The 57671-nt window shown below is 38.1% G+C and carries 45 protein-coding genes and 2 pseudogenes (2 of these 47 running past the window's edge); 13 read left to right on the top strand and 34 right to left on the bottom strand.

Annotated features, from left to right (window positions below; all coding sequences use genetic code 11):
* From gntT to H6H03_RS16440, 3 genes are all read left to right on the top strand, one after another.
* Positions 1-1261, top strand: partial view of a guanitoxin biosynthesis MATE family efflux transporter GntT gene (gntT, locus tag H6H03_RS16430; RefSeq protein ID WP_242057864.1) — the 3' portion only. Its footprint begins 122 nt before the window's first position; 1261 of the gene's 1383 nt are visible here — the last part of the coding sequence; its start codon lies off the left edge, out of view; it ends in the stop codon at positions 1259-1261.
* A 445-nt stretch (positions 1262-1706) separates the two neighbouring features.
* The gene (gene gatA / locus H6H03_RS16435) at positions 1707-3167 is read left to right on the top strand and encodes an Asp-tRNA(Asn)/Glu-tRNA(Gln) amidotransferase subunit GatA (RefSeq protein WP_190956147.1); all 1461 of its coding nucleotides are present in this window, start codon (positions 1707-1709) and stop codon (positions 3165-3167) included.
* A complete protein-coding gene (locus tag H6H03_RS16440; protein WP_190956148.1) occupies positions 3164-3334 on the top strand; it encodes a hypothetical protein in 171 nt (56 codons plus the stop codon). Before gatA ends, H6H03_RS16440 begins: the two co-directional genes overlap by 4 nt.
* On the opposite strand, the gene H6H03_RS16445 is transcribed toward H6H03_RS16440, so the two are convergent.
* A complete protein-coding gene (locus H6H03_RS16445) occupies positions 3321-3776 on the bottom strand; it encodes a helix-turn-helix domain-containing protein (protein WP_190956149.1) in 456 nt (151 codons plus the stop codon). The genes H6H03_RS16440 and H6H03_RS16445 overlap by 14 nt on opposite strands.
* A gap of 199 nt (positions 3777-3975) precedes the next feature.
* Between H6H03_RS16445 and H6H03_RS16450 the strand changes: the two genes are divergently transcribed.
* Positions 3976-4866: an alpha/beta hydrolase gene (locus tag H6H03_RS16450; protein ID WP_190956150.1), complete on the top strand. Its 891-nt coding sequence runs from the start codon at positions 3976-3978 to the stop codon at positions 4864-4866.
* A gap of 32 nt (positions 4867-4898) precedes the next feature.
* On the opposite strand, the gene H6H03_RS16455 is transcribed toward H6H03_RS16450, so the two are convergent.
* From H6H03_RS16455 to H6H03_RS16465, 3 genes are read right to left on the bottom strand one after another with little or no spacing between them, the layout of a single operon-like run.
* Positions 4899-5228 (bottom strand): hypothetical protein, encoded by a 330-nt coding sequence (locus H6H03_RS16455; protein WP_190956151.1) that lies wholly within the window; start codon positions 5226-5228, stop codon positions 4899-4901.
* Positions 5228-5626: a TIGR02588 family protein gene (locus H6H03_RS16460; RefSeq protein WP_190956152.1), complete on the bottom strand. Its 399-nt coding sequence runs from the start codon at positions 5624-5626 to the stop codon at positions 5228-5230. The genes H6H03_RS16455 and H6H03_RS16460 overlap by 1 nt, the downstream gene beginning before the upstream one ends.
* Complete coding sequence (locus H6H03_RS16465; protein WP_190956153.1) at positions 5623-6507, bottom strand: TIGR02587 family membrane protein; 885 nt, start codon at positions 6505-6507, stop codon at positions 5623-5625. Before H6H03_RS16465 ends, H6H03_RS16460 begins: the two co-directional genes overlap by 4 nt.
* A 342-nt stretch (positions 6508-6849) precedes the next feature.
* On the opposite strand from H6H03_RS16465, the gene H6H03_RS16470 reads away from it, so the two are divergent.
* Entirely contained in the window at positions 6850-7032 is a 183-nt protein-coding gene (locus H6H03_RS16470) for a CsbD family protein (RefSeq protein WP_190956154.1), read from the top strand.
* Positions 7033-7191: 159 nt separating this feature from the next.
* Here the strand turns inward: H6H03_RS16470 and H6H03_RS16475 are convergent, their stop codons facing one another.
* The 8 genes and pseudogenes from H6H03_RS16475 to H6H03_RS16510 all read right to left on the bottom strand — a co-directional run.
* Positions 7192-7464 (bottom strand): GlsB/YeaQ/YmgE family stress response membrane protein, encoded by a 273-nt coding sequence (locus tag H6H03_RS16475; protein ID WP_190956200.1) that lies wholly within the window; start codon positions 7462-7464, stop codon positions 7192-7194.
* A gap of 364 nt (positions 7465-7828) precedes the next feature.
* Positions 7829-8374, bottom strand: coding sequence for an RNA 2'-phosphotransferase (locus H6H03_RS16480; protein WP_190956155.1), 546 nt, complete (start codon positions 8372-8374; stop codon positions 7829-7831).
* A 72-nt stretch (positions 8375-8446) separates the two neighbouring features.
* Positions 8447-9757, bottom strand: coding sequence for an amino acid permease (locus tag H6H03_RS16485; RefSeq protein WP_190956201.1), 1311 nt, complete (start codon positions 9755-9757; stop codon positions 8447-8449).
* Between the two features lie 188 nt (positions 9758-9945).
* Positions 9946-10917, bottom strand: coding sequence for a threo-3-hydroxy-L-aspartate ammonia-lyase (locus tag H6H03_RS16490; protein WP_190956202.1), 972 nt, complete (start codon positions 10915-10917; stop codon positions 9946-9948).
* Between the two features lie 34 nt (positions 10918-10951).
* Positions 10952-11788, bottom strand: a complete 837-nt coding sequence (locus tag H6H03_RS16495) for a GNAT family N-acetyltransferase (RefSeq protein WP_190956156.1) — start codon at positions 11786-11788, stop codon at positions 10952-10954.
* Positions 11789-12033: 245 nt separating this feature from the next.
* Positions 12034-12846, bottom strand: a complete 813-nt coding sequence (locus H6H03_RS16500) for an SDR family NAD(P)-dependent oxidoreductase (RefSeq protein WP_190956157.1) — start codon at positions 12844-12846, stop codon at positions 12034-12036.
* A 232-nt stretch (positions 12847-13078) separates the two neighbouring features.
* A complete protein-coding gene (locus H6H03_RS16505; protein ID WP_190956158.1) occupies positions 13079-14281 on the bottom strand; it encodes an AAA family ATPase in 1203 nt (400 codons plus the stop codon).
* Between the two features lie 544 nt (positions 14282-14825).
* Positions 14826-15173, bottom strand: a pseudogene (locus H6H03_RS16510) (bifunctional ornithine acetyltransferase/N-acetylglutamate synthase); the annotation flags it as partial.
* 69 nt (positions 15174-15242) lie between these two features.
* Here H6H03_RS16510 and H6H03_RS40365 point away from each other — a divergent pair.
* Positions 15243-15638 carry a helix-turn-helix domain-containing protein gene (locus tag H6H03_RS40365; protein ID WP_242065743.1) on the top strand — a complete coding sequence of 132 codons (396 nt, stop codon included), beginning with the start codon at positions 15243-15245 and terminating at the stop codon, positions 15636-15638.
* On the top strand, positions 15596-16198 hold the full coding sequence (locus H6H03_RS40370; protein WP_242057867.1) for an IS630 family transposase: 603 nt from the start codon (positions 15596-15598) through the stop codon (positions 16196-16198). Before H6H03_RS40365 ends, H6H03_RS40370 begins: the two co-directional genes overlap by 43 nt.
* A gap of 10 nt (positions 16199-16208) precedes the next feature.
* On the opposite strand, the pseudogene H6H03_RS16520 reads toward H6H03_RS40370, so the two are convergent.
* The 18 genes and pseudogenes from H6H03_RS16520 to H6H03_RS16605 all read right to left on the bottom strand — a co-directional run.
* Positions 16209-16790, bottom strand: a pseudogene (locus H6H03_RS16520) (bifunctional ornithine acetyltransferase/N-acetylglutamate synthase); the annotation flags it as partial.
* Positions 16791-17062: 272 nt separating this feature from the next.
* Positions 17063-18577, bottom strand: a complete 1515-nt coding sequence (locus H6H03_RS16525; RefSeq protein ID WP_190956159.1) for a hybrid sensor histidine kinase/response regulator — start codon at positions 18575-18577, stop codon at positions 17063-17065.
* A 3-nt stretch (positions 18578-18580) separates the two neighbouring features.
* Positions 18581-20539 (bottom strand): PAS domain-containing sensor histidine kinase, encoded by a 1959-nt coding sequence (locus tag H6H03_RS42240; RefSeq protein ID WP_190956160.1) that lies wholly within the window; start codon positions 20537-20539, stop codon positions 18581-18583.
* Positions 20540-20973: 434 nt separating this feature from the next.
* On the bottom strand, positions 20974-21333 hold the full coding sequence (locus tag H6H03_RS16535; protein ID WP_199338960.1) for a DMT family transporter: 360 nt from the start codon (positions 21331-21333) through the stop codon (positions 20974-20976).
* A 225-nt stretch (positions 21334-21558) separates the two neighbouring features.
* The gene (locus tag H6H03_RS16540) at positions 21559-22197 is read right to left on the bottom strand and encodes a class I SAM-dependent methyltransferase (RefSeq protein ID WP_190956161.1); all 639 of its coding nucleotides are present in this window, start codon (positions 22195-22197) and stop codon (positions 21559-21561) included.
* A 168-nt stretch (positions 22198-22365) separates the two neighbouring features.
* On the bottom strand, positions 22366-23247 hold the full coding sequence (locus tag H6H03_RS16545) for a hypothetical protein (RefSeq protein WP_190956162.1): 882 nt from the start codon (positions 23245-23247) through the stop codon (positions 22366-22368).
* Positions 23248-23505: 258 nt separating this feature from the next.
* On the bottom strand, positions 23506-24393 hold the full coding sequence (locus tag H6H03_RS16550; protein WP_190956163.1) for an SDR family NAD(P)-dependent oxidoreductase: 888 nt from the start codon (positions 24391-24393) through the stop codon (positions 23506-23508).
* A 204-nt stretch (positions 24394-24597) separates the two neighbouring features.
* Entirely contained in the window at positions 24598-25962 is a 1365-nt protein-coding gene (locus tag H6H03_RS16555) for a hypothetical protein (protein ID WP_190956164.1), read from the bottom strand.
* Positions 25949-27601, bottom strand: coding sequence for a cyclic peptide export ABC transporter (locus H6H03_RS16560; RefSeq protein WP_190956165.1), 1653 nt, complete (start codon positions 27599-27601; stop codon positions 25949-25951). The genes H6H03_RS16555 and H6H03_RS16560 overlap by 14 nt, the downstream gene beginning before the upstream one ends.
* Before the next feature lie 535 nt (positions 27602-28136).
* Positions 28137-30014, bottom strand: coding sequence for a TubC N-terminal docking domain-related protein (locus tag H6H03_RS16565; protein ID WP_190956166.1), 1878 nt, complete (start codon positions 30012-30014; stop codon positions 28137-28139).
* Between the two features lie 159 nt (positions 30015-30173).
* Positions 30174-31502: a phthiocerol/phthiodiolone dimycocerosyl transferase family protein gene (locus H6H03_RS16570; RefSeq protein WP_190956167.1), complete on the bottom strand. Its 1329-nt coding sequence runs from the start codon at positions 31500-31502 to the stop codon at positions 30174-30176.
* A 37-nt stretch (positions 31503-31539) separates the two neighbouring features.
* Positions 31540-31845 carry an acyl carrier protein gene (locus H6H03_RS16575; protein ID WP_190956168.1) on the bottom strand — a complete coding sequence of 102 codons (306 nt, stop codon included), beginning with the start codon at positions 31843-31845 and terminating at the stop codon, positions 31540-31542.
* 184 nt (positions 31846-32029) lie between these two features.
* Positions 32030-32317, bottom strand: a complete 288-nt coding sequence (locus tag H6H03_RS16580) for a 2Fe-2S iron-sulfur cluster-binding protein (protein ID WP_190956169.1) — start codon at positions 32315-32317, stop codon at positions 32030-32032.
* 171 nt (positions 32318-32488) lie between these two features.
* Positions 32489-33787, bottom strand: coding sequence for a hypothetical protein (locus tag H6H03_RS16585; protein WP_190956170.1), 1299 nt, complete (start codon positions 33785-33787; stop codon positions 32489-32491).
* A gap of 14 nt (positions 33788-33801) precedes the next feature.
* On the bottom strand, positions 33802-35463 hold the full coding sequence (locus tag H6H03_RS16590) for a PfaD family polyunsaturated fatty acid/polyketide biosynthesis protein (protein WP_190956171.1): 1662 nt from the start codon (positions 35461-35463) through the stop codon (positions 33802-33804).
* 52 nt (positions 35464-35515) lie between these two features.
* Entirely contained in the window at positions 35516-38788 is a 3273-nt protein-coding gene (locus H6H03_RS16595; protein WP_190956172.1) for a PfaB family protein, read from the bottom strand.
* Between the two features lie 113 nt (positions 38789-38901).
* A complete protein-coding gene (locus H6H03_RS16600) occupies positions 38902-46077 on the bottom strand; it encodes a type I polyketide synthase (RefSeq protein WP_190956173.1) in 7176 nt (2391 codons plus the stop codon).
* A 616-nt stretch (positions 46078-46693) separates the two neighbouring features.
* Positions 46694-47092 (bottom strand): hypothetical protein, encoded by a 399-nt coding sequence (locus H6H03_RS16605; RefSeq protein ID WP_390842469.1) that lies wholly within the window; start codon positions 47090-47092, stop codon positions 46694-46696.
* A gap of 637 nt (positions 47093-47729) precedes the next feature.
* Here H6H03_RS16605 and H6H03_RS16610 point away from each other — a divergent pair.
* From H6H03_RS16610 to H6H03_RS41790, 5 genes are all read left to right on the top strand, one after another.
* Positions 47730-48053, top strand: coding sequence for a hypothetical protein (locus H6H03_RS16610; protein WP_073640979.1), 324 nt, complete (start codon positions 47730-47732; stop codon positions 48051-48053).
* Positions 48054-48443: 390 nt separating this feature from the next.
* Entirely contained in the window at positions 48444-49649 is a 1206-nt protein-coding gene (locus H6H03_RS16615; RefSeq protein WP_190956174.1) for an ABC exporter membrane fusion protein, read from the top strand.
* Between the two features lie 204 nt (positions 49650-49853).
* Positions 49854-51026, top strand: a complete 1173-nt coding sequence (gene devC / locus H6H03_RS16620; protein WP_190956175.1) for an ABC transporter permease DevC — start codon at positions 49854-49856, stop codon at positions 51024-51026.
* A gap of 16 nt (positions 51027-51042) precedes the next feature.
* Positions 51043-51735 (top strand): DevA family ABC transporter ATP-binding protein, encoded by a 693-nt coding sequence (locus H6H03_RS16625; protein WP_190956176.1) that lies wholly within the window; start codon positions 51043-51045, stop codon positions 51733-51735.
* Positions 51736-52618: 883 nt separating this feature from the next.
* A complete protein-coding gene (locus H6H03_RS41790; RefSeq protein ID WP_190956177.1) occupies positions 52619-53374 on the top strand; it encodes a WGxxGxxG-CTERM domain-containing protein in 756 nt (251 codons plus the stop codon).
* A 95-nt stretch (positions 53375-53469) separates the two neighbouring features.
* Here H6H03_RS41790 and H6H03_RS16635 read toward each other — a convergent pair whose 3' ends face one another.
* Positions 53470-54240 carry a glucosamine-6-phosphate deaminase gene (locus H6H03_RS16635; RefSeq protein ID WP_190956178.1) on the bottom strand — a complete coding sequence of 257 codons (771 nt, stop codon included), beginning with the start codon at positions 54238-54240 and terminating at the stop codon, positions 53470-53472.
* A 414-nt stretch (positions 54241-54654) separates the two neighbouring features.
* Between H6H03_RS16635 and H6H03_RS16640 the strand changes: the two genes are divergently transcribed.
* Entirely contained in the window at positions 54655-55341 is a 687-nt protein-coding gene (locus tag H6H03_RS16640) for an HAD family hydrolase (protein ID WP_190956179.1), read from the top strand.
* Between the two features lie 51 nt (positions 55342-55392).
* On the opposite strand, the gene H6H03_RS16645 is transcribed toward H6H03_RS16640, so the two are convergent.
* The 3 genes from H6H03_RS16645 to H6H03_RS16655 all read right to left on the bottom strand — a co-directional run.
* Positions 55393-56016: a PadR family transcriptional regulator gene (locus H6H03_RS16645; protein ID WP_190956180.1), complete on the bottom strand. Its 624-nt coding sequence runs from the start codon at positions 56014-56016 to the stop codon at positions 55393-55395.
* A gap of 269 nt (positions 56017-56285) precedes the next feature.
* Positions 56286-57053 carry a ChaB family protein gene (locus H6H03_RS16650; RefSeq protein ID WP_190956181.1) on the bottom strand — a complete coding sequence of 256 codons (768 nt, stop codon included), beginning with the start codon at positions 57051-57053 and terminating at the stop codon, positions 56286-56288.
* Between the two features lie 235 nt (positions 57054-57288).
* On the bottom strand, positions 57289-57671 hold the 3' portion of the coding sequence (locus tag H6H03_RS16655) for a Dps family protein (protein WP_190956182.1). 157 nt of this gene lie beyond the right edge of the window; only the last 383 of its 540 coding nucleotides appear in the window; its start codon lies beyond the right edge, outside the window; its stop codon occupies positions 57289-57291.

Here is a 57671-nt window from a genome sequence, read left to right on the forward strand (position 1 = left end):
GTTCTTAGGCCATCTTACAGAAATCCGTCATTTAGCAGGAGTGAGTTTGGCTACAGTTATATTTAACTTTATTTACGAAAACTTCCTCTTTTTAAGGGTTTCAACTACAGCAGTAACATCTCAAGCTGTAGGAAGGAATGACCAAGAAGCAATATTACTAGTAATACTGCGGAATGGGTTCATTGCTCTAGTATTGGGTGTTCTCATCTTGATGTTGCAGTATCCGATAGGATTGTTGGGGTTTCTTTTATTGAACGGTTCTCCAGAAGTTGAGTCTACTGGAATAGCGTATTTTTACACCCGGATTTGGGGAGCGCCTGCATTTTTGCTCAATTGTGTAATAATTGGCTGGTTTCTAGGACGCGAAGAAAATGGCAAGGTATTGCTGTTGACTATCGTTGGCAACGTCATTAATATTGTGCTGACTTACTACTCAATTATGCAGTGGAATTTGGGAAGTATGGGGGCAGGATTATCTCAAGCTAGTAGCGAGTATTTGATCTTATTAATAGGCGTAATTTTGGGGAGTCGCTCTTTCCAATGGCAAAGCTTGCAAACAGCAATGCAGAAGTTTTGGGATTGGTCAGCTTTTAAAGATACTTTTATTCTCAATAGTGACCTATTGATTATGTCTTTCGTCTATATGTCCACTTGGACAGTCTTTTTTAATTTGAGTGCCACTTTGGGGACAGATATCTTAACAGTAAATAGCCTGCTCCAACAAGTAGTATTTCTGATTATGTTTTTAGTGGAAGGAATAGGATTCACTACAGAGGCCCTAACCGGAAATTTTCAAGGTCAATCTACCAAAAATCAGTTATTACCTCTTTTACAGGTTTCGCTGTTCAGTAGTTTACTAGTTGGAGTTATCACATCAGGAGCGTGCATTCTGTTACCTGAGACTATATTTGGGTTGTTAACTAATCATAGTGAACTGATAGAGACAATTAAATACTATGTATCTTGGTTATTCTTAGTCTTAAGCTGTTTTTCTGTAGCTTGGATTTTGGAGGGATATTTTGCAGGTTTAACCAAAAGTCAATCCTTGCGTAACAGTGCTTTGATAGCAACTTTATTGGGATTTGTACCTGTAGCTCTTTGCACTTGGTTCACTCATAATAATCATCTTTTGTGGTTGGCTACATCAGCATTTATGGCCACAAGAATGGTAGTACTTGCAGTTCAGTTACCAGAAACTTTGGAAGGTGACTCTATTGGCACCAGTCAATACCTGGATGTATCACAAGACTTGAGAAAATAGCTTCAGAGAGCGACAATCATGGTAAAAGCAATCCAGGTAAAGGTTTGGGAGGCACAGACTCCTAGAAAAATTTGATTACTTATTGAGATAAACTGTTAGTAGACCGAAAAGTTTGGCGTTAGCGAAGCTCATCGAAGGTATCGCTCCATGATGAATGCCTGTATAAGTGGATTTTTGTTGAAAATTAGTGATTTTAAATGTCAGTGTTGAATGGCTGAGTTGACCTTATAACATAAGTAAAGTTAATGAATTAGCCAAGTGTAAGAGTAAATCTGACACCAGAATATAATTATGCTGTGATTGCAGAGAATTTTGTCAAAGAGTTGCGTGAGAATTGACTTCTCTTCTTAATTCCCAATGTCCTATGCCCCATACTCAATGCCCCACTCCCCAATCAATCCAATATGTACTAAAATCAAGGACTTGAGTCACAAAGAGAGCAATCATGGTATCCATCCGCGAGTTGCACGAACAGCTAGTAAAAAAAGAACGTTCTGCTGTTGAAATTACCCAAGAAGCTTTAGAGCGCATTCAAGCGTTAGAGCCGAAATTACACAGCTTTTTATGCGTGACGGCAGAACGGGCATTAGAGCAGGCGGGTACTGTGGATGCCAAAATCGCAGCGGGAGAACAAATTGGGCTGCTAGCAGGGATTCCTGTGGGGATTAAAGACAATTTGTGTACTAAGGGGATTCCTACCACCTGCGGTTCCCGGATTTTGGAAAATTTTGTACCGCCTTATGAATCAACGGTGACACAAAAACTGGCAGATGCTGGGGCGGTGATGGTGGGTAAAACCAACTTAGATGAGTTTGCGATGGGTAGTTCCACAGAAAACTCAGCCTACCAAGTTACGGCTAACCCTTGGGATTTGTCACGAGTTCCGGGTGGTTCTTCTGGTGGTTCCGCAGCAGCGGTAGCAGCTGAAGAATGTGTGGTTGCTCTCGGTTCTGATACTGGTGGTTCGATTCGCCAACCTGCGTCTTTCTGCGGTGTTGTGGGGATGAAACCAACTTACGGTTTGGTTTCGCGTTATGGTTTGGTGGCTTATGCTTCGTCTTTAGATCAAATTGGCCCATTTGGAAACACAGTAGAAGATGCTGCGATATTATTGAACGCGATCGCAGGTTACGATCCCAAAGATTCCACTAGCCTCAAAGTTCCCATTCCCAACTACGCTGCTAGCTTAAAACCAGACTTTAAACCAAGAGGCCAGCTCAGAATTGGCATCATTAAAGAAACTTTTGGCGAAGGTCTAGATTCTGTAGTAGAACAAGCTGTTACTAAAGCAGTTGACCAACTACAAAGTTTGGGAGCAGAAATTCATATAATTTCCTGTCCGCGCTTTCGCTATGGCTTACCTACTTACTACATCATCGCTCCATCAGAAGCCTCAGCTAACCTAGCTCGTTACGATGGCGTTAAATACGGTTACCGCGCTGCTGATGCCGATAATCTGCTATCAATGTACACTCGTACCCGTGCCACTGGCTTTGGCACAGAAGTCAAACGCCGGATTATGATCGGCACTTATGCGCTTTCGGCTGGCTATTACGACGCCTATTACTTGAAAGCTCAAAAAGTCCGCACACTGATTAAGCAAGACTTTGAAAGGGCTTTTGGTAAGGTTGATGTGTTAGTTTGTCCCACATCTCCCACTACAGCATTCAAAGCAGGGGAAAAAACCACTGACCCCTTAAGTATGTATTTAAATGACTTAATGACTATTCCCGTAAATCTTGCTGGTTTACCTAGCTTAAGTTTGCCATGTGGTTTTGACGAGCAAGGGTTACCCATAGGATTACAGCTAATTGGTAATGTCCTAAGAGAAGACCAACTTTTTCAAGTAGCTCATGCTTATGAGCAATCAACTAATTGGCATCTGCGTAAACCGCAAATATCTTGAAAAGTGGGCATGGGGCATGGAGAAGAGGTGTGGGAGGTCTGGGAGGTGTGGGAGGAAGAAGAGGAAGCATAAATTCTCTTTCTACCCACACTCCGTCATCTCCCTCATCTCTTCATCCCCGCGTTCCCACGTCCCCGCGTCTCCCCATCTCCCTCACTGATTACTAACTAGCGACTGCTGATTGTTATCTTCTGGAGTCACCGATTCAGCTGTAAGGCGCGGATTTAGTGTATGAAGAAGACCAGCAGATGCACTTACTAATAATAAAATATAGGTCAAAACAAGAGGTATGTATGTATTTCGTTTTTTATCTAAATTTTTATGAGTATTTTTACAGTCTTGCCGGACAACATTAATTATCAGCATGTGCGATAAAGTATTTCCATCTAGTCCTAAGGCATCTCCATAACGACGGATGAATCCTTGAAGAAAAATAGGCTCTGGTAGTTCTTCAAATCGCTCATGTTCTAATGCTTCCAAAACGCCTAATCGAATCATTGTTTTTTCACTTATTTCTTCGATGCGTATGGATTTTTGTTGTCTTACTTGTCGCAAGTGTGTGCTGATTTCCTTTAGTTGCTCTAGTTGAGCTTCGTTTAAGGGTGTCACGGTCTTCTCCTAGTATGGGCTAATTCTACTTTCATTGATGAAGACTTAAACTTGCATACGTAAATTTACTAAATATTTGATTTTTAGATAATTTTTTTTCATTATTGCTTAATCGTTCATTTTAAAATGCTAAAGCACTTATAGTAAGTATTTTTTCTGTTATAATAAATACTCAAAAAATCAAAAAAATCAAGCATGAATGGACAACAAGCTGCAATTTGTAATACCAGTATTTACACGGCTGCTACTTTGGGCTGGGATAATTACAGCGTTTATCTACTTGGGTATCTGTCTATTTCTTTTTATTAGCCAAACTCGATTTATTTTCTTTCCTACTGCTGTTCTTGAAAAGACACCAGAGTTTTTTAATCTCACTTACGAAGAGATTTGGTTACCTGTAGCTCTTAAAACAGGTAAGATAGAGCACATTCATGGTTGGTGGATAAAAGCTGAGCAACCAAATGCTAAGGTGTTGCTATATTTGCACGGCAACGGTATTAATATTGGCGCAAATGTAGCTCATGCTAATCGATTTTACCAGTTAGGATTTTCGGTCTTGCTGATTGATTATCGGGGTTATGGCCGCAGTGAAGGTTCTTTCCCCAATGAAAAGCGGGTTTATGAGGATGCAGCCACAGCTTGGAATTACTTGCTACAACAACAAATTCCACCAAAGCAAATTTTTATTTATGGTCATTCTTTAGGGGGTGCAATAGCTATTGATTTAGCAGTGAAACACCCAGAAGCTGCTGGTTTAATTGTCGAAAGCTCTTTTACATCCATCCGCGAATTGATTGCTTATCGAAAAAAGTTTGGCATGTTTCCTGTAGATTTAATTTTGACGCAGCGGTTTGAATCAATTCAAAAATTGCCCAATTTAAAAGTACCTGTTTTATTCATTCATGGCGTTGCCGATTCGGCTGTACCTTCTTTCATGAGCCAAAAACTTTATGCTGCTGCTCCCGAACCAAAGCAATTATTTTTAGTTCCAGCTGCGGAGCATAATAATACCGCAGTAATCGCAGGTTCACAATATTTGCAATTGGTAGAGTCTTTTGTTGAACAAGTCTTGACAGTAAATAAAGTATAACTTCTAATAGAGTTTTAGATTTTAGATTAGGATTATTTGAGTGCATCTGGCTTGATGCGATCGCGTTTAATATCAAGTCTCATTAAACACTTACAGCACATTGGAAAGCCGTGAGGTACAGATAATCGTAGGGGCGTATAGCTATGCATACGTGTCAACTTCAGGTAGAAGCCACCAAGGCTAGCTTCTACAGACTTTTTTTCTCTGCGTTGTGTCAAAGATGGAGTGATAACGTAGACGCGGAGCGGCTTGCCGCAGGCTACCGCAAAGTACGCTAAGGACACAAAGGAAGAAAAGAAAGAAATGATAGAAGTTACTACGATTCTAACATTCTGAATTCTGAATTCTGAATTCTCTTGCATTATGGTAATTTATAACTAGCAATACGCAGATTTAATTTACCTTTGCTGGGATTTTGGCTGAATATAAATGCGCCTTCTTCTGTTTCACGAGTAGATATAAAGTCAATTTGTTGTTCTCCTGATTCTGCAACTTCGCCATCAATTACTAACTCAGCAATAATTTGAACCGACTCGGCTGTGTCTCCTCCAGTATTTACGACTTCAAAGGGTACATAAAATTGCCCATCAATTTCCCGAATAGCTTCTTTTTTACTGACAGAAATAATAGGAGGTTGGTTTTTTTCGTTTAGCCAAGTGTAGCCTACCAAACTTACAATAATGGCTAAAATAAACGAGGCGATAGTGAATGTCACCCATTCAGCAAGGGAACGCTTTGGTTTTTCTTCTGTTTTAGTCATATCGCTAACCTACCGGCTGCACCGCCAATGGTTGCAGGTAAACCTAACATTAAGGTGTGATCTAACCACATTGTCCACGGGTCGCTAAAAGTCAACTTTTGAAAAAACCACAGCATGAAAGCGCCTGCTAGTAGTGATACTAGATAAGACATGATGGTTTCGCTAGATGGCCTTTGAAAAATTCCTTTTTGCTGTCTTCGCTTTCGCTGGTCAGAAAAGCCTGCCTGAAATACTATGCCGTAGGAAATCAGCAAAGATGCGGCGATGATTGCCAATTCCCAAAGCGGTGAAGCGGCGGCGGCTAACATGGTAATTTCATCTGTTGGGGCAATGTTAAATGCAATGACGATCGCACCAATTAGGGTTGCACCTATATCTGCTAAGGTGGCGTCTATTTGGTTGTCGTTTTTGTTCGCTTCATCATATTTTGCAGGTGGTGTTTCCTTGTCATCGTCGTTTCTGGTATCTCCCAAAAACTGGTTGGCTAATGCTACGCCAAGAGTGAAAGGTACACTTTCAAAGATAATTTTACCTAAAGATTCTCTCAGGGAAGTTTCTAGCGTCAATTCTCGCAATAGTAGCAGCACAAAGGTAGAGCAAGTTATTCCGATCGCTATTGCTTCTATGGTATCCATTGCGGCTTGTTGAGCTTGCCAAGTATATCTGCGTTTGCGAAAACCTTCTGTTTGATTGAGCAAGAAAACCACAATAAACATCAGTGCGATCGCCATCATCATCAGTTGTGGTTTTGCCAGCGAGCCAATCCACCATACCTCCATTGTATACAGCAAAGGTATGCCAAATAAAAAACCTCCACACGCACCCCGAATGATGTCATTAATCTCACTTCTCCAGACGTTTTTATGACGTTTTGTTGCCACTCCTTGACTTTCCTTTTGTTAAAAATTTGCTTTATATAAAAATTGCCAAAGCAATACCTACATATCTGGCTTCTTAAGCAACATATAAATCAGCGATAGGGGCGTATAGTTGTACGCCCCTACATATCTATCTGCTGATTGCATTCTGGCTTTTTCTTCAAGATATATAAGTTTTATTCATTGATTATTCATATTTTACACTAAATAGTGCTGCCCCATTTGGCACCCATCTCAAGATACTAGACTTTATGTAATTTTTCTCTCCTTTGAAGGAAGTAAAAAACAATACATTACTAATAAATTTAGTAGTAGCTTAATCAACTACAAGCCGGAGATAAAACCATGAGTGCCGAAAAAAGAATCGAAGCTACAGCAAAAAATATTGAAGGAAAAATTCAAGAGGTTGTGGGTGAATTAACTGGCAACCCTCAGGATAAAGTTGAAGGACAAGCAAAGCAAGCCGAAGCTGAAGGTATTCACGTTGTCGAAAACATCAAAGATGAAATCAAGAAGGCTTTAAGCTAGTTTAGCTACTGCAATGTAAATCGTAATTTTAGTGCTGATTTATTACTGATAGTCTGACATTAATTACTCCACTAATTTTGGAAAGTGGAGTTTTTGTATTGGGGCAAAATTGGCTAAAAGCTTGGCTCCAATCATAATTTTTGTAGCAATTCGATTCAATTAATAAGTGGCACGACCAGCCACTAAATTCCATATAAAGATAGCGATGATTGCACCAATTATGGCGACAATTATACCAGGGATGCTGAGGGATGCAGCAGCTAATTGAAATCTACCCGTCTCTAAAAGAGTAACTAAAATTCCGCCAATTACAGCACCTACGATACCTAGTACCATAGTTGCAACGATTCCACCACCTTGACGACCGGGATAGATAGCTTTTGCTATGGCTCCGGCAATCAAACCCAGAATTACCCAAGCAATAATGTTCAGCATAAATTTATCCATCAGAAAAGTTAATAACTAGCTTAGAAATTACAATACTGTTTTCCTTCTACCATAAGATATAGGTATTCAACTCAAGCTTAGTTAGTGTACTTTCTTTGAATCTAAGGTTATTAGCAAGCAATAGCTAAGTTTTTGGTAATAAAAGTGTAACTTTTATTGCTAATACTGACTTATATCATGTTCGGCAAAATAGTTATAATTAAATCTCACGCAAAGGCGCAAAGGCGCAAAGAAGTCTACAAAATTTTTATCGTAACTAATTAGACGAACCTGATATTATCTAGTAATTTGCTTGATTTTTGAACTTTATTTACTCCTGTATAGGAGTCGAGCATCAGCCTTTTCAAGTTCAAATTTTTTGTAGATATTCAGGTGGCACACTATCCACCAACCAAACACCATTATCAGAACAATAAAAAATGTAACCAGCCTGATGCATTGCCGCAGCATCTACGATAAAAACTGCTGGTTTCCCATGTCTTGCTCCCACATTGTGGGCTGTAGCTATATCTTTCGACAAATGAACGTGGTGACGGGACATTTTGCAAAGTCCTGTTTTCAGAATTGAATCTACAGATTTGTGTCCCGTACCGTGATAAAGCCGATCTGGGGGAGTAATAGGTTCTAATTGTAAATCGATTTCTACACTATGTCCTTGATTAGCACGAATCATAGTACCTGTAGAGTCAAAAGAAAAGCGTTGTTTATCGTTAGATGCAACTACTAACTCTAATTCTTGACGGCTAATGGGAAACTTGTTTTTCGCACAAGCTGTAAGTAGTTTATCAACAGCAACCCAACCACCGGGAGCAAGTTCAATTCCAATTGCATCTGGCGTGTGTCGCAGATATTTGCTGAGATATTTGCTGATTTTGATGAGTCGAGGATCGCTCATTTAATTGTGGTTGGGATTATTTATACTACAGTTTTATATTTATATACTACATGAAAATTTTAGCTAATAGTTTTAATTTGTGTAAATTGACATAACTTGTCTAATCATCAGGACTAATGCCACTGCAATCATCGCCATCAGTGTCAACTTACCGCCAGGAACGAGTGATTGATGGATGCTATTGGAGTTTTTTTGTTCTTGACGTTGCTTCCAAGTCATTAACGCTGGAATAATTCCACCTAAAACTGAGATGCTGAATGTTCCTGTGTAATCTAGGGCAGTAAAAAATATGCTGGGATTGAGGGTACCGAGAGTCATCGGAGGGAAAAGAACTAACGAATAAAGGGGTAGGCGAGTTGATCCTTTGCCCTGTGCAATAACAAAAATATCTTTGAATAGATCCAATAAACCGTATACAAATCCAATGAATGATGTGACGATCGCAAACTCTGAAAACACCGATACTAGCACTCCTAACCATTCTCCTGCGCCACCGGCTCGCAAAATCTGTAGTGGGTCAAAAACAGTTTTGCCGACAGATGTGTTATTTACCATATCGGGACTGACGCTTGCCAAAATTACAGCATTCCACGCCAAGAACATGATTAGGGGAATCAAGGAACCAATGAAGATCGAGCGACGAATTTTGCTGACATCTCCTTCAAGTTGCGTCACAACTACCGGTACAATGTTTTGATAAAACATTGCTACACACATAACTGAAACAGCGCTACCAAGGGCACTCCAGTTCTGGGTTAAGAATTGGCTACTCTTAACTTGCCCTCCTGCTAGTAATAAAAGCCCCAAGAAAGAAACAATGACAATTGCCACAAAGGCGCTGTTTAATTTCTCAATAAACTTTTCTCGCCCAACATACATCACGCCGCCAAAGATGAGTGTGAAAGCCGTTGTACCCACCCATGTAGGCAATAAGTTCTGCACGCCCCAAAGGTTTGCGATCGCAGTTCCTAAAATCTCTCCGCCTTGGGTAATGTATGCTACCAACAAAGCGTAGTGCATAAATAAATATGCGCTACTAGCAACTCGCGCCCCCAGCTTTCCAAGGGTCTTTTCAACAACTCCCAACAGACCTATACTCGGACGCCCTTCTAGACGCATGGTGTTTAAAGTCACCTCTGCAATCAACAAACCTGAAATTAGAGCGTAGAGCCAAACAGCAATCAGCCCAAAGGTTGATGGCAAAATACCTGATGGCAGGGTGACAGCTGGTAGGGCGAGAATCCCAGCCCCGACTGTGGTTCCCGCAATCAGCGCTGTACTTCCCAATACGCTACCTGGTTGATGATTGAGTTTATTTCCATCAAATTGAAGGTGAGAAAAGAACCGAGTTACTTGCTCTGAATCCTTGAGAACAGCCTTCATGAGGGTCATATTGAGTAATTGCACTTAAATTAAGGACACAATTTTAACATATGTAAACGATTTTAGCAAAAATCCTTAATTTACCAAAGGAGGCAGGAGGCAGAGGGCAGGAGGCAGGAGGTTAGGAGTATTAATTATAGCTAAAGTTACTGGGTATAAAGCCCAGTCCCCAATCGCCAGTCCCTTCATTAACACTGAGAAAACAATTTACCAACTTGTGCCAAATCTACATTTCCACCGCTGATGATGACACCAATCTTGGCTTGTGGTGCTGTTACCACACCTTCGAGTAAGGCGGCGGCGGCGAGTACTCCAGTGGGTTCAACAACAATTTTCAGGCGTTCCCATAAGAAAAACATGGTGCGAACGATCGCTTCCTCAGATACGGTTACCATATCATCGACGTAGCGCAGAACTAGGGGAAAAGTAATTTGGCCAAGGCTAGGAGTCCGGGCGCCGTCAGCTATGGTGTTAGGATTTTTGACAGTTTGCAGGGTTTTGCTGTGAAAGGAACGGGTGGCATCGTCGGCAAGTGTCGGTTCTGTGCCGATTACTTTACAATCAGGTAGAAGTGCTTTAGTGGCGATCGCACTACCGGAAAGTAAGCCACCACCGCCACAACAAACTAACAGCAAGTCTAATTCGCCTACTTCTTGAATCAGTTCTAAAGCTGCTGTACCTTGTCCTGCAACTATATGGGGATGATCGTATGGCGGAATTAGTGTGAGATTCCGATCGCTTGCTAAACTTTGGGCTAATTCTTCACGGTTCGTTGTTTGGCGATTGTACAAAATTACCTCTGCACCATAACTGCGAGTGGCAGTTTTTTTGACGGTGGGTGCATCGTCAGGCATGACAATGGTGGTGGGAATATTTAGTAATTGTCCAGCTAAAGCGATCGCTTGGGCATGATTTCCGGATGAATAAGCGAGAACGCCTGTTTGTTTTTGTACTGGCGATAGTTGCGCTAAGGCGTTGTATGCACCTCGAAATTTAAATGAACCGGTGCGTTGAAAATTTTCGCACTTAAAAAACACTTGGTTATGAGTGCGATCGTTAACAATTCTAGAAGTCAGCACGGGTGTGCGGTGGGCAATTCCCAAAAGTCGCCCTTGTGCTGCTTGGACATCAGTTATGGTAATAAAGTTATGCTTCAGCATCGATGGCAGTATTAAAGATTGTTGCTCTTTATTGTCAGACGAACGAGTAATTATGCCAATCGCCCACTGGTTGGTAACCAATTTCCTGATATATATGATTGGATGTTGGGTTTGCCAAATCTGTGAATAAAAAACAGAATCGATTTCCTCGATCTAATAAAGTCTGACTCAAAGCTGCAACAGAAGCGCTGGCGTAGCCTCTACGGCGATGTTCAGGCGGTGTGTACACCATACCAACCCGCGCACCATTGGGCGTGGTTCCACCATGACAAGCTATTGAAACTGCTACTTCGTCCTGCCAAAGGTAAGCAGTACCTTGGCGTAAAACTCCTTGAACCCAGCGTTCTGCATCTAGTTCAATCTCGCCCAAAGCTTCTAGAGAAAAGGCTTCATGCCAATTTTTCAGAAGTTCTCGGTCATCCTCTGTGGCTAGACGTAAATAACCTGTGACTTGAGAAATTGGCTTTACCTTTTCTAATTTAAAGGTACGCAAAGCTACTTTCAACTGATAGGATTGACCAGTCAGCGAATGCCACGCCAGAGTAAAAGCTTGCGCCTCATCTGTGGGAGCATTTACTCCTGGTAGTGATGGGTAGGAGATAGATAAATCTTGAGCAAGTAACTCCACTGCTTGGAAATCTTTAATCTCGGAGAGTAGCAATGGTCTAGGTGATGTTCTCATGGCTACAGCCACAATATCTCCATTTACCTCCACTGTTGACAAATAAGGCTTTTCTTCAAAGCGTTCGGGATTTTCAATCAAGGTATGGCTAATTCCCAACAGTAAGTTATGCATTGCTTCCTGATTCAGCAAGTAATCTTTTACCCTGGCGTAAAATTCAGTAGCATTTTGAAATCGATAAACTTTCATTCTAATTCCCTTAGGCTTCGCTACTAATAGTTGTCCTGGTCATTTGTTCTCGCAAAACCGCAAATTGAGAAAGGACAATTTTCTCCATTGCCCCAGTTTCCAAGGTTCCCACCCGGAAAAAATCAAATATTTTAAATTCTAAAATTTTTTATATCAATATGTTATTTAACATAAAACAAAAATTAAAGATTCGCGTCAACCATCCGCGAATCTTTATTGCATATCAAAAATTTTGAGATATCAAGCTACTTATTTTTTTTGAGTTCGTGCATACTTCTGACAACTTTTGTAACTAAATTTCTGGGTGTAAATCTGACGCTTTGAGTCAATATTTTATTTCTCATCCCAGGAATAACAACAGTTTTGTTTTTCATTAAACCATGATAGCCAATACTGGCAACGGTTTGCGTGTTCATCATTCTGTTAACACTGGCAATTTTCGAGTCTTCCATTGCAGCTGTTTGTTGAAATTCCGAGGCTGTAGGCCCTGGACAAAGAACAGTCACGCTGACACCTGTACCTTCTAATTCATTAGCGATCGCTTCTGAAAATGATAATACATAAGCTTTAGTAGCGAAATAAACTGCCATGAGAGGCCCCGGTTGAAAAGCAGCAGCTGAGGCAACGTTTAATATTTTTCCATAATCCTGTTCGATCATATCTTTGAGGAATAATTTAGTTAAATGAGTCAGACTCACCATATTTACCTGTAGCATTTTTAGTTCAGTGGTGAGGTCTGTTTCGCTAAATGTTCCGTAAGTACCAAAACCAGCATTGTTAATCAATACATCAACTTTAATGGATGCTTGTTGTAGTTCTGTAAAAATTTCTTCGGGTGATGTTGGTATAGATAAATCTTTAGCAAAAGTTTTGACAAAAATATTAAATTTTTGCGGTAATTGATCTGCAATTTCAGTAAGTTTTTGTTCATTCTTATCTACTAACACAAGATTATAATTATTACGGGCAAAAATCTGGGTAAATTGGTAGCCTATTCCACTAGCCGCTCCAGTAATCAGAGCAGTTTTTTGGTGTTGACTTTTTGATGTTGTATTCATTAAAATTGCAAATCTGAGTTAATTAGTTGAAGTGCAGTAATATCTAATCAAGTATATTATTATTAAATATGAGAATATGTATCTATATAAACAGTTAATAATTCATGGACAATAAAATCCCCGACTTCTTTAATAAGTGGGGGATTTAAATAAAGGTTGAGATTTGCAAACAAAAAATAAACAGAAATTCGTAACGAAAATTTATCTATGATTTTGGTTGTCAAAAACGACTTTACACAAATAGTTGCGTAAACTCATACATTAAATCCACCCTACCTTTACGTAACATGGCTGGATCTAATCTTTCAGTGGTGTTGCAAGTCATTAAGACAACTAATCTTTGCTGCATCTGAATACCAGAGTCATCAATTACACTTTGATATAAAGTGCCATCCAGCAAACTCAAAATGTGTTCGGTTTTGTTGTTGTATTGTGCTACTTCAGATGCACGATTTTGGGCTAAATTATCAGCTTCGTTGATTACTATACAAATCCGTTCTAGGTAAGTGGGTGGGACAAAGTTGGCGATCGCGTCATGATCTAAAATGAAAATTACAAAACCTAAAGGTACGAGAATTTCTTTTGCTACTGCTTGTGTCCAAGCTGTTTTACCAGTCCCCGGTTCTCCATGTACAACAACGGCTAACTGATTTTGATTGAGAATTGCTTGTTGTACGGAATCGGTAAAATTTTGGATATCTTCTGGAAATGTGCGAATGGGAAATTGACTGTGAACTTTGCCTACACGACTTTGATATCCACTCAGCATTACTGCTAAGTCGTAAGTTGCTTTGTTAATTAATGGCGCTAAATTTCTCGCCATTAAAGTATATTGTCGTCGTCCGCGATCGTAAGGATCGATTTGTAACCAAACGTCATATTCAGACCAGTAAGCATAAACAGTATTGATAACATCTAACCGTTCCCAACTAAAAAATTTTTCTACAGGGAAGTAAAAATCTCTTTCTGAATAATATTGGGTAATAATGTCAGGACGAGCTAACAAATGTAAAACACGCAGTACAGTAATTTCTTGCAGCCGATTCAGAACATAATCAATGGGAATGCTGCTACGGCTGACAAATTGAACTATCGGTGTTTCCGTACTCAAAATATCTTTGTATCGATGATCTGGTGATTGAGGATCTGGTGTGATGTAATTCCAAAATTTTTCAATTTCGTAACGCGTATTATCAGAAACAACATTTAATAAATTTGCCCACCAAGCATAATTATTTCGTCCCAAAATATCAGCGACATTACTTGCTAAATTCAAAGTTTTTTGGCTTAATTCGCGTGAGTCCTGAGACAATAAATGCCATAAAAAGCCCCAGTCTAATTCTCGGTGAAACGGCCGCCAACCGCTAGCAAGTAAGCTTTGACGAGTATTATTCGCAGGACTGCCATCATTGCTTCTATAATAGTCAAAATCCATATTTATCTAAGTATGTAGCGTTATCGAGTTATTTTGTGCTGAATTAGGAGATTTTGAAAAATTTTCTCGTAATATCAACTAATTGCGTACAAATGTTAAGTTTATTTTCACCGTGCTGTACTGCTTAGCAAGTCTTCTTAATGTAACTCATCCTATTATGTATTATACTATAATACATATAAATTACTTGTGTCAATTTATTTTAGCAAGTAATTGGTAAATGAGAAGCTTTTGATGTAGCCGCTGCGACACTTGTAGCCTTTCGTCCTTTAGTCAGGTACGCTATAACCATCAATGGTGTATTTTGAATCAAGTAAGAATGAAGCGATAGTTACTAGTAAGAATTTACAATTCAGAATTTAGAATTCTGAATTAATATAGCGGTTTCCAATTACATCAGGTACAAGGTAGGGGCGCACAGATGTGCACCTCTACAAAGGTATCTTGATACAAATGATTAGTCTTTAATTCTCTCCCCCCTGCGGTATATTTGTATGACTTTTAAAGTCAAGCTGTATTATCTGTGTGTACAGAACTACTATAATTAAGTTGAGTATTTGCCATTAATTTCTATGTAACCTTCTGAAAGATCGCAACCCCATACAGTTGCAGAGGCTTCGCCATCACTAATATTTAGGCTCACATGAATATCTACTTTGTCTTTGGACATAATTTGCCGCAAATCTTCCAGATTCTCTGCGGTTAAAGTATCAGGATAAACTCTCACATTGTCGAATCTGATAACAACTCGTTCGGGATTTATTTGTTGTTCATTTTCACATTTGCCTATAGCCATAGCAACCCTTCCCCAATTGGGATCTGCTCCATAGACAGCGGTTTTAACTAATGGTGAATTAACAATTGCTTTGGCTACTTTTTTAGCTTGTGCATATAGCGGTTCTCGCTTGAGTGAAATACAAAATGTGGGAAGATGATGAATGCTGTAGCAAAGTTTATCTGGATGAAAGCATACTCTAGTGACCTTCGCCAAAAAGTGATTGATGCATATAAAAATCAAGAAGGTTCTCAAAGACACTTGGCAAAAAGATTTAGTGTGAGTTTGACATTTATCCAAAAGCTACTAAAGCGATATCGAACTAGCGGAACAGTTGAGCCAAAGGCACATGGAGGCGGTAATACGGCTAAACTTAACAACGAACAGATGGCATTGATAGTGACTTTGGTAGAAGAAGATAATGATGCAATCTTGGTGGAGTTGTGTTCTCGATTGGAGGAGCGAACAGGTGTGAAAGTTAGCCGAGCCACAATGGGCAGAATTACACACAAGTTGAATCTGACGCGCAAAAAAAAACGTTGCACGCAAGTGAAAAATACACAGAACGAGTGCAAAAACTGAGGGCACAATATTGGACAACTATTGGGGAGGTCAACCTCAAAGACTTGGTGTTTATTGATGAAGCGGGAGTTAACATCGCTATGACTAGACTGTTTGCTCGTTCACCCCAAGGTAGCCGTGCTTATGGTACTCGTCCTGACGGTCGGGGCAAGAATGTCACTATGATTGGAGCAATATCGTTAGAAGGTATCATTGCTGCAATGACTTTTACTGGTAGTACCAATGCGTCGGCATTTGAAACCTATGTTACTCAAGTTTTGGTTCCAAATCTTTGGCCAGGCGCAACTGTTGTTATGGATAACTTTAGTTCTCATAAAGTTACTGGTATCCGCGAAGCGATTGAAGCTGTGGGAGCCAGATTAGTTTATTTGTCTCCCTATTCTCCTGATTTTTCACCAATTGAAAATTGTTGGTCGAAGGTGAAAGAATTTTTGCGTTCGCAAGCTGCCAGAACCTACGAAGAATTAGATCAAGCTATCACAAATGCCCTAGATGCAGTGACTAAAAAAGACATTATTGGATGGTTTACTCACTGTTGTTACTATATTGCACCCAACTGAGAACCGCTATATTTGCTTCAATAGCAGCATCAGTAAAGAAGAAAGTTAGGAGGGTAGCCATATTCGGCTCAATCATACCGACACCTTTGGCAATTCCCACCAGGTTAGCATTTCCGATTTTACGTGTAGCTAATTTCGCTACTGTATCAGTGGTCATAATACCACGGGCTGCTGCATGAAAATCAGCAGCAGTCAATTTTTTTCCGAATCCTGATAAACCAGTGCGAATTTTTTCAATGGGGTAACGTCTGCCAATGACACCTGTAGAAGCTATCACAATATTATGTGCAGCAATTCCAGTTTCACCTGCAACTAATTGTAAAACCTCTTTGGCATCAGCAATACCAACAGAACCATTGGCGACATTTGCATTTTTAGATATAACGACAATTGCTTGTGCTTGTGAATCTTTTAAATTATCGCGGCTAATAGTAACACTCGGCCCAGCAAAAAGGCTTTGAGTGAAAACTCCATCAGCAACACAAGGAACTTCTGATTTAATGAAGACAAAATCATCTGTTGTATCTCGGATTCCCAAGTTACTAATAAATGCGCTAAAGCCCTGAGGTGTGGAAGATATACCTAATGACATTTTTCTTTATTTAATCATGTACTTCAGAATAAAGAATTCAAAATTCAAGAACCATAATTCAGTAGGTATTATGTATGAATTACGGAATAATAAACGTCAAACATGATAAGTTTTTAACAGAGCAAGGTCGGAACACATAGTTATGCGTCCCTACTTTGTATCTCATGTGATTGAGAAGCTCTATAAATACCCAATTTTCTGATTTTGATTCCTGAATTCTGAATTCTGAATTCTAATTATCTCAGTTTTTGGAACTGATAGAAGCTAACAAACTATAAATCAGGTAATGTTAGGGTGAATGTTGTCCATCCATTGCTGCTTTCTACTTGAATAGTTCCTTGCAATTGTTCGACTAACTTCTGTACTATGGGTAAGCCTAATCCTGAGCCACCTTGATTCCAGATGTCTGCATAAGGAAGGCGATAGAATTTCTCAAAGATTCGTGGTAATTCTGTTACAGGAATTTCTGTTGAGTTACTGATACTAATAATAGTTTTTGATGGTGTTTCTGAAGAATTGTGACCTACACTGAGGATAATTTCGCCGCCCGGAGGTGTATATTTACAGGCATTATTGAGCAATTCTCCCAAGATTCGTTCTAGGCTAGTGCCGTCTGAGGACAGCGGCGGGAGATTTGCAGGAAGATTTATCTGTAGAGTTTGCTGATGTTCTTGAATACGGATTTGAAATCGCTCAATCACCCAAGGTAGCCACTGTTGTAACAACAACGCATCAGGTGTAATTATGGAGTAGGATGAGCTTTCTAGGCGTTGTAAGTCTAGTAAATCGTTGATTAATTCTAGTTCACGATCGCACTCGGCATCCATCAGTTCTAGATAGTGCTGATTTTCCTGCATATCAGTAGAAGTCTGTAACATTTGAATCATGACTTTGATGTTACTCAGAGGCGATCGCAATTCATGAGAAACTAAACTCAAGAAGTCATTTTTAAGTTCATTTATCTCCTCTAATTGGCTGACAAGTTTCTCTTGCTCAATTTCCCTTTGACGCGCTTCAATAGCTCTTTTGCGCTCAGTAATATCTCGAAATATCAACACAGCGCCTGTAATGTTATCTTTGTCATCTTTAATTGGTGCAGCACTATCATCAATTGGTATTTCTGCGCCGTCTTTCGCAATCAAAATCGTTTCTGTTGGTAAATTGATAATACTACCATCTTGAAGCACTTTTGTAATCGGATTTTCAATAGGGTGATGAGTTTCTCCATTGGCAATATTAAATACTTCCGATGAATTTCTACCAAAAGCTTCTTCCTGTTTCCATCCAGTCAAATTTTCAGCCACAGGATTCATAAAAGTTACTAATTCTTGCAAATCGCTAGCAATCACACCATCGCTGATACTTTTTAGAAGTGCATCCAACCATTTTTTATTTGCTTTCAATTGCCTTTCTAAACCATGCTTTACTAAAGTTATTTCAATATTAGTTTGTAATTCTTTTTCTTTAAAAGGTTTGAGCAAATATCCAAATGGCTCAGTTATCTTAGCTCTTTGTAATGTGGTATCATCTGCATAAGCAGTCAAATAAATTATTGGAATATCCAACTGCCTAGAGATTTCTTGAGCAGCTTCTATCCCGTCCATATTACCTTTAAGTCTAATATCCATTAGTACTAAATCGGGCAATATTTCTACTGCTTTATTAATAGCTTCTTCTCCAGAAGAGGCGATGGCAGGAACTGTATAACCAAATTTATTTAATCGATACTGTAAATCTTTCGCAACAATAGCTTCATCTTCTACAACTAAAATTTTGGCGGTTGTCATATTTTATATTTGTATAAATGGAAATATCAATCGGCATTCTACTCCATTCTCACCTTTTATATCGATAGTTCCTGCTAATTGATAGGTGAGAGCATCGACTAACTGTAAACCCAGTGATGCTATTTTTTTTAAATCAAAGTCTGAAGGTAAACCAACACCGTCATCACTAACTTTCAAGATAAAATTATTACCATCACTTAGATAAAGTTCAATATAAATTGAACCTTTTCTACCTGTGGGAAATGCATATTTTAAGGAGTTAGATACAAGTTCATGGATAATTAAGCTACAAGGAATAGCTGTATCCAAACTCAGTAAAATATCCTCATCAATATTTATTTTGACGGCGATGGCATCTTCATTGACTTCGTATGCAGTCAATAAACTTACTACCAAGTCTTGAGTATATTCCCTAAAATTAATCCTTGCCAAGTCTTGGGATTGATATAATTTTTCGTGAATCAGAGCTATTGATGCAATTCGCTGCTGGCTTTGTTGAAATATAACCAAATCATCTTTGTCTTTGATATAGCCAGATTGCAAATTTAGCAAACTGGAAATAACCTGTAAATTGTTTTTTACCCGATGGTAAATCTCTTTTAATAACACCTCTTTTTCTAAAAGTGATGCTTTGATTTGCTCTTGCGAATGCTTGCGATCGCTAATATCTTCAATTACAGAAATAAAATACTTTGGCTCTGTGCTAAATTCACGCATCAAAGCTACTGTGAGGTTAACCCAAACAATGGAATTATCTTTGCGGAAAAAGCGCTTTTCCATTGAGTAAGTTTGAATACGATCTGCTAAAATCTCGTCAACATATTTTAGGTCAGCCTCAAGATCGTCTGGGTGCGTAATATCTTGAAAAGTTATCAATTGTAGTTCTTCGAGTGTGTAACCAACAATATCGCAAAGCCTCTGGTTAACTAACAACCATCTTCCATTTATTTCCACATGAGCAATGCCGACAGCAGCTTGATGAAATGCAGACCGGAATCGCTGTTCGCTTTCCCGCAATGCTGCTTCCATTCGTTGGCGCTGAGTAATTTCTGCTTGTAATGATTGATTAATTCTTGTTAACTCTGCTGTCCGTTCCTCAACTATGTTTTCTAGTTGGTTAAGTAGACTACTGAGCGCTTCCTCTGCTTGCTTGCGCTCAGTTATATCCGTGTGCGAACCTGCCATCCGCACTACATTACCGTTTTCATCCCACAGTCCTTGACCCCGATTTAAAACCCATTTGTAGCTGCCATCTTTACATAAAACTCGATGCTCGGTAATGTAAAACGGTGTTTTTTTTGCAAAGTGATCTTGAACAGCTTGTGTTACCCAATTGAGATCCTCAGGATGCACCCGTGTCAACATTTCATCTAGATGGTTAGAAATTTCGTGGTCTTGGTAACCTAGCATTTCCTTCCAACGAGTGGAGAAAAAAACTTCATTACTTTTAAGATTCCAGTCCCAAATTCCATCATTATTACCACGTAAAGCTAATTGCCAGCGTTGTTCGCTTTCTCTTAAAATTTCCTCAGTGCGTTTGCGCTCAGCAATTTCCTTTGCTAGTTGACAGTTGGCCGCCTCTAGTTGAGCAGGACTCGGTAAAGCTAATGCCTGAGGTATCAATGGCACAAGCTCTAAGGCGGTAACTACGGAGACAAAAGCGGTAATAGCTTTAATTAACCCTGAGACCCAATAAGTAGGATACCAAAGCGTCCACACATCCATTAAATGAGTTGTGCCACAAGCAACAATGAATGTGCTAAACATCAGGAATATCCAGTCAAAAGGGACATCTCGTCGTTTGCGAACAAAATAAATTAACATTACTGGAATTGAATAATAAGCAAGTCCAGTTAGCACATCTGAAAGTAAATGCAACCATACCAGTCCTGGTTTCCAGAGGTAGCAATGTCCGTGAGGAATAAACTCTTTAGCAGAGAAAAAATTATTTAAAAATTCCATGCTCAAAACCCATATACTGCACAAGTCCTTATGGAAGCCAGAGTGTGAGAGATTTTTTGCCTAGCTTCGTAGACGCACAGACGCCTAGAGTGTGGCTTCTCACATTTGAAAAGAGAAAACATTCAGCGTTGGTCATACTATTGCTGTAGTATCAAGCACAAACTGTAGGCTAGGCTTGAGTACGCTTGGACGTTGGCTGTGGCTTCTACATCATTGTTTACTCATACTTTGTAAAGTTTTTAACTTGAAAATTTAAGATTTATCTAAATTAAAATACCGCGATCGCTTTAGTGATTGTTACCGTAGATCTTCTGAAATCAACCATTTATATATAGCAAGTAATCCACAATGATTAATGAAAAACAAAATCCCCGACTTTTGGTAATAAGTCGAGGTTCTGCCGCTTGTAAGGATCGCAAATTGAGATTAATAAATTAAGAACGTGACATAACAATGATGCCAATCAAAATTATTCCTAGCCCAAGGTGTTGGTTGAGGCCAAGGCGTTCTCCAAAAAACCAACTTCCAGTAATAGCAATCAGGCCAAATCCCAACCCAGCGAAGACAGGGTAAGCTGTTGAAACTGGTAATTTATCTAATGCTTTGCCAAATAGCACAACGTTTATGCTATAGAAAACCAGTCCGCTGATAAACCAAGGGGACAATAACAATGATACTAAACCAGGATCGGGAGCTTCAAGACGCGATCGCTTTAATAACAAATTCCCAATGCAACTATTGATGCTAGCAGCGAAAACAAAACTCCATGTGTTGAAAGTAAAATTTATATTCATAGAATCCTGGTTAAAAAAATTATTTGATAAGCCATAATAAACTCTCTTTTTGAGCGCTTGTCGATTTTGAATAACGATAGTGATCGCTTATTTCATAAAACTGAATATTGTAGGAATTTCTCTATATGTTAAAAATATTAAATTGAGACAATTTATAGTACTCCTAAATTGTCTCAATGTTACTTGCCTAGAATAATTGTCACAAGTAAAATAAGATTTTGTATCTTATTTTACTGCTTCAATATTAAGACTTACAGGATAAAATTTACCTGCAACGAAATGTTGATATACAGAATAATCGTTAAAGGTAGTCATTTCACAAGAATTTGGTTGCCATTGTCGAATCTCTTTAAATCCTACTCTTTTTAGTAATTTTTCTGCACTAGAATTAGTGAATGTTGTCATATGAAAGTTATGTTCATAATCCTGACCTCCCATTAGAATGGCTAAAATCGTATCAATGTTGTTTCCGTTTTTTTTGTAGATGTTTAGCAATAAATCAAAATCAGGAACAGATAAACGTAAGATACCACCTTTTTTCAGCACGCGAAACCATTCAGATAAAACTTTAGGAACTTTAGTATGGGGAAAATGTTCCAAACAGTGTGAAGCGTATATGAGGTTTACACTATTGTCTTCAAAAGGAGATAGTTTATCGATTGATATTTGATAGTGAATATGAGGTGCTGCTAAAAGATCAACGTTAACAAATTTAGGATGTATAACAAAACCACATCCTAAATGAAGATTGATTTTTTCCGTTTCAACTGCTGATAAATTAAGGGGAAAAAACTTGCTTTTTATATTTGCATATTTGAGGCGTAAATACACTGGAATTAAACTTTTATAGAAAGTAATATTCATAAGTTGAATCCTTAAATTATGGGCTTAATGTTTAATTGTCGGTGAATACAATAGCCGTTTACTAGCTATATTTGACGCTTAGCTATTGAATTCTATTAATATTCAAGCAGGTAGTAATTATTGCTTAATTGCTAGCCAACGCAATACCCAAAACACATTTTTGAATTTTTATGCATTGGATTTAGTATTAAAACTAATATCTTTAATCAACTTAGCAAAACGAGGCATGTCAACCATAAATGAGAAAAGAGCAGATAAGGAGTTACGCTTTTTCAGTCCCCAAGGTGTTAGCTTCCAGGTTGCAACAAATCCATTAGGCATATGCACATCTCCTGCTAATTTAGCATTCTGTTTAGCTTCGTCACCCTTGACATACGCTACACCCCGACCACCTGGTAAGTGAGTATAGTTATGATTCTGATGTATGGCTGTAACTACATCTGTGGCATCAACAATCGGCATTCCTAATTGACGGGCATGATAAACCATCCAATGATCCCAATGACCTCTTCCAACAGCAAAAGATGGAATTTCAGCATAGAGCGGTTTAGGAAATACAAAATAATCCATACATACAATTGACGCTAATGCTCCGTGTTTTAAAATAAAGTGACGAAGCTTGCTGTCCCAACCAGGTATGTCAAAGTTCAGCGGTTCTGTAATGTTCACATCAGTACGCTGTCCAGTCATGACAAAATGATCGAAAGATACGGTTTGTAATTGCTTGACAGCTAATAAAAAATCATTTAAAAGAATAATATCAGTATTTACATAGCTCAAAATAGAACCTTTAGCAAGTTCATGGGCCTGTCGAAATATACCATCTAACAAGGGAGTACCATATTCATTTAATTGAATATTTGGTATGTGAATTACATCTAAATTTTTAGAAATTTCATCGATGCCTTCCTCGTTACCAAACAAGAGTATTTGAGGTTGGGGAGAAAGTAATTTCCAACTCTTGATTGCGTTTTTTTGAATAATACCAATATGTCCTTTAAAGGCTTTAGGTACAGTAAAAATTGTAATTGGTTCTTCAGTAAAATACATTAGCTAATATCCTCTGTTAGTGGGAGTACAAAAAGTTATATGTTTCCTATTGAAATTACAATTGAGCATCTAATTAGATTTTTGATACTTGATCGATAGTGAATAGCGATCGCTTTTCTAATACAAGGTATCCGATCTGCATTTATCTATTAACAGAGCGAATCGCTATTACAGATTAAGATAGCCAGAAATATGCAAGCGAATTGAAATGTTAGTGTAAACTTCTTCATCTAACTTGAAATCAATTATTCAAATGACTTAACTTCTTTTCTGATATATTCCATAATGATGAACTGATGCAGCACTACGATCTGTGGCAAAAATGTTGGCATTTGCACGCTTGCGGTTCAGTTTAACTATGTCTAAGCAATGGTAAACTTTATCTACAAGCTCTGGACAAAATTGCCCAATAGCAAACATTAGTTTAGTCATATTTGCTGTTAGCAGATTTTGATTAACAATTATCTCCGCTTTGTTTTGTTTGATAGCTTGAATCACTGCATTTGCTACATCTATTGGTGTAGATGTGCCTGCTAGCCAAGGTGCAGGTATCCGGCTATTAACAGTCATACCAGCTTCGGAGATATATCCCGGACAGATTACCGAGATATTAGTATTAGTAGCAGCTAATTCTTGCCGCATAGCATCAGTCCACATAATCAAACCAGCTTTACTTGCAGAATAAATGCTGTTATATGGGACTCCCTTTTTACCAGCCAGAGAAGCAATATTAACAATGTGACCAGTACGCCGCTCCAACATACTTGGTAGAAACAAACGGGTTAATTCCGCAGCAGCAAGTAGATTAATTGTCAATATTGACTGGAGATCTTCTAGAGAATAATCAACAAAATCTCGGTAAATTTCTATGGCAGCATTATTAATTATAATGTCTACTGGGCCAACAGCTTTATTAATTTGCTGTTTAAGAGTTGATAATTCTGCCACATTTTTAATATCAAAGGGAATACTTATCCCTTTGCCACCCAAAGCTTTTATTTGAGCGCATGTTATGTCTAGTCCTGACTTAAAACGAGAAACGCAAACTACAGTTGCTTGTTCCCTGGCTAAAGCACGAGCAATGTATACTCCTAAACCGCGTGATGCACCTGTCAAAAGTATTGTTTTAGCAGCTAAATTCGTCATGGTAAACACCTTAAGTTTGAATCTATTACTGTCACAGCATTTAAAACTAAACAAAAATTTCAGCTTTAGATAAGAGCTTTTTTTTAGAAAGCTTCACTATTGATTTTTATTAATTTTTTCGCAGCCTTTTTAGTATAATGGCTGAATAAGTTAAATTAAATGAGCTACAAATACACAGCATATTTTTTACTAAATAGAATACTTTTACCAAAAAGCTTTTGCTCGATCGCCTTGTAAAATATCAGGATTTTTAGTACTATAGCTTTGGATCTTATAATAGTAAAAAAAACTAAGTAATAATAATTTACTTTGATTAAAAATAGTATATAAATTAATACTTTTGTTTGCCATTACTAGCTTCAAAAATGTAATTGGGTGAGTCAATGTAAACCAAGGAAAACCAATATTTACCAACATGCTAATATTATGCTTTCCATAAAGTAATTTTAATGACTCAACAGAAGTTAACCATCTATAAATTTGTTCTATCCAAGCTTTTCTTTGCGGGTGTTCCGTCGTCATATCTGCGATCCTGGGAGTTCTGTTTGTAGAAATCACATCTAAAAATATGTCACCTATAAAGCCTGCATACTTGCTTAAGATTGTGAGTTGAGTATCTTCAGTTCTAATGCCTGGATAATTTATAGAAATTACTACTAACAAACTAACGATCACATCAGTTTTGCCAAATGTGCCTCCTCCCCATTTACACTGAAAGCTACTGAATCTACCATGAGCAATATCTATAAACCATTGGATAGGAGGCAGTTCTTCACTAAAATCAGGTAGCAAAACTTCAATTCCATCTACTATTGCTTTTTGGTAAACTGCGAACTTATTTCTTGTACCTAAAATATCGATTTCTGGGGAATTTAGGAGTTGATTTATTATTAATTTTAAGCCATTAGATTCTAAATCTATAACTGAATAATTGCGTGCTATTAAAAACTGAGATTCAGCATCAAAAGTCATTAAAAGGGCAGGCGGTATCCATCCATGTTCAATACTCTTGAGTAGTAATGAACCATAAATATCTCCCAAAACTCTAATTTTTCCTGCTGAGTATTGCCCCTGTTTTTGATGGATAACAAATATTCTATGTCTGTATTGGTAAGGGTCAATGTTAGTTAAACAATATGGTTTACCTTGGCACATTATATTGTCAAATATTGGTGCTGGAATATTGTTTGCTAACTTTTCCTCAGTATATAGATGAATGATTTGGGTATTTTGCAGCAAAGTAAAACGGTCGATAATACCGGGACATTCAAAGCCATGATTTAAACCAATGACTATATCAGTCGTCATTCCTATTTCCGAAATTTGTTGAATAATTTTAGGGATAGTATAAGGTAAATAATTTTCGGCTCCTTTAGTGGCTGCAACTATTCCTAATATTCGGGTCTTGTCGAAAGTATGGTTAGTTTGAGCCTGAATCCAATCTCTATAATACAGAACAGATTTTACATCTGCACTTAAAGTTCTGTTTTGTTTTTCCCGTAATGTAATTTTTTCTGGGGAAAAGTTTCTCGATTCATTAGATAGTTTGAGTAAATTATTCAAAAACATTAATTCGCTCCTTTCTATTATTTAAATGTTCAGTTTTTACTTGACCGTATTCCAGCTTGACGATTCTATCTGCTAAATAAAAATATTGGTCATCGTGGCTAATAACCAGTACAGTTTTTCCTCTATTCTTTAGCTCTAAAAGAAGTTGAGTATAAAAAATTTCCTTGAACACAGGATCTTGATCTGATGCCCACTCATCAAACATATAGATGGGACGATCTTCAAGGTAAGCAGTCAGCAGAGCAAGGCGTTTGCGTTGTCCTTGAGAAAGGTCTGTCGTAGAAAGTACGCCATTCTTGACCTTAACTTTATGGTCAAGTTGCAATTTGACAAGGTATTTTTGAGTTTCAGCATCGAGATTATTATTATCAAAACCCAGAAAGCGATCGAAAAGATAAAAATCAGAAAATACTACGGAGAACTGCTGACGATACCATTCTAAATTTTGATTATTAATAAGATTACCATCTAGATAAATATTTCCTGTTTCAGGCATGTAAAGGCCAGTAATTAATTTAGCAAGAGTAGATTTACCACTACCATTACCTCCTAGAATAAAAACAATTTCTCCTTGATGAAATTTCAAGTTAATCGGCCCAAGTACGAAACTGCTTTCTGCTTGTTCATGATAGTAGCTATGAGTAAGATTTACAATTTCTAAACATTTATATTTATGGGATAGTAATAAGGTATTATCAACAATTTCATTTGAATATGTTGCCAATGAAAGACCTAAAGATTCTACTTTTTTTAAGGCAACTAACGCTCTAGTTATATTAGGCATTGTACTCATAATATACTCTAGAGGTGATATTAAATAAATAATCGTTAGAGCGTAGGCAGATAAAATTGTAGGATGAATTTTATTAATAGTAGGTAAAGTAAATAAAAGCAAACCAATGGCAACAAAAAATAAAATTTGCCCCCAACTAGCAGCAGCAGCAAATATGCTCATACCGACAACATTATGATGACGAGATGATAGAGCAGTCTTATGCAGATCTTCTGAAATAAATGCTTGCCGTCTTCTGCGGTGTAGTTTGAGTTCCTTTATGCCTTGAGTTATGGTGCGGAAATGTTTAAACAATTTATCTTCTTGTTCGCGAGCCAACTTCAAAAAAGACATGGCTTTCATTGTTGGTAGTGAATAGCTGAATATTCCCAAAAACATAAAGCCAATACCTATAAGGAAAATCAGTTTAGATAACCAACTCAAATAAATTAGGCAGGCAACTACAATAGCAATATTAATGGATAAAAAAGGAATAATAATAATTGTGTTAGAGATTGTTTGGATATCTTCCACGAGAACAGCTAAAAGAGCATGAGAACCAATTTTTTCTAAATGTCGTAAAGGGGAGTCTAAAATACGACGACTTAAAAATATTCGCAAGCTGAGAATTGCTTTTTGTGAAACTTGGATTAACAAAATTTGAGAAAGAAAATTAGCAATTAGCCGTAGTAAACAGAGACCAACAAAACTCCAAAACAGTATAGTTTTCGATGGCTGGTTTTGATTCAATGTCGTATTAATTAGAGCAATTAAACCCGCAGCAGTACTACCGCTTAAAATACCAGCTAGCATTGCCAGACTGAGGTGAAGAGAAGAAGTACGTAATAGTAGGCGAATTAGATTCATAATAGTGATTAATTAACAACGCATAGTCTTTGACTTGACCCATGTTGTTTATTCATGGTTAAATACTCGTTATTTATGCTTAATATTGAAAATCTTTAAATCAAGTGCGGTAACTCAAGAAATTGTTACTATAAGCAATAAAAATTCATGTTTTAATGAATCCAAAACTAGCTATAAGTTGCAGAATAGAGGTTTTCTAAAGCTAGTGTATGCTAACAATCATATTATTGCTGTCAACGCAATGTTTAAATCGCTTAATTAACCCATCAAGTTCTGATGTATAAGCATACTATCCCAGTGAGATACTCAATCGCAACTCATATGCAACTCATCATATACAGTTATTCTCACTTGAGATAAATGTGTAAATAAAAACCCCGGCTTATTTGATAAGTCGGGGTTTTGTAGCTTTGAATTATCACAACTCATATAGAATTACTATAGTAAGTTGAGTTAAACGAAACCAAACCAAACAATAAGTATTTAATAATAGGCTGAGGAAGTAACTTAGCCTACTTAGCTTTTTTTATACATTTTACATTCTGCATTCTTCTATCTTAGGTTTTAGAGAAGCAAAATGTTTCCCACCTAGTTCAATTTGTCCCTGTGTACAGCCATCTTTCAATCTTTGAACTAAATATTCCAAATCATGAGCTATAAAATTTGCGCCATGATCTGGTTCGATTAAACTAACTAAAGATATGTTGCTTAGTTGTTGATTAGCCAAGCTAGAAATACCCAAAAAATTGAAGACACCAGATTCATAAGTTCCACAAGGAACGGAAGGATTATCAACTCCAACGCAGTATTCATTTGATTTAAACCAATCAAATGCTGGATAGCCGTGGAAATGGACAATTGGCGCGCCATCTTTGATTAATTCTGGTGTATATAAAGCAGCAGAAAGACTGATAGCAAGCATGACATAGATATCATAAGAAGGTTTCATATCTGCTAACTCCGAACGAATCACTTTAGGTAATTGGAGATATAGCTTTTCTTTCAAACCAATTCTGATAACATCGTCAGCGATATTCAAGTCTGTTTTATTAGACCCTGAGCGAGAGCTTACAAGCCAAATATCGGGTATTTGCCTAAATACATACTCTTCTAATTTTTTGATTTTAGCATAACGTCTACCTTTGTCATTTTGACGAATTTCATTAGTACTAAATCCTGAAACAGGTAATAGATTTTCCCACTCATTTTTTGTAATTTCTATTTCTCCAAAATATTGTGGTGGTTCAGCGTAAGCAACAAAACCATAAGAAACACCTGTTCTACCATTTATAATGATGCTAACAATATCTCTATGGGATTTTCTTTTAATAACTTCATCCAGCTTAAAACCAGGAGGAAATAAACCTGTTGATGCCAACTCTTGACCTAATCTTACTAGTTGTGCAGCATAAATAGATTCTTGAGGATTATACTGCTCTACTTCAAATCGACTTAATAAGAGTGGAGCAATTGGTACAAAAACTTTAGGGATTAGTGATTTTAAAACAAAATTTCCAATCTCATTTCTTGTAAAAATGGAATCTGAAAGATTCATGTTTAATATGGAAATTTTATCAGATGATACACCAATAACAATTTCTGAAAATGTTCTAATTAAAGTGTTTAATCCAATGTTAATTTTTTGTTTATAAGGAATGAGAGGATTAATGAAATCATGGTCAATTTTAGTAATTACAATTACTTGCGTTTTACTGGGATTATCAACATATTTAGCTGCATAATCTTCAGCCCAACTGCTCAATCTCGCTATTTTAATTACAGGAATTTGCCGATTGTTTAAGATTAATGTAGAATAAATTTGATAGATAGTTTCTGCAACAACAATACCCAATCTTCTGATAAAAGAAGGAGGAATTTCTACATCAATAATTGCATTGACTTCTGATTTAATTCCCTTAAATTTAAAATTCTTCTTTTTGTTAATTATCGGGAGTAGAAGGTCATAGTTCAATTCTGCGATCGCTTCTTCCCAAGGTAAAATTTTGACACCGTAATATTTTAGTTTATCTTGTAATTCTTGGCGAAATTTCAAAATTTCTTGGTTACTGTAACTCTTAGATAAAGGTTTAAATGTAACTATTAGCTTTTGAGCCATAATTTTGGGATCGATAATTGGTGGCTTATATTCCACTGATGATTGCTGAGCGAATCCGCCAATTAAACGGCCGATAGTTTGAAGATTCAATCCTTGAGGTAAAGGCGCAGACTCTAAATCTATAGCTACATCCATTTCGTGCAAAAATGCGACAATTTCTGCTTTATAAGCAACTATTTTTTCTTGAATGTCTGGTGTGATTACTCCTTTTGGGGAGCGAATCTTTAATTTATCGTTATCAATCCACAAATTAACACCGAGTTGCGTAAGGTTTTCTACAAGTTCTGATACGTTCATAGTTTGATAATCTCCTAATTTTTTTTAAATATTGTTTTGCCAGTCTTTCAAGAAGAGTTGCGGGATTTAAAAACAAATGTAGAATTTGTAATCGGTAGTTTTTTCATTGGTTATAAGTTCTCATTGCTTGCTACAGTGAACTTTTGCTATGCAATATTTTTAATTTTGAGAGAAATTATCGTTTAAATTGCAAATATCAAAAATATTAGACATGAGATTATCTACAAGATTCTCCATAGTCTTTTGACTAATTGAAGGTTGAGAGAATGCAACATTTAAAAACATTTTTTCTTGGAATGTGGAAACATGAATCGCAAAAACACCTGCAAAAAAACTATTAGAACTAATGAAACTGATTTCTTCGAGTTCAAAATTACCGTAGTTTCTGGGAATATTAATTTTACCAACATTAGAAACAGACACTGTGGCGGCTATTTTTTTGGGACAAATGAAACAAAAATCTATAAGTCCTTTAGCAATTAAAACCATTCTAAAAAGATCGCCATGCTTTTTACTCGCTTCCAACTTATGTTTCACTTCCCTAGCTAATTCCCAAAAGGAACTGTTTGGTTTTATCAGATGAAATTGCATGATAGAAGAGGCCAATATAGCTAGATCTTTATCACTAATTGCAGGTTCTAAATGTCTTCTCAAATCGAGATAGGATAAGCAATTTACTCGTATATCCTTTTTAAAACCTTTAGTTATTGTTTTAGCTACCGTCAACATCATTGCAGCACATAAAGCATTGTGTACCGTTGTATTTTCTTGTTTACAGCAATTTACAAACTTTTGGGTTAAATCTTGGTCAAGTTTTCTGTGGATAATATTGCAACTACGCTTTGGAATAGGTACATACTTTTCAAAACCTAATGTTTTTGGTCGATTCAAGATTTCTTGTAACCCAAGCTGTAACAAAAAAATCGTGCTATTTATCCTACCTCTAAACCCCTTAGTCCATTGAGGCATTAGTTCTTCAATAGGTAGGAGTGGGGTTAAGCTAGTAACTGAATCAATTGGTTCGCCTGACACAATTTTTTGGCAAAAAGTTAAGATTTCTGAGTGAAGTCGGATGCATGATAAACCATCTGCGATCGCATGGTGTACTGTTGTGATTAAATAGTTTATAGGTTCATCACCTAAAACATAGACAATAACCACTCTGAGCAGGCTTTTACTACTATCAATTACCTGGTTCATCTCTTGGCGAACAACTTCTTGCCATTGGTAGTTATCTAACGCTTTGACAAGGTGCAAAGGAATATTTACTGTTTCTTGAGTTTGAAAGCTGAGACTATTCCAAGAACGCACAATTCGGGAATTAAGACGAGGATGGCGGCACTGAATTATTTTCAAAGCCTGTGTCATAGTTTCTTCATCGATACAGCCATTGATACGGCTAATAGTTACGATATTCCAGGTTTTAGCACGGCTATTTAAAAGTTCCATAGCCTGTTCAAGGCGTCCCAGCTTTCTGTTGTAAATCATTTGAATTTTGATAACTGTTCAAGAACAGTTTTGACGTTTAAATCTCAAAAATTTCTGACTGTGAAGCTTTACATTCTTCGGCTAAACGCTCAGACAATGTTTCAATAGTGGGATAACGCCACAATAAAATTGGAGATAGTTCAAAACCAAATAACTTCTCGGCTTTGCTAACAAGAAGCATTGCTTGTGCTGACTCTAAACCGTAGCTATCTAAAGGCTGCCGCACATCTATATCTTTAGGTTCGACTGCCAACTGCTCTGCAATATGAGAAACTATCCAAGCTTGAATTTCTTCTGCGGTATAAGACTGCTTTTTAATTATTTCAGGAGTAGACTGGCTCATTTTCACACCTTTAATTTTATGAGAAAATAGATTTAGCGATCGCCACTATTTAGTCTGTTTATTGGGGAATTTTGGTCACTATCTACCGATGCCAAAAATCTCTATTGCCCTAGTTATAGCTGTACCAAAATTACATCTATTTCATGTTTGCCAAATATATATTTGGCTACGTGATAATTATTAACTAATTAGCTACCCGAATCCGAATATCACCTTGTATTACGCATTGACAAGCTAGGCGAACATTGGGATTATCTGGAGCCAACACATCAAGTAAAATTTGCTCCTCATCCCTGACAGGAGTTAAATTTTCTATCCCACTCACAACTTCTATCAAACAAGTTCCACATGCAACACTACGACAACCAAAAAAAATTGAACTAGGATGTTCGTCACAAATCTTTGTTAAACGTTGATTTGCTTTGACTTGCACTGTTTTATCATCATCTTCAAAATGAATAGACACTATCATTGCTAAATTCACCCTGATTTTGAAAAAAAGTTAACAGATATAACTAATATCCCAAGTGTTTAGCGATAAAAAATCAGAAATCAAAAATTTTCAGTAATCAAATGTTATTTTGATGCTTCCATAATTCTGACTTCTGTTAGCGCAGCGGGGCGTAGCCCATTCTGACAACTATTAGGCAACTTCAAGAAGCTTGTAAATCTCTTTAATCGCCAGAGCATCCTGATAACGCTGATAGCGGTTACCCAACTTAGTTGTATTTAACTCTAATCCCAGTTCTTTAATCAAACGCTCTAGTTGCTGGGATTTGTATTGCCAACTCTTTTGTTCCATGTAACCAATGATATTTCGCCACTTTGAGCTTAGCTGTCTCCAAGAATCAACTAGTTGGCTGATATCTACCTGCTTATTAGCTAATTCCGGATGATGCAGAGACATACGTAGTGAATTCAGCCCAATTCTAGTATCAGTTAACAACATTCCTTGGGCAGTAAGATCTAACTTCTCCAAATAAGTTGTGTAACTAGCATTAATATAGTCTTCCACAATTATCTCTAGGAAATGTCTAACAAAATCTTGAGCCTCCGGAGGAGCTACTTTATACAGTTCTACTCCTAGCTCAAAAGATGTTGTGTAATGACGTGCTTCATCTGTTAAATGACCTTGATTTAACTCAAAAGCTAATGGTTCATAGTCAAAATCTTCGGGAGAATCAAATAAATATGCTTCGCTTTTTTTTAGTTCTACGTTAGCCATATACCGATACAGCAAAGTCAAACTACCCAAGCCACTTTCTTGAACTTTTTCGGCTGGTAACATTCTCATGGCATCCCCAACCATAAACCGTAAAGTTCGATATGTGAAATTTTTACCTTGCTGCTGTGTCTCTTCCACTATGTTTTTCAGAAAGCTTTTTCCTTTTTGGAGATGAGACAAAATTGCATTCAAGCTTTCATCAAAAGTAAAACGAGTATCAAATTTTTCAAAATCTGATTGATGTACTATACCAACAGTTCCATAGAAAAAACTAGGCTCATCAAACGAACTTTGAATTCCTATTTCTCGGCAGACCATATTATATACTGTTCTAAATGACCAAATATGATCCATCTCTTCATTAGTTTCCTGATGAAGGATCATAAATTCGTCTGAGTATGGAGCAAAAACTTTCTCCGCAATACTCATATTAGATATCAGAGACTGATATTCGCTATTGGCAACATACTTATAAAAATTTGCAAAGAATGTTGCTGATAAAATTGCTTTTTGCCGACTGTTAAAAGAAAGCAGATATTCACAAATTGGTATGGGTAAAGGCAGCATCCCAGGATGGCAATACAGCTTTTCTCCTTTAATCCCTTGTTTGCTCATAGCTATAGCAACCGGTTTTAATTCTAGGGCATTGCTATGTGCCTGCTCAAAAAGCTTATTTTGGATATTAGGAATTCTGCGATCGATTTGAACAGTATTCATGTGATTTTTCTCCTTTATTGAAAATTAACTGGGCGATATTCACTATAGGAAGCTGGCATTTGTAAACCCTGGATTTTTAAACTTTGAATCCGGTATAAAAACGCTGCTCCAGTCATAATGTGGTTAGCAACATCAACTACATGACGATTTTTTGAATCAGATAAATAAGAATCTCTAACCCAGTCGTTGAAGCTACCCATAGCTGGGCCACACCAAATTTGATAATCCATTTCTCTCCCCTTTTCGCCAAAATTAGACCAACGAGATGATAATCCAAGATACCAACGGAAAATTAAAGCCATTTTTAGTTTGGGATTGTTAACAGCTTTGGTTAATTTATCAGGATTGCGTTGAGACAAATAAGTAACTGTTTCTTCCCAAACTGCTTCTAAGCTTTTTCGTAAAACTTGTTTTTCCAACTTGTCTCTTTCTGCTAGGGGAATATCTTCAATTGAGTCATAATTTTTATATAATTCAAACAGTTTTTGCGCTCGTAAAGGAAAGAGAGTTCCTCTTTTAAGAACTTGGAGTTTTACCCCCATTTCAAACATATCTGCTGCTGGAGCCATCATCACATCAGCCATCTCGGCTTGAGCTAGCAAATGTTTAGTATGTTCAGAAGTTCCAGCTTCAATACAAGACTGATTAATTGAGCCGGTCACAACATAAGCAGCCCCCATCATAAAGGCAGCTAAGGCTGATTTTGGTGTAGCGATTCCTCCTGCAACTCCAACTCTCACCGGTTTTTCATAACAATATTTGTTTTGAATTTCATCTCGTAATTCCAAGATAGAAGGTAACAAACAAACCAGAGGACGATTATCTGTATGACCACCAGAATCAGCTTCTACAGTAATATCATCAGCTACAGGAATTTTTTGGGCTAGGGTTGCTTGTAATTCAGTGATTAAACCTTGCTCAACTAATTGCTTTAAAATTTTTGTGGGAGCAGGTTGAAGAAATTTAGTTGCAACTTCTCTGCGAGAAACTTTGGCAATGATTTTATTTTTGATTTCGATTTGATTAGCTGCATTCAAACCAAGTCCAGCAGCCCGGTAATAGATGATGTTGTCACTCAAATCTAAAAACGCAGAAGCTTCTATTGTTCTTACTTGATATTTAAGATACAAATCAACTACACCGCGTTCAATAGCAGGTTCACTGGGGCTGTGGAGTAAATTAAAAGCATAAGGCCCTTGGGGTAAAGCTTGTTGAATACGATTAATGGCTGCTTCGACACGACCAAGAGATAAGCCACCAGACCCAAATGAACTTAATATTCTCTCTTTACCAAGAGCAATTACCAGTTCTTCGGAAGCAATACCTTGAGCCATTGCTCCCGTGGCATAAGCATATTTTACACCATGAAAGTTGAGAAAATTTGAATCGCCTAACTGTTGAGTTGATATTGGTGGAACAGCTATTATTATTTCTGCCTGTTCAGTTTTTTCTTGATTGTAAGGATATAAACGGCCTTCGTTAGTTACACCAATTTTTCCTTCAACTCTAATAATATAACAGGGTTTATCTAAATTTAGCAACTTAGATTTTATGCCTGTTTCATGAAATGAAGCAGAATCTAAAATACCCTGCCAAATTTGATTATGAGCATGAGTAGATTCTGATATTTTGAGATAATTTCCATTTTTATTTAATGTATTATTCGTACTAATCATGTTTTATCCCTCTGTTCAGGTAATATAGTTGAATAAAGTTATGTGAATCTTATTAGTCAAATAACTTTTGATAGCAAGCTATTTGCAATTGAATCATGGCGCTGATTTGTTTTAGCGACTCTTGTCGCCCTTGTAAAAAAACACCATGAGCTTTGGTCATCTGGGAAGCATTTTCGCTCAATTTTTGATAAAAAGGGCTGCGGAAGTTCAATAATTGGGATTTCTCTAGATTGTAAGCGGTTAAATTGTATTGATGATTTTCTTCTGTCGTCTGAGTTCCGTTAATTTGCGATTTTTCTACAGTTTGCAAATTGCGTTCTTTTAATAATAACTGAGTAGGTTGGCTACTATTTGGAAGATTGGTTGGCTCTGATATATTCTCTAGTTGGCTAGAAAAATTTTCAGCATTTTTGACAGGAGTTTCTGTAACAAAAGCATTCATTGGTGTCAATTCCTTTAACTTTGGTAGTGTATATTGGTGTTGTTTCGCATTAATGGTGGAATGTAAATCTATATCTTGAACAATTTTTTGATTGTTCTTTTTCAAAAATGTGTAATTAGTCTTACTGCTTTCTAAAACTATATTTGTAATTTTAGACTTGGCGGTGGAGAATTTTTTTTGTAATGGAGAATATAGTGGTGATAAATCTAGATGAACTTTATAACTCACAAGTTTTGCTAAAGCCTTAATAAAAGAAGTATGATCGTCTACACCTCTTTTATTAAGTGTTATTGTAATGTGTTCTTTTTGGTTGAGGACTTTATCAATCCATCTAGAACAGTTACTACCTGCGCCTACTTCAATAAATATGTTGAAACCATCTTGATAAACGCGGTTAATTAACTGAGGAAAATTAAGCTGTTGACAGAGGTTTTTAGCAATATTGTGAGCGATAGAATGGCTGTCTAGTTTAATCGGTTTATACTCGGCTGCGGAATAAAAGATCGTTTCTGGTACGTTTTGGGTAGGTAATGTATTTAATCTCACAAGTTCATCGTACTCAGAACACATTGGTTCACAGTGAATAACATGGGTGAAAGGAGCAGAAAAAGCATCACAATTGAGATTGGTAATTACCCGCTGACACGCTTGGATATCACCAGCGATCGCCACTTCTTCTGTAGTATTAATTAAAGGCAAATAAACTCGCTTTTGGTGTTTAATTGCTTCTCTCACACGAGATACTGGACACATAACAATATAGTTACGCCAGAAATTTTCATGTTTACCATCTTCTGCTTGAGATAATCCCCAATACTCGCGCACAGCATTTTTCGGCCCAGATAGCCTTGTCTTCAATAGAGATGATGAATTAAAGCCGTCACTACCTTCTTCAAACTGAGTCCAGACACCTTGAGCCAACATCATGCTAATTTCGCCCAGACTATAACCAAAAGCACATTGAGCCTTTACTTGAAAATAATTTTTTAAAATTGCTGTCATCATTCCAGCACAGCCCATTTCTGATTCCAATACTGCTACTGAATCATCGAGAAATTGCTTTTCAATAGCTTCTAATTGCCTATTGGATAATCTTTCTAAACTTCGAGGATAAATCAGCTTTTCTACGTTAGCTACACGTTTATAAACGCTACCGATGAGAGGGTCATCATAAAGTTGAGGGAATAAACGAAATAGATTTCTCCCTAGTCCAAGATAAGCACTATAAGCACCTGGATAAACGAAAGCGATTTTACCTTTTTGTCCAAGTGGTTTTGCTGTGAAATAGCTGCCTAAAGGAGTTTGCCAATCTTTTCCTGTCTCGAAAGCATTAGTAACACCTTTGAGGGAATGCTGAATTTCCCGCTGCAATTCATCTTGATTATGTCCGAGAATTGCTAGAGTATAAGTCGCGTGTTGACGCTGTTGAAAAGTTGCAAAAGTCTGGCTAGCAGCAGCAGATAGGGAAGAACAGTTTTTAAGACTTTCTTGAAGATTGCGGATTTCTTCTAATAAACTTGATTGGTCATCAGCAGCGATCGCAAATAAATAATAAGGCATTTGCTGTAAATATTTGCTGCTATAATGCTTGTGGCTTACTTCCTCAGACAAAATTAAATGTGCATAACTCCCATCTACCTCCATCCCATTAATGGCAGCTATTCTTTTAATACTTCCTTTTTCTAGAAACCAAGGTTTTGATTCAGTAGGGATATAAAAAGGACTACCTTGCCAAACCTCTGGTATTTTAGGTTTAGACCAGTTGGGAACTCCGGGAATATAGCGATGATATAAACACAATGCTGTTTTCACTAAACTGGCTATTCCCGATACAGCATAGGTGTGGCCAATATTTGCTTTGACGCTACCAATTGCACAACTTAAATTGACTTCAGATGTGCCATATACCTGAATCAAACCTTGAATTTCTGACTCATCTTGCTGTGCAATTCCACTACCAACAACTTCTAAATAATTAATATCCTTTGGTTTGATATTTGCAAGCTCAAAAGCTACCTGACAAGCTTGTGTTACTGCTTCTTGGGGACTGGAATTTATGGAATTTTCTATGAGACTGAGGGCGTCAATTGTTGCATAGATGCGATCGTTTTCTTGTTTTGCTGTTTCATAGAGTTTTAAAACTACAGCCGCTGCACCTTCGCCTACTATCCAACCATTGACATTTTCATCGTAACTGAGAGTGTTTACACCTGTGTTGATTTTTGCAGCTTGATTTCTTAATAAAACACTAGCGCTATCTCCAGCAAGCTCAACTGCACCAACTAAAACAGCGTCTACTTCTCTAATTGCCAGTAATTTTTGTCCAAGTTCAAAGGCTTTGAAAACAGAATCATCTTCAGCATTTAATGTAAACGCGGGGCCAGCAAAATTCCACAATTTGGAAATATAATTAGCCAGATTGTTTTCGATATAACTTGGATATTCACTGTGTTTGTTAATGTCTGTTTTTGGAAGTTGATTTAGAGTCAATTCTGTAGCAGTAACAAGAATAATTGCTATTCTTGTTCCTTGAGTAAGTGCGGCATCTTTCAAAGTGCGATCGGCTACCTCAAGCATCAACAAATCTTGAGGTTCAAAATTCTCTACTTCTTCTGGCGGGATTCCTAAACGTAAAGCATCAATTTCAAAATCTTTGATGTATGCGCCTAATGGTGCAAAGTCTTCATCAAGATCGGACTTCTTCAGCAACTTTTCTTGTGTTTCTATTCCTTGCCATCGCTGAGGAGGTATAGAAATAAAATGCTGAGTTCCTTCATAAATACTGCGTTCAAAGGTATCTAATCCCTTGCAACCGCCGCCTAAATAGCAATCCATTCCTACAATTGCTATTTTAGGAATTTTATTTTTTGCAAATTCTTCCATCACCTATCTCCTCAAACTGATTTAATAGATTTTTTGGTGTTGCTGAATCAGGTAAAATATCACCTATATGGAGAAAGATTCAGCAACGTCCGTTTTTTAGTTGCGGATTTTATTTAAATTTCATCTAGTTGCTTGGGCAAAATAGTTCCTTTAGCTCCTAGCATTCGGGTATATATTTGTCCTTGTTGGTTATGTGCAATAACATCAACAACTAAACTCGATTCTGTTTTGGATTTGATTTGGCAAGAAACATAAAATGTTTCATCAAACGGGACAAGTAAGAATTGTTCAAAAATTGTGATTTCTGAAGGTAAACAAGCTAATTGATGAAAATGTTGCGACCAAATCCAGAATGCATGAATCTGCACATCTGCAATGTAGGGATTAAATGTTTGGACTGGAAATTGTCCTTGTTGTTGTTCTTTAGGCTCTGGCAAGTAGCACTCTATGGTAATGTTTTCCAGATTCGCATTTAAGACAGATTTGACCCCTTGAAAAGTAGCTCCGTGAAATAAAGTAGTTGCCCCATTTTGATAAAGTGATGAAGCAGTAGCGGTAATTTTCCCATCGTGGCTTAAGTTGATAAATTCGTGTACTGGAGCCTCAGGAACTTCCCGCTTGAGTTTCATTTGGCTACTGAAATGATAACGAATTTTACCTTCGGGGGTTTTACTCCAGATTTTGGCATCAAAGTCTATTTCAGAGATACCATTTTTAGCAATTTCTTGCAAATCTAAAGTGTATTCAGTTGGCAAATTTTCATCAAAAATCAGTCCTTTTAAAACTTTATAGTTTGTGCAACTGAAGGCTTTGTAACCAGGATAGAGTTGTTCGCAGGTATTAGCAATCCATAATAGCCCACAAGTAGCTGGTAAAACTGGAGAACCCGCAATTACGTGGTCTTGTAAAAATGGATTTGCTGCTAATGTTAGATGTCTGTGGATACGAAAACTTTTCAACTCGCTTGGTAATTTATCTGGGATATATACCAAGGGGCTACCAATCACAACTTGCACGGTTTCTTGAATGGCACTAGCTAGTTCATTTGCTAACATTTTTGTGCCAATTTCAATCGGAATAGTCTCGATATTGCGTTCAGCAAAAGCTTGCTTTAATTCTGGGGAAACCATACCACTATCCCAAGGGCCCCAATTAATTGCTACGACATGGCAATGGGGATAATTGAGTTTGAAAAGGTGGGCTGATTTGTTGAGAATTTCATTAGCGATCGCATAATCAGACTGTCCCACATTTCCGTAGAAACCAACTACAGAAGAAAACAGGACTAAATAATTCAATTGATTCGGCAATACACACCGCAATAGGTTTTCTAAACCTTTAACTTTGGCAGCGTAAACTGTTTCAAAATCTTGGAGTGATTTTTTCTCAATCCGTTTATCAGCTAAGTTACCAGCCCCGTGAATAATTCCCGTTACAGTACCAAAACGCTCAACTACACTAGCAACTTGTTCACAAAGAGTTAATCCATCAGTCACATCCACGCTCAAATATTCAGCTTGTCCGCCCGCCTGTTCAATAGCTTGTAGGGTTGCGGCAATTTCCCGACTAGATGAAATAGCGTTAAACTTTTTCTGCACCATTGCAGGTGTCGGCTTTTCTCCTCTAGCTAGAAAATCCTCCATAATCTGCTTTTTCAAATCTGCTTGATTCAAGTACTTTTCTGCCCACACAGGTTCAGGATCGGGAGCAGAACGACCTAGCAGAATAAATTTGCATTGATAACGCTGCGCTAGCTCGATCGCACATTGAGCCGTTATCCCTTTGGCACCGCCACTGACGAGAAAAACCTGGGATTGGGGATTGGGTACTGGGGATTGGGAAAACTCTTTCCCAGTCGCCAGTCCCCAGTCGCTAGTCCCCAGTCCCTGTTCGCAGACTAGAGTTACTCGTCCTTGTGGACTATATCCTGTTTCGACAACTAATAGATTGGGGTCTTGGAGTTCGGCGAAGATATGCTGTGCTGATGTTTGAGGATCTAAATCGGGGCTGAGGTCGATCGCTCGACAAAATACACTTTCCCATTCCTGGTTTAAAGTTTTGGTCAGCCCAAATAAGCCAGCGCCAATGGCACCAAAGTTAGTTTTTTGTCCCAGTCCGAACTCGCCATCAAGACGAGCCACAGTTACAAAACAACTACGTCCTTGAGTTGCAGCTTGATTGAGTGGTTCTTTGAGATATTTGGCAATCAGAAAAACATGGCGAAGAATAGCTTTTTCTGATTCTAGATAGCGGACACCATTGCTGCTATTTTCATGATTTGAGGGATTGAGATGGATAAATGCGCCGATTTGACCATAGTTAGTAGCGATCGCTGTTAACTGTTCTTGCAAATGCTCCTCGGTCAAATCTGCAAGCACCACACGACTAATCCCTTCTGGTAAAGGCAATTGTTGAGCAATCAAACTTTGGGGAAAACTTAAGACAACAATTTTCCAACCACGCTTTTGCAAAATTTCAGCAAGTTTCGCCGTCGTCAGAGAACCATCATCGGTAAGCAAAGCAATATGCTCATCGGGTAAAGTGAAGTCTAAAACATCAGGTTCGGGAAGATATTTCAGTCTGACGGGACTGCGAAGAATTTGGGATTGGGCATGGGGCATGGGGCATGGGGCATAGGGCATGGGGAGAGACAAGGGAGAAAAATTGCTACCTTGTCCCCAGTCCCTAGTCCCCAGTCCCTCTTGTATATATCCAAGAAGTTGCCCCAGCGTAGGCACTTGAGCCAATATTTCTGGATTTAGCTTGGGTAAATCGGGGTAAAGTTCTGATAATGCTCCTTGAATTTCCACAAGTTTGACACCATCAATCCCCAAATCTGTCTCTATATCCATTGACAGATCTAACATCGTCGTTGGGTAGCCGGTGCGATCGCTAACGACATGGAGAAAATTTTTAGTGAGTTCTGGATCTGCTGAATCAATAGATGAAACCTCCCCGTGTCCCCGCGTCTCCGTATCCCCACCTCCCCGCGTCTCCGTATCTGCCTCAATCACCGATGCCAGTCCTGCTGAGATTTCTGATGCGATTTTCACCATATACTCAGCTATTTGAGCGAGGGTGCGTAGCTGTCCGACTTCTTCGGGATTTGGCTTGGGCAAATCGGGATATAGCTCTAACAATGCTCCCAAAATTTCTACACGTTTGATGGAATCAATCCCCAAATCTGCTTCGATATCCATCGTTAGTTCTAACATCTCGGTTGGGTAACCTGTTTTATCACTAACAACGTTGAGCAGAGTTTGACTCAGGGTATCTTGGTCGATGACTACTGGTGCTACGGGTGTTACCGTTGCGATCGCACTTTGATCCTCTTTTGGTGGGGTAATATCCAGAACTGGTGGTGCGGATATTTGCGTTGCAGTCTGATTTTCTATTGGTGGGGCAATATCTAGAACTGCTATTGCTTGATGATTTGCACCATTACTTGTGCCGTTACCATTAGTTAAAACTGGCTCAATTTTGCTAGTAAATCCGTTGCTGGGTAGAACAACAGATGGATTATTCAGAATCAGGTTATCTTCTGGTGATAAGGGAACCGTTGGACTATCTTGATAGTTTACTGGTGGTATTAAACTTTGTTGAGTGGTATTGCTAGAAGGCGGCAATTGATAATGTCGCTGAAGTAATTGGAAAAGGTTGTTAGTGTATTCCTGCTGATAGTTGAGATATTGCTCGTGGATGCGGAGACTTTCACCTTGATGGTCGTGAAACCGCATAATGCTACGCTCGGAACTGGAGACTATTTGTTGCTGTGTTGCTATTGGTGATTCACTAAATTTACTATTTCTCCACAACCCATGTTGTTGTTCCATGAGTTGGAAGAAGGTTTTGGTATATTCTGTCTGATGCTTTAAAGATTGTTCGTGAATTTGTAAAATGTCATGTTGATGGCGATTGAATTCTATTAAGCTGTACTCTAAATTATCTATAGCTGTTAGATAATTTAGAGGCAGTTCGGCGCTAGTTTGTAAAGACTTGAGGTCGAGTTGTTCTGATTGCCCGTTGTGCACAGATTTCACTCCGCCATGAACTGTTACTTTCTCTGTTGTTAAAGAGGGATTATATGTTACTGGGTTATGGTTATTGCCATTAGTAACAGGGGATTGATGATTGACTGCTACTTTCTCTGAAGGATTATATGTTACTGAGTTATGATTATTGCTATTAGTAACAGGGGATTGATGATTGACTGCTACTTTCTCTGTTGTTTGAGAGGATATTGGTGAGTGGGGTGTATTACCGTTAGTCGCAGTAAATTTTACTTGATGCCCATTTTGCATAGCTTTTTCAAAAGACTGCTTGGTTTTTTCTGACACATAATTAGTGCTATTTAAGCGGACATTCAAAACCTTATTCGGGGAAACTTCGGGGATTTTCTGCTCTAGTTGATAAGGGTCTAAGTTTTGTAAAGGTAATCCAGCAACGCGCAACTGGACAACGGCTTCTCTCAAAGAGCGATCGCTATCTTTGAGATGACTGGGATTTAAAGCCACAGCAAAATGAGGGCGATCGCTCAAAATATCTTTGACTAAGTTGGTGAGAACGCTTCGCGGCCCAAATTCAACAAAGCAGTAACCGCCTTCAGCATAAATATTTTCAATTTCCTGCTTGAACAATACTTGACTTCTCAAGTGTTCTTTGAGGACTTTTTGAATAACTTGCGCTTCATTTGGATAACGCTTGCCGGTCACATTGGTGTAAACCGGGATTTGTGGCTCGTTGAAAGTAACTTTCTCAATAGCTTTGGCAAAGGGTTGCTGTGCATAAGCCACTAGTGAAGTGTGAAAAGCTGCTGAAACTGGTAACAAAACTGTTGAGAATCCTTGAGTTTTCAAAGCTTCCTGCACATTAACAATTCCAGCTTTTGTCCCAGCCAATACCATTTGATTTTGGGAATTTAAGTTAGCAATGCTGATTTCGGGGCAACTTTGAATTACTTCTGTAACTTGATTGACATCCCCTTTCACCGCTAACATTGCTCCTGCATCAAACTGGGGATCTGTTGGTGTCGCCATTGCTTGACCCCTAGCTTTCACCAGGAAAAAGTAATCTTGTTCACTCAAAACCCCCGCAGCCCATAAAGCGGTAAGTTCTCCAAAGCTATGTCCGGCGACAAAATCCGGCTTAAACCCAGCTTGTTGTAATATTTTGTAGACACCAGCGCTAAAAGCTCCAATTGCTGGCTGTGCGTATTCTGTTTGCTGCAACAGCTTCATTTGGGCAGTCTTTTGATCTAAATCGAACACAGGCGCAGGGAAAACGACTTCTGAAACAGGCTGCAAGCCATCTGCGCCCAAAAGGTTATCAATTTGACTATAAGTCTCTCTCAAAGAAGGGAAATTAATTGTAAGTTCGCGACCCATATCTAAATATTGCGAACCTTGTCCGGAAAATAGGGCAACTACTTTCCCTTCCGTAACTATGCCTGTTTTGCGGTAGTAAATACCTTGGGGATGATCCCATGATTCTACTTGCAGCTTGTTTTTCAGCAATTCAATACTTGTTTGTAATAAATTGCCAGCTTGGGCGAGAGAATCAGCGACAAACCCAAGTCTGGCATTTGCCACTGGAATTTCTAAATATTGAGATGCTGCAATCAATTCTGCATATTGCTGCTCTCCGGTTTCAGATTGCAATTGGTTTTTGATTGCTTGACAACGGGACAACAATTCTTCAGGTGTTGGCGCAGATAACAACACTGATTGTACAGATTTGTGTAAACGATAAGGGCAATTTTGTTGGGTTTTGTATTCTTCCAAAATCACGTGATAATTTGTGCCACCAAAGCCAAAAGAACTCACTCCTGCGCGTCTTGGCTGGTCATCGCTAGTAATCCAAGGTCTGGTTTCGGTATTTAAATAAAATGGGGAATTTTCAATATCTAATTTAGGGTGGGGCTTGGTGACGTTAATTGTGGGTGGTAATACTTTGTGGTGCAAAGCTAAAGCTGTTTTGATCAAACTCGCCGCACCCGCAGCGGCTTTTGTATGTCCAATTTGTGATTTGACAGTTCCCAGGGCAATATATTGTTTTTTCGGATTGTTTTCGCCAAAAACTTCTTTAATCGAGCTAAATTCCGCTGGATCTCCAGCCATAGTACCGGTGCCGTGTGCTTCAATCAAACCGACACTAGCAGGGGGAAATCCCGCATCTTCGTAAGCACGCCGTAAGGCTCTGACTTGCCCTTCTGGACGCGGTGCATAGATACTTTTATAACGCCCATCGCTAGAAGTACCAATGCCTTTGATGACTGCATAAATGCGATCGCCATCTCGTTCGGCATCTGCAAGGCGCTTGAGTACTAACATACCGACGCCTTCACCCAACATCATTCCATCGGATTCTGCATCAAAAGGTTTGACATTTTGACTAGGCGAAACGGCAGGAGTTTTACTGAAACACATATACGCCAAAATTGAGTTGTCGGTGTCAACTCCACCAGTCAGCATCATGTCAGCACGATGTTCAACTAGCTCACTAATTGCCATTTTTAAAGCACCTAATGAACTAGCACAGGCGGCATCTACAACACAGTTAGTTCCGCCAAAATCTAGGCGGTTGGCAATTCTTCCAGCAACAACGTTTGCAAGCATACCGGGGAAGGCGTTTTCTTCCCACTGCACATATGCACTTTTGATTTTCTCGATAATTTTTTGTGTATCCTCATCGGATAAACCACTGCTTTTAAGGGCTTTTTCCCACACTGGATACTGCATTCTGGCAGTTAGTGGCACACCTAATTGCCTACCTAGTGCTACACCTAAGATGACGCCAGTGGCTTGATGATTAAACTGTCGAGATTCACCGTAACCGGCGTCTTCCATTGCAGCTTTAGCAACAATCAAACCTAGCAATTGCGAAATATCTGTAACTTCCAAAATGTTGGGTGGTAGTCCAAATTCCATCGGATTGAAATTAACATCCGGGATAAATCCGCCTCTTTTACAGTAGGTTTTATCAGATGCTCTGGGGTTAGGATCGTAATATTCATCTATGTTCCAACGTGAAGCAGGAACATCAGTAATACAATCAACTTTATGAATGATTTTTTCCCAGTATTCCTGTAAATTTTTTGATTGCGGGAATATAGAAGCCATCCCAATAATGGCAATATCAACTCGCTGCCTTTGTGTGCTAATTTTGGTATTTAATGGTGAATTTTCAACCATAACTTTTTTTCCCTGTATGAGTTGGAGTACAGCTTGTTCACAATTGCTTACTTCCTCTTGCAACTGTGCCAAAACAGCTTCAATTCTAGAAGCGGCCATGACTTTATCTTTACTAATGGATTGATGAAATATAGAGGTATTGATAGATTTAATCTCAAAATTCAGAAATAGCCCCAAGTATCTATTACTTTAAGCTTTCTTGTCTTGCCTTTTGTAGAAAAGGAATACTGGTGTTTGTGCAGTCCGCTGCCAGAAGCAAAATTTCCGAAAATCAATTATTAGAATTCAGTTTAGAATCATTAAATCAGGCGTGTTATGATTTTTGAGATTCTCTTAAACTGATTAAGCTTGGCTATTGCAGTCCAATCAAATTTGAATTCTGAATTTTAAATCTTTAGGATTTCATACCTCTAAAAATAAGTGAGTTGAGATTTCAGGCTAATGACGATTTTTATAGAAAATAACAAAATATTTAAGTACATTAGCTTCACCTCAACGTTGCAATATGAATTGTTTATCAGATGTAGGTAAGAATTCTCTGAGTTAGAATTCGTATTAAATTGCAGCTTACAGGTAATATTAGACTGATTATGTCTTCATTACAATTGATATGCAACTGAGATACAATTAGATACATATTGCTAGATGAAATGTTTTTTGAGCATTTGCTTGTAAATTTACAACTCAAAATGTGTAAATTAATTAGCAACCACATCTATACAGAATTATCCTCTGAATTAGCATCATCATCTCCTTTATTAGTTATCGCTTGATGCTGAGCAGATGCCAAGAGCTTTTGCTCAAGTCTACTAATACTAATTCCAAGCTCAGAAGCTGTTTTGCGTTTCCATTCTTCTAGCTCACAATCATGTTGATTGAGCCATTCACGCACCGCAACGCGTGCCATTTCAGCTTTGCGAAGTGTCTGGCGAGCTGCATGAAAGATCAGTCGCTGGTTATCAAAGCTTGGCAATGAGAGCATGAATCGCTGTAGTTTCATCTTATTCAGTGTCTTTCGAGCGCGATCGCTATCACTCACATAACTATTAAAACTCTTTTCAAGTAGTATCTCATATCCCAAAAATACATTGTCGAAATTGCATACAAATTGCATCTATGGGAATTTAACAGTTAATAGTTGACTGTTGACTGTTAACTGTCCTGTCAACACCCACCACTAATATCTTTCACAAGTCAAACATGATTGCTATATAGCTTTTACATCTATCCAAAAGTTGATTTATTTAAAAAATTTTTATGTCTTAATCAATCAGTTAATTTTTTGCAGAAATTATTGTTACCAAACAATAAATTTTACCGCCAAGTAAAATTAGCCACAGGGAACTATATCTAAAGAATGAAAAATCTTACTCAAAAACAAACTAATCACAAATTAAATACACATTTGCAAATGCTGAGTAACACCAAGTACATCAAAATTTTCAAAATCTCTCGAATTTTGCAATTATCTTATCTTCATTCATGCAATATATTGCTACTAATTCCTTAACAAAAGTGTTGCATATGGATTGCAATTGAGTATCAGTCAGTTTATCGTATGTAATTAAATAGTGAAATTCAATGCTGTTTGTTCAGGAAAGCGGAAAGATAAAATATCAGTTCCTCTAATTACTCAATTCTTCCATAGATTCCTAACTAGACAGTATTAGAATATGATTTATGCGATGACCCGTGTTGTATGAAGCGTTCTGCATAATTAAACTGTCATGAAAATATAAGGGCTTGCTGGCATGAGACTATCTGAGCTAGATCCACTCATACCGCTAACTGAGTTAAGAGAAGAACTCTTGAAGTTACCAAAAGGTTATTCGTTTTATGAAGAAGAATTGGTAGATTTTTTATCCAGAAGAAGATGGCCAGAAAGCAATCGCCGCATCGATCGAACAACTTTTTGGCGGTGGAGAAATGACAACGGAATTGAACATCAAAAAGTATTCAGCAGATTGGATATATTGAAACTCTGCCAAATTTGCGACCACTATCGAATAGATGGAACTCGCAGCGAATACTTAGCGATCGTTAAAAGTAAAAAAGAGGCAGTGCTAAACAAATAAAATCAGAATTTAGAATTCAGAATTCAGGAATCAGAATTCAAAAGCAAACTTAGAAATACTTTGCCTGTCCTTCAGTATCACTGGAGAATTAAGGGTGTTACAGCTACTTGATTTTCTCAAAATTCTCAGTTTAGGGTATCCAATTCTGATAAATTCGTTGATTCTGGATTCTGAATCCTGATAATGCAATAGACCTCTTGCAAAAAGCACTTTTGCAAGAGGTGGGAAAAGGGAAAAGGTTAAAGGGGAAAGGGAAAATACCAAACCTTTCCCCCTTCCCCCTTCCCCTTTTCCCGACTTCTGCAAGAAGTCTAATGCATGAAAGTAAAAGAATTCTAAATTCAGAATTCAGAATTCTTTTACCTTATTCAGTAACTTGAAAAGATAGTTATGATACCAAAACAAAAAGATTCATTTATAAAACCATTCATCAAACCTGTGGGTTGGTCGTCAGCCATGTTAGCAGGCATTATAGCTGTAGTTAGTGGTGGAGTTTCACTTTACACCTTTTTACAATTTCAGTTGTCTTCTAAAGTAGAGCCTGTAGCTACTCCAAATAGTTCTCCCAGAATGACTGCTGTTTCTGCCTTAGGACGTTTAGAACCTCAAGGAGAAGTTATTCGCCTGTCTGCTCCCGACTCTCAAGCTGGTGTTCGAGTCACAAAACTGCTGGTAAATAAAGGAGATCGGGTGCGGGACGGGCAAATAGTTGCACTTCTTGACACTTACTTTCCTCGTCTTGCAGCTTTAGAAAAAGCTCAACGACAAGTGTTAGTTGCTCAAGCTAGTCTCAATCAGGTGAAAGCTGGGGCAAAAGCTGGAGATATCTCTGCACAAGAAGCAACCATCGCTCGTCTAGAAGCGGAGTTGGAGGGAGAAACTTCTGCACAAGAAGCAACTATCGCTCGCTTGGAGGCAGAGTGGCGTAATGCTGAAAGCGAGAACCAGCGATATCAGCAGTTATATAAAGATGGTGCGATTTCTGCTTCCGATGCAGATGCTAAACGTTTGCGAGTCGATACTGTTCAACAACAGCTCAATGAAGCTAAAGCTTCTCTGCATCGCACTATCGAAACTCTACAAAAGCAATTAATTGAGGCCAAAGCCAGACTCAAGAGTATTGCTGAAGTTCGTCCCACCGATGTTGCAGCAGCAGAAGCTGATGTTGATAGTGCGATCGCTTCAGTTAAACAAGCTCAGGCAGAATGGGATTTAAGTGTGGTGCGATCGCCCATAAACGGACAAATCATGAAAATTAATACTTGGCCTGGAGAAATTATCGGCACTATGGGAATAGCTGATATAGGCCGCACACAACAAATGTATGTCGTTGCGGAAGTCTATGAAACTGATATCCAAAAAGTGCGTCTAGGCCAATCGGCGATTATTACTAGCGATGCTTTTCCAGGGAAATTACGAGGAAAAGTTGCTGATATTGGTTTACAAGTCGGCAAACAAAATATCTTTAATAACACTATTCAAGCAGACACAGATAACAAAATAGTTGATGTTAAAATTCGTATTGATAACCCAGAAGATAATAGAAAATCTGCTAGCTTTACTGACTTACAAGTCGAGGTAATGATTTATCTTTGAGGCAATAATTCAAAACTTAAAATTGAAAATCCAGAATACTTTGATACCCAAGCTAAATAATCAACAACTATATCAATAAATCGGAGAAAGATAAATTAAGGGCGAATAATAACTCCTCACCAGAGCATTGGAATCTCCGACACCGCTCAACAGTTAACAGTCACCATTCAGCACTCCCAAATTTGTATCCTTGAGGTTAATTAAATGATTCTCAATATACCTCTGGCTTGGCTACAACTAGCCCGACAAAGAATACGCTTTCTTGTAGCTTTGGCTGGGATTGCTTTTGTCGCAGTTCTGATGTTTATGCAGATTGGTTTCCAAGATGCTCTCTATGACAGTGCTACACAGTTACATAATAATTTAGAGGGAGATTTATTTTTAATCAGTGCCCAATATAAATCACTTACATCGAACCAAAGCTTTGCTCGTGCATATTTATATCAATTAATGGGTTATCAAAGCGTAGAATCAGTTAGCCCTTTATATGTACAATTTGCCAAATTTAAAAATCCGGATAATGGTTTAAAATATCCAGTATACGTACTTGGTTTCGATCCGATAAAGTCAATTTTTAAATTTCCTAATATTCAAGAAAATTTGAATTTAATTAGAATTCCTAATATAGTTTTATTCGATCGGGATTCTCGACCAGAATTTGGAGCGATCGCTAAACATTTTGAAGAAGGAAAAACTGTAAGAGTCGAAATATACACCTATACTGGATTTGTTGGTTACAAAGTTAAAATTGGTGGGTTATTTCATCTAGGCCCATCCTTTGGAGTTGATGGAAATTTAATTGTTAGTTCTTCAACTTTTTTGAGGATCTTTCAAGATCGTTCGGTACAAAACATAGATATAGGCTTAATTAAGCTCAAAGCTAATGCCAATCCCGAAAAAGTTTTGGCAGATTTATCAGTTCAGTTACCCAAAGACGTAAAACTTATTACTAAAAGAGACTTTATTGCTCTTGAAAAAAGCTATTGGTCTCTGCGAACACCCATCGGGTTTGTTTTTAATTTGATGGTATTAATGGGGTTTGTTGTTGGTGTAATCGTTGTCTATCAAATTCTTTATAGTAATATTTCGACTCATTTAACTGAATATGCGACCTTAAAAGCAATGGGTTTCAAAAACAAATACTTATTAAGTGTAGTTTTTAAACAAGCTTTAATTCTAGCGTCTTTAGGTTATTTTCCAGGTTTTATTATCTCTATAGGTCTCTATGACATTTCCAAAAATGCTACTAAATTACCAGTGATCATGAGTAACGACAAAGCAATAATAGTATTAATTTCAGCAATGTTAATGTGTTTAACTTCTGCATTTTTATCTACAAATAAACTCAGAAAGGTAGACCCAGCCGATATTTTTTAATTTATTTTTGTAAACGATGGAACCAAAATATATTGTTAGTATCACAAATCTCAATCATTATTTTGGCGAAAAAAGAATTCGCACCCAAACATTATTCGATATTAATTTCCATATCAAATTTGGCGAGATTGTCATTATGACTGGGCCATCAGGCTCAGGAAAAACAACTTTACTGACTTTAATTGGTGGATTACGCTCTGTTCAAGAGGGAAGTCTTAAATTTCTCGGTCATGAGCTTTTTGGAGCAAGTAATGAGCAATTAGTTAAAGTACGTCGCCATATTGGCTATATTTTCCAAGCTCACAACTTATTAGATTTTTTAACAGCAAGACAAAACGTTCAAATGTCGCTTGAATTACACAAAAATATTTCCGAATCGGAAGCTCGTAGCAAATCAGAGGCTATACTCAATGCTGTTAAATTAGACAATAGGGTAAATTACTATCCATCCGATCTATCAGGAGGACAAAAACAACGGGTAGCTATTGCGCGTGCTTTAGTAAGTCATCCTAAATTGGTTTTAGCTGATGAACCTACTGCTGCTTTAGACAGCAAGACTGGCCGAGATGTTGTCACCCTGATGCAGGAACTAGCAAAGGAACAGAATTGTGCCATTTTAATGGTTACTCACGACAACAGAATTTTAGATATTGCCGATCGCATAATCCATATGGAAGATGGTCATCTAGTCAAAGAAGTTTTACAATAGCTCAAATCGAAGAGAATTAAACAACAATATTCCCGATTTCTTTAGGAAGTCGGGAATTTAAGTACATTGTCATATATCCTTGGTTACAAGCCAATCGACAATAAAATTATTCCTTGAGTCTCAAGTCATACACCCCTATAGTATGAAGTTATAAGTTATTAAATTACAGAAAATATATAAATGAATTATGAATAAAATTTAAACATTTGATAAGGATCTGGATGCTGAAAGAAATTTTCTAAATTTTTCAGATAACTGCAAACTTGTGAGATTAACTACATAATAGAATATAAAACGACTATATGGTAAAAGATTTAATTTTTTGTCTGCAAGAAGCAGCTTTACACTTTATCTTTAATAAGTCTTCAACACCGAAAGATGTTTCGGAATGTTATATAAATCCTCCTTGTGGATGTACCAATCCAGGGCAAAATATCCAATGTGAAGATTGTGTCTATCTTGAAGCTTGTTTATCTAGTTTTAAGCGATGATATTTTTCGCGGCTATTAATACGAACCAATTAAATAAGAAATTAGCTCCTTTGATATAGCTAGTTTTATTCTGATGATAGAAGTTAGGGAAAACAGCAGCATATATTATAAGTAAGAGTGAATTAAATCAATAGGTGAGTGTTGTGTATGTTTAAACTCATGGGGGTCTGAAAACTAAAAATTTTTACGTTAACGCCATTGTATAAATAAATGATTTCATCCTAAAAGCATGATTTTATCAGGAAAATGTTTTTTAACATTTTCAATGTAGGTGAAAGGTTCATCAATCTGTATTGTCTAAATCTACTTCATAAGTAGCAGGTTGAGTAGAAAACATCGCTTTTCCAAATCAACAAATCACAGCAATCTAGAACATACAAGGAACCATAATCATGAGACCTTTTGATTTATCTAAAACTGTTTTAGCTAGTCTCTTTGCCATCAGTTTTGCTTCTGCATCCTTACCTCTTTCTGTTTCTGCCCAAAGTGGAAGCTCTGGTAGCGGTACTAGCTCAGGAACTACCTCTGGTACTGGTAGTACAGGTACTAGCACAACTGGCACCGGCACAACAAGTACTGGCACAACTGGTACAACTAGCACTGGTACTGGCACAACTGGTACTGGCATAACTGGAACAGGTACAAACGGAAGTGGCATAACTGGAACGGGTACAAACGGAACTGACACAACTGGTACTGGAAGTGGCATAACTGGAACAGGCACAAACGGAACTGGCACAACTGGTACTGGAACAGGCACAACCGGTACAACCGGAACCGGAACCGGAACAGGCACAACTGGTACTGACACAACAGGTACAACCGGAACAGGTACAACTGGTACTGACACAACAGGCACAACAGGTACAAGTGGAACAGGTACAACTGGTACTGGGACAACCACAGATGGTACAGGTACTGGTATTACAGGTAGTGATGGTACTGGCACTACTACAAATGGCACTGATACCACAGGTACTAACAGAAATACGGGTGTTACAACTTACCAAGAAAATAACGATCGCGGTTCCAATTGGGGTTGGCTAGGTTTGCTTGGTCTAGCTGGTTTAGCAGGCTTGGCTCGTAACCAAGAAAAACCCAGAGCTTATAACGATCCCAATGAAGTAACAAGTTCTCGCTATAAATAAGTTAATCAAGGGCAACACCCCACGATTTTTTCTTTCAACAGAATTAGAGACGTTGCAATGCAACGTCTCTAATTATTTTTTGACCATCTGACAACTTAAAGCAAACTAGCAGAGTTTACATCTAAAAATAACGTTGCTTGTGGTTGTTGACGGAGAATAGAAGCCGGACATTCTGTGCTTATCGCTCCTTGCAACATCTGTTTTACCACATTTGCTTTACGTGTTTCTGGAGCAAGACAAATAATTTTTTTAGCTGAACAAATCGTTGGAATAGTAACAGTAAAAGCGTATTGTGGGACAGTTTCAATATTTGAAAAGTGACCTGTGTTTACTTGTTGCTGACGGTTGACTTTATCTAGTTTTACTAGTTTTACACTGTAAGGATCTTGAAAATTTGCTACTGCTGGATCGTTAAAAGCCAAATGTCCATTTTCCCCAACACCAAGACAGCACAAGTCAATTGGTTGTGCTTGCAATAATTTGGTGTAGCGATCGCATTCTGCCACTGGTTGCAATGCATCACCTTCTATATAGTGGAATTGCTTAGGAGCAACCCTTTTCTCTACACGTTCTCGCATATAACGCCGGAAACTTGCACAATGATCGGCACTAATTCCCAAATACTCATCTAAATGCAACAGAGTAATCCGCGACCAATCTACACCACCCAATTTAATCAAAGCATCAAGAAATTTTAGCTGGGAATTACCGGTGGCTAACAATACAGCCGCTGTATCCTGTTCGTTGAGAATTTGCTGTAAATATTGTTGGGTGATTTCTGCAACTGAGAATGCCATTTCGACTTCAGAGTTGTAAATCTGTACTAATAAATTATCAACGCGAAAAAAGTTTGTAGCGGCTACCATTTGGTTACACAGAAGGTTATCAATAGTGTTGACTAGACCTCTTACAAAAGTCCCTAACACCCCACCCCCAACCCCTTAGCAAGGGGAGGGGAGACAAAGCGTAACTTTGGCTCTTTGGGGTTCTTATTTTCGATTTATGCAAGAGGTCTACTGTTTAACGCGAAATTCCATCGACTTTTAGGGATGGGATGAGCTTAAATCCCTTATTTAGTTATAGAAGATAGATTTTAGAATTTAAAAAATTAATTGGCGACTCTTAAGGTTAGGTTAAAATACTACACTTCGTAAGCAAATTTATTGCCCAGTCTCTAATCCCCAGTTCCTTGTATTCACAAAAGAATCATCGCTAAAAGACAAAAACGATGTAAACTATGTAAATAAAGTTAACATTTATTAACATAGTACCCAACAATTATGCTCGCTGCAATTCTTTTTGACTTAGACGGCACTATTGTCAACAGCGACCCTATACACTACCGTGCTTGGAAAGAAATGCTGCTAAATTTCAGCATAGAAATTGATGAAACATTTTATAAATCGAAAATTAGCGGACGGTTAAATCCAGAAATTGTTCGAGACATTCTGCCACAATTATCACTAACAGAAGGGGAAGAATTTGCAGACGAAAAAGAGGCACTTTTTCGCAAACTTGCCTCCGATCTACAACCGCTGAGTGGATTTTCGGAACTATTGGCATGGACAGAGACACATCAATTAAAACGTGCATTAGTAACTAATGCACCAAGGCTAAATGCAGAATATATGCTAGAAGTTTTGGGGATAAGAGAAGCTTTTCATGTAATTGTTTTAGCGGATGATTGTATCGCAGGTAAACCCGACCCTGAACCCTACAAAGTCGCTTTAAACAAGTTGGGAATTCAAGCAGAGGAAGCGATCGCTCTAGAAGATTCTCCTTCTGGAATTCGCGCTGCTGTGGGCGCAAATATTCGCACTATCGGTATAGCCTCTAGCCACAATCCCCAACTCTTACAGGAAGTCGGTGCATTTATGGCGATTCCAGATTTTACTGATTTGCAGTTGTGGACATTGCTCAACTCGCTCATTGAAGCAGATTTAACCGCGATCGCTTCTAATTTCTAAGCCCAAAATCCAGAATTTTCAGAGTAGAGACGCCAAATTTGGTGTCTCTATTTATTTTTCAGCCAAAATAGCGTAAATTTCCCGTTTAACTTGCTCTAAAAGCTCACGCACTCGATTTATTCGCTCCACATTGCCACTACGAGCAACCTGCACCACCACACCAGCTAATTCTGTTGCAGCATTCCGTAACTCAATCAACTCTTGGGGCTTACCTGTGACGAAATTTTTGAAGGTATCCCAAGGAGAGTCTGAGTTTTCTTGTTGGGTACGTTGTGCCAAAAGTTGTCTACCCTCATCTGTAATGGTGTAAATCCGCTTACCACCTTCCTGCGAACTGATTAAATAACCACCTTCCTCCAACAATTGGAGTGTTGGATACACTGAACCAGGGCTGAGACGACGGAAACCACCATAACGAGTTTCCATCTCTTTAATCAGGTCGTAACCATGACTGGGATGCTCGGATAACAACTCTAACAAGATGAACTTGATGTCACCCCGACGAGTCCGATATTCATCTGGCCAACCACGACCAAATACTTCATCACGAAAGTGTTTGCCATGATGTCCGCCACGATCCTTGCGATGCTCAAACCGAGACTTGACAAAAAAATCATCTTCGCTGACTCCAGCCCATGCAGGTACGCCAAAGTGCGATCGAAAGTGTCTAAACATAACTCAATTTCCAATCAACTTTCTCTACTATACGATATATCGAAATATATCGCGATATATCGGAACAGCATTTTGATGAAGATTTATTGCAAGTTGTAGAGACAGCTATTTATCGCGTCTTGCCTGGGCCATTACATACGCAGGGGCACAGCATTGCTGTGCCCCAAAAAAAAGAACTTTTACAAATTGGTAATCTATTAGGCTTTGAAGCTGTTAACCCTCAACAGCCAAGTCAAAAAGACGCCCTACATTAAACGGACGATCGCTTCTTAAGCTTTTACCTTAGCTTTTGACCAGACACCATTTTCATCTTCATCATATTTCTGGTGAACAGCTTCCCAAGCAGCTTGTTCGGCGTTAAACTCGTCATTTTTTTCATTGATTGCAGCGTTATAGCGGTCAATGAATGTATGCTGAGCCTCACTAGAAAGATGAGCGCGAACTTCAGGTGACAAGTCGTCTGGGCTATTGCAAATTCCTGGACAAGGACGAGCGAGGGTTTTTTCAATTATCTGAGTTTCTTCCCCACCAGCGCTTTCGAGGAGCAATTGAAATTCCCCGGTGCGATCGCTTGGAATTTCTGCCAGCAATAAGAACTCACCAGCTTGTAAGCGGGTTTGGTAAATAGCGGCCTTATCTTCTGGCATTCCTAAAGTGGTCAGAACCGATACTAGACCGGCACCTGCGCTACCTGCGATCGCTCCACTAGCAGCCCCTAACAAGACTGCACCAATAGGCCCTGCTGCCACAATTGAGCCAACAAAAGGTATAAATAATACGCCTACGCCGGTGAGCAAGCTGAGAAAGGAACCAAACAAGGAACCAAAAACTGCCCCCGTTCTCAAGCCTCCTAGAATCACATCCTTTTTACTAATAAAGCCAGAAATTCGAGTTTCCGACTCAAAATTTCTGCCCATCACGGAAATGTGATCTCTAGGAACGCCTCTATCTAATAAACGTCTAATAACATCATCAACTTGTTTTTGTTCTTTGAATACAGCAGAAATAGTACGTTCTGCTTGATACACTTCTGGCATTTAGATACTCCTGGGATTATGTTGTTTTTGCGTAGATACACCCAAACAATATTGGATTTTAGATTTTGGATTTTAGATTAACTCCATACTAAAAAGTAGGGGGTAAGAAAATAATGGTAGATTTTGGATTTTTTCCACAATAAAATTGCAGACAATTCCACCACACACTACACAAAAAGACTTTTCTAGCTTTAAGTTTTGAATGAAAAACCCAAAATCCAAAATCTAAAATTTGTTACACACCTACAGGAGTTTTACTTTCATTTGCAGGCTGTGTACCGTCTGCCTCAAGTGCTTGCCCTTCAATAAATGAGCGCAACATCCAAGCCATTTCCTCATGTTCTTCCATCAATCCAGTCAGAAAATCAGCAGTTCCTTGATCGTGGAACTGTTCGCCAGACTGGTCTACATGATCTCTGAGGTTGCGAATTACTTGCTCGTGATCTTGCACTAAATTAGCTACCATTCCTGTTGCACTAGGAACACTACCAGCATGTTCCTTAAGGGTAGCAATTTTGAGAAATCCTTCCATCGAACCAACTGGATAACCACCCAAAGCACGAACCCGTTCTGCTAAAGCATCGATATTTACAGTCAGTTTTTCGTAGTGTTCTTCCC

This window comes from Nostoc paludosum FACHB-159 (assembly GCF_014698835.1).
Lineage (GTDB): Bacteria > Cyanobacteriota > Cyanobacteriia > Cyanobacteriales > Nostocaceae > Nostoc > Nostoc paludosum.

Bases quoted from the DNA above. Each gene is read 5' to 3' on its own strand.
- H6H03_RS16575 (WP_190956168.1), bottom strand. From the start codon at position 31,845: ATGAGCCAGTCTACTCCTGAAATAATTAAAAAGCAGTCTTATACCGCA.
- H6H03_RS42240 (WP_190956160.1), bottom strand. From the start codon at position 20,539: ATGGAATTTTTAAATAATTTTTTCTCTGCTAAAGAGTTTATTCCTCAC.
- H6H03_RS41790 (WP_190956177.1), top strand. From the start codon at position 52,619: ATGAGACCTTTTGATTTATCTAAAACTGTTTTAGCTAGTCTCTTTGCC.
- H6H03_RS16540 (WP_190956161.1), bottom strand. From the start codon at position 22,197: ATGAATATTACTTTCTATAAAAGTTTAATTCCAGTGTATTTACGCCTC.
- devC (WP_190956175.1), top strand. From the start codon at position 49,854: ATGATTCTCAATATACCTCTGGCTTGGCTACAACTAGCCCGACAAAGA.
- H6H03_RS16485 (WP_190956201.1), bottom strand. From the start codon at position 9,757: ATGAAGGCTGTTCTCAAGGATTCAGAGCAAGTAACTCGGTTCTTTTCT.
- H6H03_RS16500 (WP_190956157.1), bottom strand. From the start codon at position 12,846: ATGAATACAACATCAAAAAGTCAACACCAAAAAACTGCTCTGATTACT.
- H6H03_RS16625 (WP_190956176.1), top strand. From the start codon at position 51,043: ATGGAACCAAAATATATTGTTAGTATCACAAATCTCAATCATTATTTT.
- H6H03_RS16490 (WP_190956202.1), bottom strand. From the start codon at position 10,917: ATGCTGAAGCATAACTTTATTACCATAACTGATGTCCAAGCAGCACAA.
- H6H03_RS16560 (WP_190956165.1), bottom strand. From the start codon at position 27,601: ATGAATCTAATTCGCCTACTATTACGTACTTCTTCTCTTCACCTCAGT.
- H6H03_RS16615 (WP_190956174.1), top strand. From the start codon at position 48,444: ATGATACCAAAACAAAAAGATTCATTTATAAAACCATTCATCAAACCT.
- H6H03_RS16565 (WP_190956166.1), bottom strand. From the start codon at position 30,014: ATGAACGTATCAGAACTTGTAGAAAACCTTACGCAACTCGGTGTTAAT.
- H6H03_RS16640 (WP_190956179.1), top strand. From the start codon at position 54,655: ATGCTCGCTGCAATTCTTTTTGACTTAGACGGCACTATTGTCAACAGC.
- H6H03_RS16610 (WP_073640979.1), top strand. From the start codon at position 47,730: ATGAGACTATCTGAGCTAGATCCACTCATACCGCTAACTGAGTTAAGA.
- H6H03_RS16590 (WP_190956171.1), bottom strand. From the start codon at position 35,463: ATGATTAGTACGAATAATACATTAAATAAAAATGGAAATTATCTCAAA.
- H6H03_RS16555 (WP_190956164.1), bottom strand. From the start codon at position 25,962: ATGTTTTTGAATAATTTACTCAAACTATCTAATGAATCGAGAAACTTT.
- H6H03_RS16580 (WP_190956169.1), bottom strand. From the start codon at position 32,317: ATGATAGTGTCTATTCATTTTGAAGATGATGATAAAACAGTGCAAGTC.
- H6H03_RS16600 (WP_190956173.1), bottom strand. From the start codon at position 46,077: ATGGCCGCTTCTAGAATTGAAGCTGTTTTGGCACAGTTGCAAGAGGAA.
- H6H03_RS16480 (WP_190956155.1), bottom strand. From the start codon at position 8,374: ATGAGCGATCCTCGACTCATCAAAATCAGCAAATATCTCAGCAAATAT.
- H6H03_RS16605 (WP_390842469.1), bottom strand. From the start codon at position 47,092: ATGCAATTTGTATGCAATTTCGACAATGTATTTTTGGGATATGAGATA.
- H6H03_RS16505 (WP_190956158.1), bottom strand. From the start codon at position 14,281: ATGGATTTTGACTATTATAGAAGCAATGATGGCAGTCCTGCGAATAAT.
- gatA (WP_190956147.1), top strand. From the start codon at position 1,707: ATGGTATCCATCCGCGAGTTGCACGAACAGCTAGTAAAAAAAGAACGT.
- H6H03_RS16635 (WP_190956178.1), bottom strand. From the start codon at position 54,240: ATGGTAGCCGCTACAAACTTTTTTCGCGTTGATAATTTATTAGTACAG.
- H6H03_RS16535 (WP_199338960.1), bottom strand. From the start codon at position 21,333: ATGAATATAAATTTTACTTTCAACACATGGAGTTTTGTTTTCGCTGCT.
- H6H03_RS16460 (WP_190956152.1), bottom strand. From the start codon at position 5,626: ATGACTAAAACAGAAGAAAAACCAAAGCGTTCCCTTGCTGAATGGGTG.
- H6H03_RS16495 (WP_190956156.1), bottom strand. From the start codon at position 11,788: ATGAAAGTTTATCGATTTCAAAATGCTACTGAATTTTACGCCAGGGTA.
- H6H03_RS16545 (WP_190956162.1), bottom strand. From the start codon at position 23,247: ATGTATTTTACTGAAGAACCAATTACAATTTTTACTGTACCTAAAGCC.
- H6H03_RS16585 (WP_190956170.1), bottom strand. From the start codon at position 33,787: ATGAATACTGTTCAAATCGATCGCAGAATTCCTAATATCCAAAATAAG.
- H6H03_RS16570 (WP_190956167.1), bottom strand. From the start codon at position 31,502: ATGATTTACAACAGAAAGCTGGGACGCCTTGAACAGGCTATGGAACTT.
- H6H03_RS40365 (WP_242065743.1), top strand. From the start codon at position 15,243: ATGAAAGCATACTCTAGTGACCTTCGCCAAAAAGTGATTGATGCATAT.
- H6H03_RS16650 (WP_190956181.1), bottom strand. From the start codon at position 57,053: ATGCCAGAAGTGTATCAAGCAGAACGTACTATTTCTGCTGTATTCAAA.
- H6H03_RS16645 (WP_190956180.1), bottom strand. From the start codon at position 56,016: ATGTTTAGACACTTTCGATCGCACTTTGGCGTACCTGCATGGGCTGGA.
- H6H03_RS16550 (WP_190956163.1), bottom strand. From the start codon at position 24,393: ATGACGAATTTAGCTGCTAAAACAATACTTTTGACAGGTGCATCACGC.
- H6H03_RS16525 (WP_190956159.1), bottom strand. From the start codon at position 18,577: ATGACAACCGCCAAAATTTTAGTTGTAGAAGATGAAGCTATTGTTGCG.
- H6H03_RS16595 (WP_190956172.1), bottom strand. From the start codon at position 38,788: ATGGAAGAATTTGCAAAAAATAAAATTCCTAAAATAGCAATTGTAGGA.
- H6H03_RS16455 (WP_190956151.1), bottom strand. From the start codon at position 5,228: ATGCAAGAGAATTCAGAATTCAGAATTCAGAATGTTAGAATCGTAGTA.
- H6H03_RS16470 (WP_190956154.1), top strand. From the start codon at position 6,850: ATGAGTGCCGAAAAAAGAATCGAAGCTACAGCAAAAAATATTGAAGGA.
- H6H03_RS16450 (WP_190956150.1), top strand. From the start codon at position 3,976: ATGGACAACAAGCTGCAATTTGTAATACCAGTATTTACACGGCTGCTA.